The sequence below is a fragment of the Streptomyces sp. R-74717 genome, from assembly GCF_047305335.1.
In the GTDB taxonomy this organism is placed as follows: domain Bacteria; phylum Actinomycetota; class Actinomycetes; order Streptomycetales; family Streptomycetaceae; genus Streptomyces; species Streptomyces atratus.
This window is the reverse complement of record NZ_CP102361.1, coordinates 9,040,190-9,097,860: the sequence shown is the minus strand read 5'-3', so window position 1 is coordinate 9,097,860 and position 57,671 is coordinate 9,040,190. Positions and strand designations below refer to the sequence as shown.

Below are 57,671 nucleotides of genomic sequence, written 5' to 3'. Positions count from 1 at the left end.
GACCGGGCGCGGAGGTAGCCGAAGGGTTTCACGGCGCCACGTCCTCGATCGCCTCGACGATACGGGGGTAGGCGCCGCAGCGGCACAGGTTGCCGCTCATCCGCTCGCGGATCTCGGGGATGTCGAGCGGCGCCGGGGCGGATACGGGTGCGGTGCGAGCGGTGACATCGGACGGGAAGCCGTCCGCCGCCTCGCCGAGCATGCCGACGGCCGAGCAGATCTGGCCGGGTGTGCAGTAGCCGCACTGCAGGGCGTCGCGGTCCAGGAAGGCTTCCTGGACGGGGTGGAGCCGGTCGCCGTCGGCGAGGCCCTCGACGGTGGTGATGCGGGCGCCGTCGTGGGCGACGGCGAGCAGCAGGCAGCTGTTGGCGCGCCGTCCGTCGACGATGACGGTGCACGCCCCGCACTGTCCGTGGTCGCAGCCCTTCTTCGCGCCGGTGAGGCCGAGGTCTTCGCGGAGCGCGTCCAGGACCGTGGTGCGGTGATCGAGCGTCAGGGTCTGCTCGGTTCCGTTGATGTGCAGTGTCAGGGTGGAACGGTCGCCGGTTGCTCCCGGCTGTTGCGCACCGTCGTCCCGCCCGCGAGAGGGGTCCACTCACTCGCACCTTTCAGGGGTGGCCTTTTGTCCGCTTTCTATCAGATATGCAATACCTTCCTGCTTCATTGCTCCGTCGTCGGGCCGCGGCCTGTCGGCCTGTCGGCTCTCCCGGCTTCTCAACTCTCCCGGCTTGCTCAGCCCTCCCGGCTTTTCAGGCGGAGGCGTACCTCTTCCTCCTGGTCCCCGGAGACCGTCCCGACGACCCGTACGTCGAAGGCATGCGCCAGGCTCCGCCGGAGCCGTTCGCACGCCCAGTAGCCGCCCTGCACATCGACCGACACGGGACCGCCGAGTGAGACCGGTCCCGAGACCACCCTCTCCTCGGTGACATCGACGGTCGCCACCCATGCGGTGGGGCGCCTTTCCGCGAGCTTCTTCGGTACGTCGACCGAGGCCCGGTCGGTGGTGAAGGCGGCCCGCAGCGCGTCGAAGACCATCCGCGCGTCGCCCGTATCGCACCCGCTGATGACGACCGAGACCTCGTCGCTGTGCAGGCTCTCCTCCGTCTGCTTCTCCTTGATGCTGTTCACCGCGATTCCTTCCGCTCGGCGTTGTGTGGCGCGTCCCCGCGCTGGGGGCCGACGGTGCAGACGGGGTCCTCGGCGGAGGCGATGCCTGCCGCGAAGATCCCGAAGCGTGTGCATGTCGAACCGGCGAGCAGTGCGAGCCCGGCCCCGACGGCGGCCGGTCGGCCGCGGCCGCCGAGGCGCGCCGCCATACCGAGCGTGCGGGCCGTGCGGAGCCCCTCGCGCTCCCACTCCCAGGTCCTGCGCCGGGTCTCGACCACCCGGTCGGCGACCATGTCCATGGCGGTATCCAGGTCGAGCGGCTCCCAGTCGGTCGCGTACGGGCGCCGGTACAGCACCTGGTGGCGGCGGGACGGGCCCGTGGTGAGCTGGAGCGTCGCGGAACCCTTCGGGCAGAGCCGTCCCCGGCTGATCGGCGAATCGGGGTCACCCTCGATGTGTACGACCCGGTCGGACGTGACGGTGCGGGGCCTGAGGTCCTCCGTCGCAGGCGACATCGCGGCACGCCCTCTGCCCAGCGGATCACCGCCGGTCAACTGTCGGTGGACCGGCCACCGGCTGAGCGGATTCGGCAGTCCCATCGCTTCCCTCCAACGATTCGAGGATCCTCTCCAGGCTCGCCCCACGGCTGGGTGACGGCGACACGAGGCCGTCGGCAAGCGGATGGCCCAAGGCACCGGGGCCCCGCTGATCGCTCTCGTGAGACCGAAACACTTTTAGGTTTATATCCACTTAAAACATGAATTTCAGAGTCATTACCGAGTGATGCCTCCGACTCGGGGTATCCGGGAGGCATGGACGTATCGAACGGAGACCTCAGTTCGCTGGCCCTCACCCTCGCCGACGGGCGGGGCGCGGCCGGGGTGATCATGGGCATTGTCGGAGTGGCGCTGGTGGGCGTGCTGATCGGTGCCGTCTGGCTGGGCAGGCGGCGCCGAGCCCAGGAGCTGCCTCCGCCCCGGCCCGACGAGCAGCCGCTGCGGCCCGACCACCGGAGCCATATCGAGCAACGCGATGTCCACGGCGACGACAGCTTCCCGCCCGACGGCCGGGGCCTGTCCCCCTATGAGCTCGGTGACCACGGCAGCGAGACCATCCATCGCGACAGCGACGAGCAGCGTGACAGGCCTCCGGGAGACCAGGGGACGCAGACGCCTCGCTGAGCGCCGCGGCGAGGCAGGCGGCGGCGCCGCGTGTTGCGGGAGCGACCGCTCGCGGTGAGGCTGGTGAGGCTCCGACGGCCGCCGTCACACGCGGGCCGCAGAACCGATGAAGGCAGTAGGACCATGACCGGAAGCCATCCTGGGACGGCATCGATGCCGGCGCCGCTGACCGGATCCGCAGCGCCCTGCTGGGTCAACCTCATGACCCGCGACCTGGAATCCGCACAGACGTTCTACGCCGCCGTGCTGGGCTGGAGCTTCCGGCCGGGCAAGCTGGGGCAGGAGTTCTCCGTCGCACGCCGCGGGGACGTGCCGGTCGCCGGCATCGGCGCGGTGGCGACCGCCTACCGGGTGGCCGTGGCCTGGACCCCGTACTTCGCCGTCCCCGACGCCGACGCGGCAGCCTCACGCATCCGTGAGCGCAGCGGCACGGTCGCGGTGGGACCGCTGGCACTCGGCAAGGGGCGCGGGGCCCTGGCGGCGGACCTCGACGGTGCGGTGTTCGGCATCTGGGAGCGGACCGAGCCCGCGACTTCGCCCCCCGCGCAGGACGACCGCTCGCACGCCTGGCTGCGGCTGCACACCAGGAACGCCTTCGATGCGGCGATCTTCTATGGCGGGGTGCTCGACTGGGCGAGCGGGCGGCCCGGGTGTTGCGAGGTGTCGTACGAGAAGGACGAGGTCATCGTCGAGTGCGAGGGGCGTCAGCTCGCCCGGATCAGCTCCGGTGCGGTGGAGGCGGCACCCGATCCGCTGGTCCGCCCGCACTGGCAGGTCCACTTCCCCGTCGCCGATCTGGCGGCCACCGTCGAGGCGGCGCGGCAGCACGGCGGCAGTCTGGTCGAGCAGCGTCCGCTGGGGCAGGGCAGCGAGGCGACCCTGCTGGACCCGGACGGCGGGATCTTCACGGTCACGGACGTCCGGGGCCCCGTTGCCGGCGATTCCGGCTGAACGGACCACCCTCGCGCAGCGGTCACTTCTCGCGTTCGGGTGAGGGTGAGGAGCGGGCCAGCGCCCAGGCCGGGAACACGAACCAGCAGACCACGAACCACAGCGCCATGCCGCCGACCAGCCACAGGGCGAGGGGGTTGTGCAGGGCCACCCGCAGGATGAGCAGCAGCGCGGAACACATGGTGCACAGCAGCAGGGCCAGCCCGATCACCGTCAGTCGTGACGCCCAGGTGACCGTCTGCGGCTTGAGCCGTCGTCCGGTGAGCAGCCGGTGGTACGACACGGGCCCGATGAGGGCGGCGACGGTGGCGGAGCCCAGCATCACGGTGACCACGTAGATGGTGCGGTCGGTGTCCGACAGCTCGGTGAAGCGCGGCTGGAAGACGACGGCGAGCAGGAAGCCGAACAGGATCTGGACGCCCGTCTGGGCCACCCGCAGTTCCTGGAGCAGTTCGTTCCACTGCCGGTCCGCCCGTTCCTCCGGCGTCTCGTGGCGGCCTGTGTCGCGGCCCGGGCCGCCGGGGAGGTGGGATGCCGAGGTCACCGTGAGCCTCCGTCCGAATGCGCGGAGTACTTCGCCTTCCCCTCCTCCCCCACCGTAGACCTCGCGGCGGGCACACCGGGCCTCGACGACCGGCACGACGCCGCCTAGGATCTTGAGTACGGCATCGCGCGTCGGTCACCGGCCGGGTGAGGCGTGGAGGTGCCCGTGAGATGCCCGTTGGAGGCATTCCACAGTGTCAGTCGAGTTGAATCACACCATCATTCACGCCCGGGACAACCGGGAATCCGCCGAGTTCCTGGCGAACATACTGGGTCTGGAAGTCGGCGGGGAATGGGGCCCGTTCATACCGGTCGCCACCGCGAACGGGGTCACCCTGGACTTCGCGACCATTCCCGAGGCGTCGATCGTCATGCAGCACTACGCCTTCCTCGTCTCGGAGGCGGAGTTCGACACGGCGTACGCCCGCATCAAGGAGCTCGGGATCACCTACTACGCGGATCCGCATCGGAAGCATCCGGGCGAGATCAACCACAACGACGGCGGCCGAGGCATCTACTTCCTCGATCCCGCCGGTCACGCCATGGAGATCATCACGCGCCCGTACGGGGGCTGGACCTCGTAACACGACGTACTGGAAAGGGGGTTCGGCCGGGGTGCCTGCACGGGTTCCGGCCGGGCCGCTCCGCGTCGGGTCAGTCGATCGGCAGTACCAGTTCGGGCCGATCCCACATCACCGCGGGCGGGTTGGCCGCGAGGGTACCGGTCCGCCGGGCCCCGACACTGCGGTAGAAGCCCTCGGCGGGCGGGTGCGAGACGATGCGGACACCTGGCAGGCCGGCGCGCTGCGCCTCGTCGCGCAGATGCCCGATGAGCAGCCGCCCGATGCCGAGCCCCTGCGCATCGTCGGCGACGAACATGAGGTCGAGTTCCGGCGGGGCGAGGATCAGCGAGTAGAAGCCGAGGAGCCGGTCGGTGCCGGGCTCGATCGCCGCGAAGACCTGGTGGGTCTCGATGTAGTCGGGCCCCACCCGGTATCCGGCGACCATGGCGGCGTAGGGCCCCTCATAGGCGCGGGAGGTCCTGACCAGCCGGGTGAGCCGCTTCGCGTCCCGTGCGGTCGCCCGCCTGATCCGTACGGTCTCCCTGCGCGCCCCGCCACCCGAACGCGTAATGCTCGATGTCATGGAACGAGTATTACGCATCCGGCCGTGGGGCACCCACTCCCGGGTCCGCTCCCGACTGCTACGACGGCCCGCGTGCCGCGCGCCACTCCTCGACCATGGCGTCGATGTCGAACGGCTTGAGGTTCAACAGCGGACCCGGCGGCGGCCGCCTGATGGCTGCCCGGATCTTCTCGTTGACCTCCGTCAGCATGCGCCGCACCTCGGCCTCCGTCCGAGCCCCGGGCACGGCGTCGCACACCTCCTCCGCCTCTTTGCTCAGCGCCAGTGTCGGCGGGAGCACCGACACCCCTTCCCGCTGCATCTTCTGCTTGATCCACCAGGTCTCGTCGTAGGGAGCGTCGAGGCCGTCGAGCGGCTTGCCGAATCCCGGCAACTGCGAGAAATCGCCGCGCTGCTCGGACTCGCGGATCTGCTTGTCGACCCATGATTCGAAGCTGACGCCCGCAGGCTTGCGTTCGGTCAACGTACGCCCCTCTCGGAGGATTCGTGATCCGGTCCTTTCACCATACCGAGGGGCCGAAGGAGCACCCGCTGTACCCACGTTCGTCACCTCGCAACGAGCGTCGGCGCAACGCCGCTTCGGGTTCCGGGGGCACACCCCCGCGCCCGCTTCAGTGCGCGTGCCCGCCGGTTGCCCCCGTCCCACCCTCCTCATGGCCGGCGACCCCCTTCCCCGATGCCGCCACCGGGACGGTGAACGCCGCGGTGCGGACCTTCCCCTCGTGCCGGAAGTCGAGGAAGAGCCGGTACGTACCCGCACTGGGTGCCGTCGCCGTGAAGGACACCACGGGCCCCGGGCCACCCTCGTTCGGGTGGACGTGCAGATAGGCCAGGTCGCCCGAACGCAGCGCGACCAGGTGCCCGTACGCGCCGAGGTAGGGCTGCAGATCGGTGACGGGCCGGCCGTTCCTGCTGACGGTCAGCTTCAGCTCTCCGCCCTGGCCGGCGCGGAGTTCGCCGTCGAGTGCGACGCGGTAGCCGTCCACCTCGACGCCGGCGCGCGGAGCCGGCAGAGCCGTGGGGCGGTAGGTGCCGGAGACGGCCAGATCCGCGCCCAGTGTGAGGTTCTCGGCGCCCTCGGCAACCGGCGTGAAGTCGGCGAACGCCCGGTAGCCACCGGCCTTGGGCAGGTCGACGGGGGTCGACCAGGTGCCGTCGGCCGCGCGGACGGGGTGCAGGTGCCGGAATTCGGTGAGATCGCTCGATGCAAGGATGAAGTGCAGTTCCTTGCCGTGCTCGCGTTGATAGGCGGTGACCTTGCGGCCGCTCTCATCCGTGATGGCGAACCTGATCTCGGTCCGGGCCCCCGCCCGTATCGTGGGTGTTTCGAGGGCCAGCGTGTAACCGCCGTCGGAGATCTGCAGTCCGCCGGCCACTTGATCCGCCGCCCGCTTCGCTCTGCCCTCCTCTCCCGCGCCGTGGCCGGCGTGCTGCTGCGCGGGGCGGTCCTCAGCGGCCACGAGCGGGGCGGTGCCCCTGCCCACGCCGTACGCGGTCCCGAAGGTCGCGGCGAGCGCGGCGGCGAAGGCCGTGATCCTCAGTGCGTTGTTCATGACGATGCCCTCCATCGGGTCCATCGGGAGGCGGCGCTTCCCGATGGAACTCAACATACCCCCTGGGGGTATCAAGTCAACCCGGGACTGCGTCGCTGCTTCCCGATTGCTCACACCTCCGAGAGAGACCGGCCGACGACGCCGGGGGGCCGGGGTCTCGGCGTCCGGCTCAGGCGGACACCACGAGCCCGCTGCGCAGCCGCTCGACCGCGGCCTCCGGAATCCTCAGGCAGTCGCGCACATACCCGTCGAGCCCGCCCCACCTCTCGTCCATGGCGTCCAGCGCCATGTCGAGATAGCGGGGGCGGACCTCGATGATCGCGGACGCGATCTCCGGGTCACCGCCCGCATCGAGGAAGCCCTGTACGTACGGGGCGTACGCGACCCGAACGACCGGGTTCACCGCGAGGAACTCGGCCCGCACCACATCGCGTGACGCACCGACCAGCATCAGCAGCAGCGCGGTGGCCCAGCCGGTACGGTCCTTGCCGGCCGTGCAGTGGAAGAGCACCGGGCGGGCCCGGTCGTCGGCAGCCGTCTCCACGAAGGCCCGGTAAGCGGCGGCGGCACCCGGCGAGAGCACCATCTGCCGGTAGGTCTCTGCGAACATCTCCTCGGCCTTCCCACTCCCCAGCAACTGCTCCGCCGCGACCGGATCGGCGAGCAGTGCGCGCAGCCGGGCGGGCGCCACGCCCGGGTTGTCGCCGAGCACATCGGCGACGAAGAGCCGCGCACCGGGCGGCAGTCGGTCGGGTGCCGCCGCACGCTCGTCGGCAGTGCGCAGATCGACGACGGTACGGATGCCGAGCGCGGCCACCGCCATGTCCTGCGCCGCGTCCAGACCGCTGAGCTGGCCGGAGCGCAGCACGGCGCCCGGCCGGACCCGATGGTCAGGCCCCAGAGCGATGCCGCCCAGGTCGCGAAGATTGACGACGGTGGATGCCGGGACGGCCCTGGCGGTTTGCACGATGAACTTCCCCTTTTCCCGACATGTATCCGAATTGATTCGACCTGGTCGGATCAAACGTCGCACGCGGCCGGGAGATCGACAAAGTAAAACGCCGGAGGAGCACCGATCGACGACACCTGAGAAGATAAAGGGAATGTGAAATCGCAACCGCCTCCTCCAGGTCAGGGGCACAGTGCAATTGATGAGCCACGCTTCCGCGGTAACTCGCTCGACAGGGAACATTTGTCGGCGCGCGGGCGGGGCCGACAACTCTTGATTTTCCGACCGCCCGATTCCCCGCCGCGGTACGACCGGATCAGGCGGGGTGAGGTCAGCCGGCGGAATCGACGGCGGACACGGCCGCCTTGGCCAGGTCCGCGGGGAAGCGTTCATGGGCGGCCACCTGACCGCCCGAGGCGCGGACGGCCGCCGTCAGCGGCACTGCCCACAGGTCTTCCCACACGATCGGCGCCGCAGAGCTGCCCGGCGGCACCTGCTCCCCCAGTGCTCGGATGTCTTCACTGTTCAGCAGGTCGGTGATCACGCCTCGGCCGGTGCCGGTGCGATGGCGCCCGTGAACCGGTTTCCTTCACGCTGGTCCAGTCGGCCGTCCCCTCGCCAGGACCCGGTTACGCGACGGTGTGTGAAGGATCAAGTGCGTTCGGAGAGGGCAAGGTCACAGACGGAGCCCCTGCTGCTCGTCTGAGACCTGACCTAGCATCTGGGCATGACGGTCCTGCCTGCCGACGGGCTTTCGTTGGCCGCTGAATTCCCTCACCCCGCCCATGAGCAGTGGCAAAGCCTTGTCGAAGGTGTGCTGCGCAAATCGGGCAGGGATGTTGCGGGTTCGGCCGCCGAGGAAGCGCTGTCCACCACGGTGGAGGACGGGCTCATCACCCGCCCCCTCTACACCTCGCGCGACAGCGCGCCCGATGCCGGATATCCGGGCTTCGCCCCTTTCACCCGCGGCGGCAAGGCCGAGGGCAGTGCGGCGGGCGGCTGGGACGTACGGCAGCGGCACACCCTGTCTGATCCTGCGCGTCTCAATGAGGCGGTGCTCGCCGATCTGGAGAACGGTGTCACCTCGCTGTGGCTGACCGTGGGCGGTACCGGCGGCGTTCCGGTGTCCGCTCTGGCGAGGGCGCTGGACGGCGTATATCTCGATCTGGCTCCCGTGGTGCTGGACGCCGGAAGCGAATTCGACACTGCGGCGGCGGAGTTGCTGCGCCTCTACGCGGAGCGGGGCGTCGGTGCGCAGACCGCGCGCGGCAACCTCGGCGCCGACCCGCTCGGGCAGGCCGCCCGCAGCGGTGCCGAACCCGCCCTGACGGCGGCGGTCCACTGGGCACAGCGGTGCGCGCAGGAGTATCCCGGACTGCGGGCCCTGACCGTCGACGCTCTGCCGTACCACGAGGCCGGCGGCTCGGCCGCCGAAGAGCTGGGCGCTTCACTGGCGACAGGCGTCGCCTATCTGCGGGCGCTGACGGAGGCCGGGCTCTGTATCGAAGAGGCCTGCGCGCAGATGGAGTTCCGGTACGCGGCGACGGCCGATCAGTTCCTGACCATCGCCAAGCTGCGGGCCGCTCGACGGCTGTGGGCCCGGGTGGCCGAGGTGTGCGGGGCCGCCGACGCCGGGGCGCAGCGCCAGCACGCGGTGACGTCCTCGGTGATGATGACGCGGCGCGATCCCTGGGTGAACATGCTGCGGACGACGCTGGCATGTCTGGGCGCGGGTGTGGGCGGGGCCGACTCCGTCACCGTACTGCCGTTCGATCATGCCCTGGGTCTGCCGGACGCGTTCGCCCGGCGCATCGCCCGTAACACGTCGACGATCCTGCTGGAGGAGTCGCATCTGGCCCGGGTGATCGACCCGGCGGGCGGTTCCTGGTACGTGGAGCGGCTCACCGCCGAACTCGCCGACGCCGCCTGGGCGTTCTTCCAGGAGATCGAGCGGTCGGGCGGCCAGGCGGCCGCCCTGCGGTCGGGACTGATCGGCGAGCGTCTCGCGGCCACCTGGGCGGCGCGCAGCAAGGATCTCGCCCGGCGCAAGGAACCGGTCACCGGCGTCAGTGAGTTCCCGCAGCTGGCGGAGCGCGCGGTGGAGCGCGAGGCGGCCCCCGCCGAGGTGTCCGCCACGGGCTCGGGCGGTCTGCCCAGGGTCCGTCGTGACGAGGCGTTCGAGGTGCTGCGCGCCCGGTCGGACGCCCATCTCGCGGCGACCGGGCAACGGCCGCGGGTGTTCCTCGCCGCACTCGGCCCGGCCTCGGCGCACACCGCACGGGCGTCGTTCGCCTCGAACCTGTTCCAGGCCGGCGGGATCGAACCGGTCCACGACCCGGTCTCGGTCGACGCGACAACGGCCGCCGACGCATTCAGGGCCGCCGGAGCCACCGTGGCATGCCTCTGCTCCAGCGACACCCTGTACGCCGAGCAGGCGGGGGCGGTCGCCGAGGCACTGGGCTCGGCCGGTGCCCAGCGGGTGTTCCTCGCGGGCCGACCCGGCGAGTACACCGGTGTCGACGAGTACGTCTTCGCGGGCTCCGATGTGGTGGCCGTGCTCTCTTCCCTTCTCGACCGTATGGGTGTGGCGTAATGCGTATCCCTGACTTCTCCGACATCGAGCTCGGACCGGGCGCCGCCGAGGTGTCCGAAGACCAGTGGCGCGCCTCGGTCAAGGAGTCCTCCGGCCGTTCCGACGGCGACCTGCTGTGGGAGACCCCGGAAGGCATCACGGTCAAGCCGCTGTACACCGGGCGCGACCTGGAGGGGCTCGACTTCCTCGGTACATATCCGGGCATGGCCCCGTATCTGCGGGGCCCCTATCCGACGATGTACGTCAACCAGCCCTGGACAATCCGGCAGTACGCCGGGTTCTCCACCGCCGAGGAGTCCAACGCCTTCTACCGCCGCAACCTCGCGGCCGGCCAGAAGGGCCTCTCGGTCGCCTTCGACCTGCCGACCCACCGCGGCTACGACAGCGACCACCCGCGGGTGACCGGCGACGTCGGGATGGCCGGCGTGGCGATCGACTCGATCTACGACATGCGTCAGCTCTTCGACGGCATTCCGCTGGACAGGATGTCCGTTTCCATGACGATGAACGGCGCGGTGCTCCCCGTACTCGCGCTGTACATCGTGGCCGCCGAGGAACAGGGCGTTGGGCCCGAAAAGCTGGCCGGGACCATTCAGAACGACATTCTGAAAGAGTTCATGGTCCGCAACACGTACATCTATCCGCCGAAGCCCTCGATGCGGATCATCTCCGACATCTTCGCGTACACCTCGCAGAAGATGCCGCGCTACAACTCGATCTCCATCTCCGGCTATCACATCCAGGAAGCGGGTGCGACAGCCGATCTGGAGCTGGCGTACACCCTGGCGGACGGGGTGGAGTATCTGCGGGCCGGGCGGGACGCCGGTCTTGATGTGGACGCGTTCGCACCGCGACTGTCGTTCTTCTGGGCGATCGGCATGAACTTCTTCATGGAGATCGCGAAGTTGCGGGCGGCCCGGCTGCTCTGGGCCAAGCTGGTCAAGGAGTTCGAGCCGAAGAACGCCAAGTCGCTTTCCCTGCGCACCCATTCACAGACGTCGGGGTGGTCGCTGACCGCGCAGGACGTATTCAACAACGTCACCCGGACCTGCGTGGAGGCGATGGCCGCCACCCAGGGGCACACCCAGTCGCTGCACACCAACGCGCTCGACGAGGCCCTCGCCCTGCCGACGGACTTCTCGGCGCGGATCGCCCGGAACACTCAGCTGCTGCTCCAGCAGGAGTCCGGCACCGGCCGGGTCATCGACCCGTGGGGCGGCAGCGCGTACGTGGAGCGGCTGACGTACGACCTGGCGCGCCGGGCCTGGCAGCACATCCAGGAGGTCGAGGCGGCGGGCGGCATGGCGCAGGCCATCGACGCGGGCATCCCGAAGCTCAGGGTCGAGGAGGCCGCGGCCCGTACCCAGGCGCGCATCGACTCCGGGCGCCAGCCGGTGATCGGGGTCAACAAGTACCGGGTGGAGACCGACGAGCAGATCGATGTGCTCAAGGTCGACAACTCCTCGGTGCGCACCCAGCAGATCGAGAAGCTGCGGCGGCTGCGCGAGGAGCGCGACGAGTCGGCGTGCCGGGCCGCGCTGCGGGCGCTGACTGCGGCGGCCGAGCGGGCCCCCGGCCCCGGTCTCGAAGGCAATCTGCTGGCACTCGCCGTCGACGCGGCACGCGCGATGGCGACCGTGGGCGAGATCTCGGACGCCCTGGAGAAGGTGTACGGGAGGCATGCGGGCCAGATCCGTACGATCTCCGGTGTGTACCGCAACGAGGCAGGTGAATCCCCTTCCGTGGACCGGACCCGGGAGCTGGTGGACCAGTTCGAGCAGGCCGAGGGGCGCCGTCCGCGCATCCTGGTCGCCAAGATGGGACAGGACGGCCACGACCGCGGCCAGAAGGTCATCTCGACGGCCTTTGCCGACCTGGGCTTCGACGTCGACGTCGGTCCGCTGTTCCAGACGCCGGCCGAGGTGGCACGGCAGGCGGTGGAGGCGGACGTGCACATCGTGGGCGTCTCCTCGCTGGCCGCCGGGCACCTCACGCTCGTACCGGCGCTCCGCGAGGAGCTGGCCGCCGAGGGCCGCGACGACATCATGATCGTGGTGGGCGGGGTGATTCCGCCGCAGGACGTCGAGGCATTGCACGAGGCGGGGGCGACGGCGGTGTTCCCGCCCGGCACCGTGATTCCGGATGCCGCGTACGACCTGGTGACGCGGCTCGGTGCCGCGCTCGGCCACGAGCTGTGAGCCGCTGACCCGATGCCTCCGAACATCGACATCGACATCTATGTGAAGGGGGTGCTCGACGGGAAGCGGGCGTACATCGCGCGCGCGATCACTCTCGTCGAGTCCACCCGCCCCGATCACCGGACGCTGGCCCAGCAGTTGCTGCGCGAGCTGCTGCCGCACTCCGGGAACGCCCGGCGCATCGGCATCAGCGGCGTGCCGGGGGTCGGGAAGTCCACCTTCATCGACGCGCTCGGCACGATGCTCACCGGGCTCGGTCACCGGGTCGCGGTGCTGGCCGTCGATCCCTCCTCCAGCCGTACCGGCGGCTCCATCCTGGGCGACAAGACCAGGATGGAGCGCCTCGCGGTGGACCCCGCGGCGTTCGTACGTCCCTCTCCGACCGCCGGGACGCTCGGCGGGGTGGCCAAGGCTACCCGGGAGTCCATCGTGGTGATGGAGGCCGCAGGGTACGACGTGGTACTGGTGGAGACGGTCGGCGTCGGCCAGTCGGAGACGGCGGTGGCCAATATGGTCGACACGTTTCTGCTGCTGACCCTGGCCCGTACCGGCGATCAGCTCCAGGGCATCAAGAAGGGCGTCCTGGAGCTGGCGGACGCCATCGCGGTCAACAAGGCGGACGGCCCGCACGAACGCGACGCACGAGCGGCCGCGCGCGAACTGGCGGGCGCACTGCGGCTGATGCACCCGGTCGACGCGGCCTGGACACCTCCGGTCCTCACCTGCAGCGCCCGGGAGTCGACCGGTCTCGACACGCTGTGGGAGCGGCTGGAGCAGCACCGTGCGCTGCTCGAATCGACCGGCCGGCTCGCCGCGAAACGGCGTGACCAGCAGGTCGACTGGACCTGGACGATGGTGCGGGACGAGCTGCTGGAGAGCCTGCGCGGCCATCCGGAGGTGCGCGCGCTCACTCCGCAGCTCGAACAGCGGGTACGGGACGGCGAGTTGACGGCCACACTGGCGGCCGAGCAGATCCTGGGGGCGTTCCGGGGCACTGCCGCGGCGGCGGAGTGAGGTGCGCCTGCGGGGTGACGGGCGACGCTCGGCCGCCCTTCGCGCGACGACGGCAGTTCGACGACAGGAGACCTAGAGATCGAGCTGGTACTCGACCGACTTGTGCGTCGGCTCGTAGCCGAGCGCGTCGTTGACGCTCCGCATGTACGTATTGCTGTCCGCGGTGTCCGCCAGCAGCCCGTCGAGGGCCGGGTGGCGTTCGCAAGCCTGCAGGATGGACTGCGCCTTCATCCACCGCGCGAGGCCGTGCCCCCGGTGTTCGGGGAGGACTCCGGTGCCGTAGTGCTGACCGTCGCCCTTTCCGTCGCCCGGGACGACCAGTTCGGTGAAGCCCGCGATCGTGGAGTCGGACTCGTCGACGGCGGCAACGGTGTGGAGCAGCTCGCCGCGTGCCGCGACGGCAGCCGCGGCGGCCCGGACCCGGTCCACGTCCCAGACGACCGTGCCGTAGTCGGTGTCGTCCATGGGCATGTCGTCCATGGCGCGGCGCGATGCGGTGAACGTCGCCTCAAGGTCGTGCGGGACGGTGCCGTCCCAGGCCACCAGCCGGTAGCCCGGGTGCGGCTGTCCGACGATCCCGCGGAGAGCCCCGGTGTCGGCCTTCGCCAGCGGTAGGCGGGCGTACGTCAGGGTGAGGACCTTGCGCAGCCCCTTGGCCCGCAGAAAATGATCGCCGGAGGAACCGGCCTCGACCTGTGCGATGACGCTGCGTCGGCCCTCCTCGCGGGCAGCGGCGACGGCCGCGTCCAGCAGCTGTGAGCCGATGCCGTTGCGGCGCTCCGCCGGGTGGACGTGAAGTTCCAGTTCGGCGAGATGGTCCTGGCCCTCACGGGTGAAGACGCGCAGGAACGCCGAGCCGACGGGGCTGCCCGCGGGGTCGGACGCCAGCCACACCAGCCGGTGGCTCGCGCCGGCACGGTCGGGGTCGGTCAGTGCGGTGATGCGTATCGACAAGATGACTCCTCCGCGCCGAGGGCGCCGGTCAGGACGGGCGAGCGGGCGTGCGGCCCGGAGAACCACATCACTCCGCGAGCGCCGCGGCAACCGGATATCGCAGCCGTAGCCGCCGACCCGGTGGGCCGTGGTACGGTGCGATTGGTACATGTGTACGCCTCGGTTCGAGGCGCCGGTGCCGATTCGCTCTCATGGAGCTGCTGCGCCCGTCCTTTCCTGACCGGTGATCCAGCTTTCCCGCACTACTGCTTCCTGTCCGGTACGGGCTTTCCTGCCCGTCGTCCGGGGCGTGATCTCTTCCGCCCCCATGTCTACCGGCCCCTTCATTCGCCATGTCCGCGAAAGGACCACCTGTATGACCAGCACCCTCGAACACCCTGTTGCTCAGCAGGAATTGCCCACCGAGGCCGCCGGTTTCCTCGACATCACGCACCAGGGGCACGGCACACTGCGCGTCCGTGGCGGCCACCCCTCCCCCGGCGACGCACAGGTCTCCGCCGCCCTGATCCGCCGCCACGGCCTGCGCAAGGGCGATGTCGTCGAAGGCTCCTGCGACCGGCCCCGCACCCTGTCCGGGATCGTACGGGTCAACGGCCGCTCGCCGCAGGCGCTGCGCGGCCGGCCCCACTTCCGCGATCTCACCCCGCTCCACCCCCGGCATCGGCTGCGTCTGGAAACACCGTCCGGCAGTCCGGCCATGCGCCTCGTCGACCTCGTCTCCCCTATCGCCAAGGGGCAGCGCGGACTCGTCGTCGCGCCGCCCAGGACCGGCAAGACCGTGCTGCTGCAGCAGGTCGCGGCAGCCGTCGCCGCCAACCACCCCGAGTGCCATCTGATGATGGTGCTGCTCGACGAACGCCCGGAGGAGGTCACGGACATGCGCCGGTCCGTACGGGGCGAGGTGCTCGCCTCGACGTTCGACCGGCCCGCGAAGGAGCACATCGCGCTCGCCGAACTCGCGGTCGAACGCGCCAAGCGTCTGGTGGAACAGGGCCAGGACGTCGTCATCCTGCTGGACTCCCTCACCAGGCTGTGCCGCGCCCACAACAACGCGTCAGCCGCGGGCGGACGCACCCTGAGCGGCGGCGTCGACGCGGCTGCCCTGCTCGGCCCCAAGCGGCTCTTCGGCGCCGCACGACTCACCGAGGAGGGCGGCTCCCTCACCATCCTGGCCACCGCGCTGGTGGAGACCGGCTCCCGCGCCGACGACTACTTCTTCGAAGAGTTGAAGAGCACCGGCAACATGGAACTCCGGCTCGACCGCACGCTGGCGGACAGGCGCACCCACCCGGCCGTGAACATCCAGGCGTCCGGCACCCGGCGCGATGAACTCCTCGTTCCGGAAGCCGAGTTGCGAGTGGTGCGCAAACTGCGCCGCGCGCTGCACTCCCGGGACCCGCAGACGGCGCTCGAAACACTGCTGGACCGGATCCGGCACACTCCGGACAACGCGGCATTCCTCCGTACGGTCCACCGCACCCTCCCGGACACCTGAGCCTGCCCGAGCCGCGCCGGACGGCGCAATAGCATGGACCGCCCTTGCACGATCCGTCCCTCACGAGCACAGGGAGAGCAGGCACATGGAATTCCGCCGACTCGGCCGCAGCGGTCTGACCATCAGTGAGATCGCCTACGGAAATTGGCTCACCCACGGCTCCCAGGTGGAGGAGGACGCAGCGGTCGCCTGTATCCGCGCCGCCCTCGACGCCGGGATCACCACCTTCGACACGGCGGACGTCTACGCCGAGACGCGGGCCGAAGCCGTCCTGGGCCGGGCGCTCAAGAACGAGCGCCGCGAGGGACTCGAGGTGTTCACCAAGGTCTACTTCCCGACCGGTCCCGGGCACAACGACCGGGGGCTCGGCCGCAAGCACATCATGGAGTCCATCGACAACTCGCTGCGCCGCCTGCAGACGGATTACGTGGACCTCTACCAGGCGCACCGCTACGACCACTCGACCCCGCTGGAAGAGACCATGGAGGCGTTCGCCGACGTCGTCCGCTCGGGCAAGGCCCTCTACATCGGCGTTTCGGAATGGACGGCCGACCAGCTCCGCGCCGCACATGGGCTGGCCCGCGAACTGCAGGTGCCGCTGATCTCCAACCAGCCGCAGTACTCGGCGCTGTGGCGGGTCATCGAAGTCGAAGTGGTGCCCGCTTCCGAGGAGTTGGGCATCGGTCAGATCGTCTGGTCACCGATCGCCCAGGGCGCCCTCACGGGCAAGTACAAGCCCGGTGCGCCGCTCCCGGCCGGCTCTCGGGCGACGGACGACAAGGGCGGCGCGAGCATGGTCGCCGGCTGGATCCGTGACGACGTGCTGGAGCGTGTCCAGCGGCTGCGGCCGCTCGCCGACCAGGCCGGTCTGAGTCTTGCCCAGCTCGCGGTCGCCTGGGTGCTGCAGAACTCCAATGTCTCCGCGGCGATCATCGGCGCCTCGCGGCCCGAACAGGTGACGGAGAACGTCGGGGCGGCAGGTGTGACACTCGACGCGGAGCTGCTGAAGGGCATCGACGACATCCTGGACCCGGTGGTGGAACGGGACCCGGGGCTGACGGCCGGGCACGAGAGCAACAGCTGATTCGACCGGCCCACAGGTGAGGGGCAAGGGCCTCCGGAACAGCGGCCCCTGCCCCACGCCTCGGACGCCCGGGGCGAACCGGGGGCGCGTCGCCGTCCGGCATCGGTCACAATGGCCCGGTTTCGTGGGTCACTCCTCTGACACGTCGCGACAAAAGGAATGTGACCGATGGACGAACAGGAACTTCTGGCGGCCCGCTTCGAGGAGCACCGGCCCCGGCTGCGGGCCGTGGCCTACCGCATGCTCGGCTCCTTCAGCGAGGCGGAGGACGCGGTCCAGGACACCTGGCTGCGGCTCACCGGTACCGACACCCGCGAGGTGGAGGACCTCGGCGGATGGCTGACGATTCTTTTCCGAGCTGTACGAGGTCAGGTGCCGGTGTGCAGCGAGGCGGTGTGCTCGCGGACCTGCGCCGGTGTGAGGTAGGAGTCCGTGTATTCGAAGTCGCGCAGCTTGGCCGGGTTCCGGGACTGGAAGCCGGTGCGTACGAAGTCGTCGCCCGCGATGGCGTTGAGCATCCAGTTGGTCATGACCCGCGTCTTGGCCACATTGGTCCGCAGCGCGGACCAATGGTAGCCACGGGCGACGGCCTGCGCGACGATTCCGTGCATCTCGATGCCGATCGGCTTGGAGACCGCGTCCTTGCCGCCGAGGTCCACGACAAGACCGAGATCCTTGTGGACGTACGGCTTCAACGGCTGGTGCCGCAGCGTGGCGATGAGGTTGTCGGCGAGCCTGCGGCCCTGGCGCATGGCGTGCTGCGCGGTGGGCGGGCAGACCGCCCCGTCGCCCTTGCTCAGGTCCGGTACGGCCGCGGCGTCGCCGAGCGCGAAGACGCCGTCGAAGCCCGGCAGCCTCATCTCGGGCGTCACCGCCAGCCGGCCGCGTACGGTCTCCGCGTCGAATGTGGCGACCAGCGGACTCGCAGTTACTCCCGCCGTCCAGATCAGTGTGCGGCAGGGCACCACCCGGCCATCGGTGAAGGTCACCTTCTCCCGCCCGGCCTGGGCGACCGAGACCCCGAGCGACACGTCGATGCCACGTGCGCGCAGCACCTCCAGGGCGCTCCGGCCGAGCTTGTCCCCCAGTTCGGGCATCAGCTTCGGGGCGATGTCGATGAGATGCCACTTGATCAGCTTCGGGTCGAGCCGTGGGTAGTGCCTGACCGCGTTGGTGGTGAGGCGCTGCAGACAGGCAGCCGTCTCGGTGCCCGCGTACCCGCCGCCGACCACCACGAACTGCAGGCGCGAAGCCCGCTCGTTCTCGTCGTGGCTGGCGTCCGCGAGATCGAGCTGAGCGATCACGTGGTCACGCACGTACGCCGCCTCGGCCAGTGTCTTCATACCCCGGGCGTTGTCGAGCAGGCCGGGGATGTCGAAGGTACGGGTGACGCTCCCGGGGCCGAGCACGATGTAGTCGTAGGGCTCGTAGACGACCTCGTCGGTGATCTTGCGAATGACGCAGATCTTCGCCTTGGGGTCCACTCCGATGGCCCCGCCCGGGATGATCCGGGTGCGGTGCTTGCGACTGCGGCGCAGCGACACCGCGACCGACTGCGGGGTGAGCACACCTGCCGCCACCTGCGGCAGCAGGGGCAGGTAGAGCTGGTACGAGAACGGGGCGACGAGCGCGATCTCAGCCTCGCCCGGGATCAGCCCGCGCTCCAGACGGCGTACGCACTCCACCCCGGCGAATCCGGCGCCGACAACGAGAATCCTGGGTCGTGCCACAGCGTTCGTCCCTTCTCGGGCCTGCACGGTCGTCCGTTCGCCTGCCCCGTCGCACGCGCTCGTCACGTCACATCTTTACGAGCCGCATCCGACTTCGCCTGCTGGGGACGGCGGACGGACGACACCACCGCGTCAGCGGGCCAGGAGGGTGACGGCCGTGCAGGTACCGCCGACCGCGCCCACGAGCACGACACCGGCGGCCACGCAGCGTGCCTTGAGCTTGCGGTAGCGCGCCTCGTATTCGCCGCGCAGTCCGGTGGCGCGGGCGGAGACACGGCAGAGCATGGCCCGCGACGTGGCGAGGCGGTCCGCGGTGTAGACCCGTTCCACGTCCTCGCGCTGTGCCATGGTGAGCCAGGGCAGCTCGTCGGTGAAGCGGCCGGCCTGTCGTCGCGCCTCCTCGACCTCGGCGTTCCACAGCAGATAGCCCTCCAGTTGTGCCAGACCACGGGCACTGTCCTTGTCGGGGTGGTCCACTCGCTCCTCCTCTCCCGTCGCCGCCGTGCTCACGCCTGCCTGTCCCCCGGGGTCCACGTCGTCCCGGTGCCGGGATGGTTGAGGCCTTCGTCGAGGGAGCGCACCGAGGGATGGTGCAGGTCGAACGCCGGGGACTCGGAACGGATCCGCGGCAGCGTGTGGAAGTTGTGCCGCGGCGGCGGGCAGGAGGTCGCCCACTCCAGTGAACGGCCGTAACCCCATGGGTCGTCGACCCCTACGTTCTTGCCGTACTTCGCCGTCTTCCACACGTTGTAGAGGAACGGCAGCATCGACAGACCGAGCAGGAACGAGGAGATCGTCGAGATCGTGTTCAGTGCGGTGAAACCGTCGACGGCGAGGTAGTCCGCGTAACGACGCGGCATGCCCTCGGCACCCAGCCAGTGCTGCACCAGGAACGTGCCGTGGAAACCCACGAACAGCGTCCAGAAGGTGATCTTGCCGAGCCGTTCGTCCAGGATCTTGCCGGTGAACTTCGGCCACCAGAAGTGGAATCCGGCGAACATCGCGAAGACCACGGTGCCGAAGACGACGTAGTGGAAGTGCGCGACGACGAAGTACGAGTCCGAGACGTGGAAATCCAGTGGAGGCGACGCCAGGATCACACCGGTCAGACCACCGAAGAGGAAGGTGACCAGGAAGCCGATCGACCAGAGCATCGGCGTCTCGAAGGACAACGATCCCTTCCACATCGTGCCGATCCAGTTGAAGAACTTCACACCGGTCGGTACCGCGATGAGGAACGTCATGAACGAGAAGAACGGCAACAGCACACCGCCGGTGACGTACATGTGGTGCGCCCACACGGTCACCGAGAGGCCTGCGATCGCGATCGTCGCGCTGATCAGGCCGATGTAGCCGAAGATCGGCTTGCGGCTGAAGACCGGAATGATCTCGGTGACGATCCCGAAGAACGGCAGAGCGATGATGTACACCTCCGGGTGGCCGAAGAACCAGAAGAGGTGCTGCCAGAGCAGCGCGCCGCCGTTGGCCGCGTCGAAGACGTGCGCACCGAACTTCCGGTCCGCCTCCAGCACCAGCAGGGCCGCCGCGAGGACCGGGAAGGCCAGCAGGACCAGCACAGCGGTCAGCAGGACGTTCCAGACGAAGATCGGCATGCGGAACATCGTCATGCCGGGGGCGCGCATGCAGATGATCGTGGTGATGAAGTTGACCGAGCCGAGGATCGTGCCGAAGCCGGAGAAGGCCAGACCCATGATCCACATGTCGCTGCCGATGCCCGGCGAGCGGACCGCGTCGGTCAGCGGGGAGTAGGCGAACCAGCCGAAGTCGGCCGCGCCGCTCGGGGTGAGGAAGCCGGCCACCACGATGATCGAGCCGAAGAGGTACAGCCAGTACGCGAACATGTTCAGCCGCGGGAACGCCACATCGGGCGCGCCGATCTGCAGCGGCATGATCCAGTTCGTGAATCCGGCGAACAGCGGCGTCGCGAACATCAACAGCATGATCGTGCCGTGGATGGTGAACGCCTGGTTGAACTGCTCGGGCGAAAGGATCTGGATCCCGGGACGGGCCAGCTCGGCGCGCATGACCAGGGCCAGTACACCGCCGACGATGAAAAAGGCGAACGATGTGAGCAGGTACAGCGTGCCGATCGTTTTGTGGTCGGTGGTGGTCAGCCACTTGATGACGACGTTTCCCGGTTCCTTGGCCCGGACCGGAAGCTCGTTCGCGTACTCCTCCTCTTCCTCGGCTGCCCCTGTTGTGCCCGTCGTCGCCACTGGGACGCTCCTTCGATTGTCATTCGCGAGTGGACTGAGCACCCGGCAGGGGCCCCGCCTCCACCGGCCGGCCGACAGGCCGATCCCGCGCGCGTCACGCCAGATTCCAGGTGCAGCAAATCAGCCGCGGGGCCACTATGTGCGGCCCTGCGCCCGCCGTCGCGTGACTTTCACTCGTCAGGGCGTCCTGGGGTCCGGGCCTCGGCCCGCTCGCACACGGCCGACGCCGGTGCAGACTTCAGCATCGGTGACGGACGTCTCGGAGCATCCCGAACTCCCGTACGGTCCAACACTGTTACCTTCGAATCCGGTGAACGCCCGGATCGGTGACCGGTCCCGGGCGCCCCGGCTGCCGCTCAGGCCAGCCCGCCCGTCGCGCGCACGTTCTGGCCCGTGATCCACCGACCGTCGTGGCCGGCCAGGAAGGCAACCGCATCGGCCACATCGGAGGGTTCGCCCAATCGGCCGAGAGGGGTCATGCCGGCGACTGCCTCGAGCGCCTGCGGCTGGTTGGTTCCGCGCAGCAGATCGGTGTCGGTCGCGCCGGGCGAGACCGTGTTGACCGTGATCCCGCGCGCTCCGAGTTCGTGGGCGGCAATGGTGGTGAGTTGCTCGACCGCACCCTTGCTGGCGGCGTACGCAGAGATGCCGGGGCCCGGCCGCACGGTGTTCGCCGTGGAGATGTTCACGATGCGGCCGCCGTCGCGCATCCGCCGGGCCGCATGGCGGATCGTCATGAAGACCGCTCTGGTGTTGACCGTCATCACCTTGTCGAACACCGCCGGGTCGGTGTCCGCGATGAGGGACGGGGTAAAGCACAGTGCGGCGTTGTTCACCAGGATGTCCAGGCCGCCCAGCTGCGCCTCGGCGGCTTCCATCAGCTGCTCCGGCGCATCCGGGTCCGCGAGATCGAGCCGGATGGCCCAGGCCTTGCCGCCGTTGTCCTGCACCGTGCGGACGACCTCTTCGGCCGCGTCGTCGCTGGTGGCGTAGTTGAAGACCACATGGGCCCCGTCTCGGCACAGTCGCTCGACGATCGCGCGGCCGATGCCCCGCGCCCCTCCGGTGACCACAGCGTTCCTGCCTGTCAGCACGGTCTCTCCCCCTCCAGGAGCAGTTGATCCGGGTCATTCGAACCTACCGGCACAGCGGCTCCTTGTACCCGGTTGCGCGGAGAACCGTCGGAGCCGGCCGAACACCTTCGGTGCCGGCTCGGGACACGGAACCGCCCCGGCCGGGCATGGTGCCGGCCGGGGCGGGAGGGGTGAGGGGTGCCGGGATGCGCCCCCTTCCGCGGCTGTCTCGTCAGCCGATGGTGGCGATGGCCTGCGTGAACGTCGCCGACGGGCGCATGACAGCCGAGGCCTTGGCCGGGTCGGGCTGGTAGTAGCCGCCGATGTCGGCCGGCGAGCCCTGCACCGCGATCAGCTCGTCGACGATGGCCTGCTCCTGCTCTCCCAGCGTCTTCGCGAGCGCGGCGAACGCCTGCGCGAGCTGCGCGTCGTCGGTCTGCTGCGCCAGCTCCTGGGCCCAGTACAGGGCCAGGTAGAAGTGGCTGCCGCGGTTGTCGATACCGCCCAGCTTGCGGCTCGGCGACTTGTCCTCGTTGAGGAAGGTGCCGGTCGCGCGGTCGAGGGTGTCCGCGAGGATCTGGGCGCGCGCGTTGCCCGTGGTCGTCGCCAGGTGCTCGAAGCTGGCCGCGAGCGCGAAGAACTCACCAAGGCTGTCCCAGCGGAGGTAGTTCTCCTTGACCAGCTGCTGGACGTGCTTGGGCGCGGAGCCGCCGGCGCCCGTCTCGAACAGACCGCCGCCGTTCATGAGCGGGACGACGGAGAGCATCTTCGCGCTCGTGCCCAGCTCAAGGATCGGGAACAGGTCGGTCAGGTAGTCACGCAGCACGTTGCCGGTGACCGAGATGGTGTCCTCGCCGCGGCGGATGCGCTCCAGCGAGAACGCGGTCGCCTTCACCGGCGACATGATCTCGATCTGCAGGCCGTCGGTGTCATGGTCAGCGAGGTACTTCTTGACCTTGGTGATCAGTTGCGCGTCGTGGGCGCGGTCCTCGTCCAGCCAGAACACGGCCGGGACGCCGGTGGCGCGGGCGCGGGTGACGGCGAGCTTGACCCAGTCCTGGATCGGCAGGTCCTTGGCCTGGCACATGCGGAAGATGTCACCCGCGCCCACGACCTGCTCCAGCACGACGTCGCCGTTGCCGTCGACGACCCGCACCGTGCCGGTGGTGGGGATCTCGAAGGTCTTGTCGTGGCTGCCGTACTCCTCGGCCTTCTGCGCCATCAGGCCGACGTTCGGCACCGAGCCCATGGTCGACGGGTCGAAGGCGCCATTGGCGCGGCAGTCGTCGATGACGACCTGGTAGACACCCGCGTAGCTGCTGTCGGGGAGCACCGCGAGGGTGTCGGCCTCCTTGCCGTCCGGGCCCCACATGTGACCGGAGGTGCGGATCATGGCCGGCATGGAGGCGTCGACGATGACATCGCTCGGTACGTGCAGGTTGGTGATGCCCTTGTCGGAGTCGACCATGGCCAGCGCGGGGCCTTCGGCGAGCTCGGCCTCGAAGGATGCCTTGATCTCGGCGCCCACGTGCGGCACCGAGTCCAGGCCCTTGAGGATGCCGCCGAGGCCGTCGTTCGGGGAGAGACCGGCCGCGGCGAGCACCTGACCGTACTTGGCAAAGGTGTTCGGGAAGAAGGCACGGACCACGTGGCCGAAGATGATCGGGTCGGAGACCTTCATCATGGTGGCCTTGAGGTGGACGGAGAACAGCACGCCCTCGGCCTTGGCGCGGGCGACCTGCGCAGTGAAGAACTCGCGCAGGGCCGCGACACGCATGACCGCCGCATCGACGACCTCGCCCGCGAGCACCGGCACCGACTCACGCAGAACCGTGGTGCTGCCGTCGTCGCCCGCGAGCTCGATGCGCAGCGAACCGGCCTCGGCGATGACCGTGGACTTCTCGGTGGAGCGGAAGTCGTCGACGCCCATGGTGGCGACGTTCGTCTTCGAGTCGGCCGACCAGGCGCCCATCCGGTGCGGGTGCGCCTTGGCGTAGTTCTTGACCGAGGCGGGGGCGCGGCGGTCGGAGTTGCCCTCGCGCAGCACGGGGTTCACCGCGCTGCCCTTGACCTTGTCGTAACGCGCGCGGACGTCCTTGTCCTCGTCGGTCTGCGGGTCGTCCGGGTAGTCCGGAAGCGCGTAGCCCTGCGCCTGCAGCTCGGCGATGGCAGCCTTCAGCTGCGGGATCGAAGCCGAGATGTTCGGCAGCTTGATGATGTTGGCCTCGGGCTTCTTGGCCAGTGCACCGAGCTCGGCGAGCGCGTCGTCGATGCGCTGGCTCTCCTCGAGGCGCTCGGGGAAGCTGGCGATGATGCGCCCGGCCAGCGAGATGTCGCGGCTCTCGACATTGACCCCGGCCGTCGAGGCGTAGGCCTGGACCACGGGCAAGAACGAATACGTCGCCAGGGCCGGGGCCTCGTCGGTGTGTGTATAGATGATGGTCGAGTCAGTCACCCTGTGCTCCGCTCCACGTCTGCAACATTGCTTGACATCAAGATATCTCGTGATCGCTGCCGACTCGACAGGGCCCTGCCCCCTGCTTCGGCAGGAGCCGCCACGGGCGCCGGGTTCAGGGACGCCCCGACGGCGGGACTGCCTCCCCGGGCGGCACCGGACCCGGCGGGGTGCCGTCGCCGAACGGGCGTCCGCCCAGCTCTTCCCGGTGGTGCGGGTTCAGCCAGCCCGACAGATCGGGGCCGACGGGCACGATGCCGGTGGGGTTGATGCCCGTGTGGACCCGGTAGTAGTGCTGCTTGATGTGGTGGAAATCGACCGTGTCGCCGAAACCCGGGGTCTGGTACAGGTCTCTGGCGTACGCCCACAGGACGCGGTCCTCGGCCAGCTTCGAACGGTTGCACTTGAAGTGTCCGTGGTAGACGGCGTCGAAGCGCACCAGTGTGGTGAACAGCCTGATGTCGGCTTCGGTGAGGGATTCGCCGACGAGATAGCGCCGGTCCGCGAGACGCTCGGACACCAGGTCCAGGCGGCCGAACACATCCTGGTAGGCGGCCTCGTATTCGGACTGCTGCGCCGCGAAGCCCGCGCGGTACACGCCGTTGTTGACATCGCGGTAGATGCCCTGCATGACCTCGTCGATCTCGTCACGCAGGGCCGCGGGATACAGGTCGGGGGCGCCCTGCCGGTGCAGCGCGGTCCACTCGGTCGCGAAGTCCAGCGTGATCTGCTGGAAGTCGTTGGTGACGAGTCTGCCGCTGGGTACGTCGACGATCGCGGGCACGCTGACCCCGCCGGGGTAGTCCCGCTCCCGTGCGTTGTACGCCTCGCTCAGGTAGCTGATGCCGAGCACCGGGTCCCTGCCGCCCTCGTCCAGGGTGAAGCGCCAGCTGCGGTCGTCCTGGATCGGATCGGCGACGGCCAGGGAGAGGGCGCTCTCCAGCCCGAGGAGCCGCCGGGACACGAGTGCGCGGCTCGCCCACGGGCAGGCGCGGCTGACGACCAGCCGGTAGCGGCCGGCCTCGACGGGCCAGCCGTCCCGGCCGTCGGCGGTGATGCGGTCGGCGAAATGGCTCCTGGACCGTTTGAAGGCCTTGTGCCCGTACTCCGCGTTGCCATCGGTCCCTGCGGTGGTGGTCGCGTTCGTCTCGCTCTCCTTCATGGCGTTCTCCCTACGGACGGACTGCGGACGGACCGATGTGCACGACTCCTGCTGCGGCGCTCCCCGCGCACATCAGCCAGCCCGATGAGCAGAGCGACCAGGACGAACGCGACCGCGACGACGAGCCCGTGGTCGTACGCGGTGGCCCACCCTCCGCCGCCCACTTGGGCGAAGAACATCGAGCCGACCGCGGCGATCCCGATCGCGGACCCGACGCGCTGGCTGGTCTGGAGGGTTCCGCCGGCGCTCCCCGCCCTGGCCACCGGCACTCGGGAGAGGGTCAGTGTCTGGTTCGGGGCGACGACCAGGCCGCTGCCCAGACCGGCCAGGAGCAGCGGAGCCACCATCGCCCACCCCGCGCCCCGCCCCGGCACCAGATGCACAGCCAGTGCGGTGGCCGCCAGCCCCACGGCCACCGTGGTCAGCCCGGCTACGACAAGGGAGCGCCCGAATCGGCCGACCATGCGGCCGCCGGGGGTGGCCGCGACGGCCGCGCCCAGCGCGAAGGGCGTGATGGCAAGTCCCGCCTGCAGGGCGGAGTAGTGCAGTCCGCTCTGCAGGTAGAGCGTGGTGATGAAGAAGATCGAGGTGAATCCGGCGAAGTACATCAGGCTCAGCAGACAGCCCAGCCAGTAGGAGCGGACCCGGAAGAGCGACAGGTCGACGACCGGTTGCGTGCCGCGTCTGCCGCATCGGGATTCCCAGCCGACAAAGACGGCGAGCAGCGCCACGGCCACCGCGATCAGCAGCCACTTCCGGTTGCCGGGCCACTGCTGCGACTGCACGAAGGGCAACAGCAGAGCCAGTACACCCGTGCCGAGCAGCAGCACGCCGAGGGGGTCGAGGTCACGCAGGCGCACCCGGCCGGCCGAGGGGGTGTCCGGGAGCAGGCGCCGGGCAAGCAGCAGGCAGACGGCGCCGAGCGGCAGATTGACGTAGAACACCCAGCGCCAGCCCTCCTCGGCACCGGCCGCCTGGATCAGCAGGCCACCGGAGAGCGGGCCGACAGCGGTGGAGATGGCGACCACGCTGCCGAACATGCCGAAGGCCCGGCCGCGCTCCTGGCCGGAGAACATCTGCTGGATCAACGCGGAGATCTGTGGCGAGATCATGCCTCCGGCGAGGCCCTGCACCAGACGTGCGATCACCAGCCAGAGGCTGGACTGAGCGGCTCCGCAGGCTGCTGATGCCAGGGTGAACAGGGCGAGCCCGGCCATGAACACAACGCGGCGTCCCCGCGCGTCACCGAGCCGTCCCGCGGGGATCAGGAACAGGCCGAAGGCGAGCGAGTAGCCGGAGAGGATCCATTGCAGGTCGGACTCCGGGGTGTGGAGCCCTGACCGGATCGACGGCAGGGCGACATTGACGATGGATACGTCCAGCAGGGTCATGAACCCCGCGATCAGACACACCGCGAGCGCCTGCCACCGGCGCGGGTCGGGGGTGCCGGGGCCGGGGGCAGAGTGAGCGTCCCACCCCGTAGCACCCCAGTGAGCTGCACTCTCTGCCATGGCTCGCACCCTAGGACCAAGGGCCCCGATACTCATCCCGGCAGGGCCGCGACGGCGGTTTTCCGGCATCCGTTTCAGTGGACGGGAGGCAGCAGGCGCAGGAAACGGCCGTATCTCAGGGGAAGGACACGGCCGTCGACGGTCCGCACGGGCTCCGGACCGCGGCGTTCGAGAACCGATGGGCCCTGCGACGCGCTTCGTCGTCGACCACGCTCCCTGCCCGGTCCTGTTGGTCTGGCCGGAACCGCCGCCCGGCGTCGAATCACTGCCACAGCAGCCGCACCCTTGACGGCTCGGCCTTGTCGTCCGGTGATCAGCCGACGAGGCCTTGTCGACTGCCGAGGGCTTCACCCGGCTGCCCGGTGCACCGGGTGATTCTCCCGCCGCAGTGCGGGCTCCGGCCACGGTCGGCAATGCGGGATCGGGAGCGCACGCAGTGGCGCTGAGGTGCGGTGCAGCCCGGCCGGGTACAGGGTGAGGGCATGAGCCCGACCCCGCCGTTCGTGAGACACAGGTCTCGAAGACCCGGGGCGATCGTCGACAACCCAATGGGGCCGATCGACGAGGAGTCGAAGCCCACCCATACGAGCTGAAAGCCCAACAGGCTCCAGGAAAGCAGGGCCCTGCGTGTCCGGGGACAACGAAACCGAGGAAGTGATCGTCATGGGACACGGTGGCAACGTGATCGCGGAACTGACGGCCGATCATCGTGAAGTGGAGGAGCTGTTCCGACAGATCGAAGCACAGCCTGTCGACCATCCGCAGCGACGGGACCTGGCTGACCGGCTGACCGCCGAACTGGTGCAGCACTCAGTGGCCGAGGAGATGCACCTGTACCCGACCGTGCGCAAGCACGTCCGTAGCGGTGCGGAGCTGGCGGACAAAGAACTTGCCGAACACACCAAGATCGAGCGCATGCTCAAGGACCTCGAAGACCTGAACGCCGACGATCCGCAGTTCAACGATATCGTCGCGAAGCTGAAGCTCGAGTTCGCCGCCCACCTTCGCGAGGAGGAGAACGACCTCTTCCCGAAACTCGCAGCCACCTGCTCACCCGAGAAGCTGGACGAGCTGGGGCAACTGGTCCGCCGAGCCAAGGAAACCGCGCCCACCCGCCCGCACCCCGCCCTCCCCCACACCCCGCCCGCCAACAAGTTGATCGCCCCCGGCGCAGGGCTCGTGGACCGCGTACGCGACCTGCTGAGCGGCCGCAAGACCACGGGCTGAACCGTTTCGGTACTCACTGGGTTCCGACAACACGTACGGCCCGCTCGAAGCAGTCGCGTTCACATGCGCAGACCCTCCTGACCCGACCGTCGTCACCGCGAGCCCCTGACCCCCACCGGTCAGATGCGGCTGCCGGAGGTGGTGTCCGACGACAGCCGTTGGGCGAGGTAGATCGGTATGACGGACAACAGGACGAGCACGGCGGCGTCGAACAACGGAGCCCCACCAATGGATGGTGGGGCTCCGTTGATCGTTCCGTCGGCAGCAGGGGAACTGAGCATCAGGCTGGGCAACCGACGAAAAGGATCCCCTGCGGAATTCGTTGCAGTGCTTCAGAATAGGGATTGCTACTGAATCCCGGGAAGCGATCAACAACGCGGCTCAGATGATCACGGGGAAATCCTCACACGGTGGTATCCCCTGTCACCAGGACCGAAGAAACCACCGTTTTCATTTTCAGGGCAGGAATTCGTGGAACGGTCCGTCAGGCGCGAAGTTGCGAGAACACAACGTCACGTCTCTACCCCTGAGATAAGCCAGCAACCACTCACTGAACGTCATCTCGTGGAGAGTCCACGCCGGACTGTCCATCTCCTGGACCACGACGCGCCAGGGCGACGAAGGGCCGTCGGGAACGCGAAGGAAAATCCATTCCCCCGTCATGGCCGACGCCACCGGCATCAACTCGCCGGGGTTCGCCCCTGCCGGACTGGGCAGGTAAGCTGCCATGTCCTCATCGCGCCAGAGCTCGAGATCCAGCCTGATGTCCTTTCCCAGGCTGTGCAGAAGATGGCCGGCGGGGTGCTTCAGATACAACTGCCCGTTGATCGAGATCGAACCGTAGGCGTCCACGATCTCACGGAAGTCCGCAGGGAATTCGATGCCGAGTTCCTGCTCCAGTTCGATCCATGGCGCCGGATCCGACCAGTTGAACCGGGGTTCACCCAACAGGGCTTGGATCTCTGAAAGCGTTGCCACCACTAGGCCCCTTCTAGCACGTCGAACCGATGCCGGTACTGGAGTTGATCGCAGTGCACGAGTAAGTGTCCACGATATCTCCCTGGGGCCCGTATGCGGTCATTCCCACCTGGACGAGTGCCCTGGAACTGGCCTCGTCCGCGGACGGCATCAGCATGCTGCCCAGGGCCGCCCCCGCGTCCGCCAGATTCTGCTGGCCCTGCGGAGTCGACGCGTAAGCGGCGGTACCCAGGAGTGCTGCCGCCGCCCAGTAGATGGCCGGGATCGCGAAGATGAAGTGGCCGTCCAGCTCGACGAGGCTGGTGGGGTTGCCGCCGGTGAAGGCGTAGCGGTTGCTGGTGTACGGGTCCGCGCCCAGGCTCATGTCGGCGAGGGCGCCGTTGTACATGTCCCGGGTGGTGAAGCGGTTGAGACCCGGGTTGTAGTCGCGGAAGCTCATGTCGTTCGTAGCTGACGAGCGTGGTGTTGTTCTCGGCGTCCGTCGCGGAGACGACCAGGGAGTCCTTGTCGTAGGCCTTCTTGGTGGTCTTGCCGGCGGCGTCCGTGACCGTGGTGACCCGGTGGTTCAGGTCGTAGGCGGTCAGGGTGGTGTAGTCGGCCGTGCCGGCGGTGGCGTTCTTCTTCGGGTCGACCACCTTGGTGGTGTTGCCGACGTTGTCGTACTCGTAGCTGACCTTGTCCCCGTTCGCGTTGGAGACTGAGGTGAGCTGGTAGATCTCGTTGTAGTAGTTGGTCGTGACGAAGTCCGTCGCGTCCGCCGTGGTCAGCGTCCCCTTCGGCTCGGTCGTCGTCTTGAGGTTGCCGACCTTGTCGTAGGTGTAGAGCGTCTTCCGCTCGTCCGACGTCGTGGTGTACTTCGGCGCGGTCGCCGAGGTCATCTGGTCGGCCGCGTCGTACACCGCGCCGTTGGGCGCCGTCGACGTGGTGACGTTGTCGTTGGCGTCGTACACGGGAGCCGGAGCGGTGATCATGTCACCTGCGGCCTGGCCCTTGGGCTCGGTCTTGACCAGCGGGCGGCCGTAGACGTCGTACGTCTGCGTGGTCTTCTTGCCCAGCGCGTCGGTGACCTCGGTGACCCGGCCGCGCTCGTCGTAGACGAACGTCGACGAGTTGTTCAGCGCGTCCGTCATCGTCCTCGGGAAGCCCGTGGGCCCGAAGCCGCTGTTCTTGTCCGCGTTGCCGTTGGCGTCGGTCGCCCTGGTCGGCTGGCCGTAGGCGTCGTACTCGTACGACGTGGTGTAGTCACCCGCCGTCGTGGTGGCGACGCCCTTGGGGTCGGTGACCGTCTTCAGGTTGCCGAAGGTGTCATAGCCGAACTGCCACTTCCGGCCCTTCGGGGAGGTCTTGGTGAAGAGATCGGCCGAGTAGCCGTCGGCACGGGTCTGGTACGCGTACCGCGTGGAGTTCGCCGGGTAGGTGCCCGGGGCGCACTCGCTCTGGGTCGGCACGCCCGCCTTGTTGTTCTCCGCGTCGCGCTTCCAGAGCGGGTAGCCCGTCTTCTGGTCGTAGCAGTACGCGGTCTTGGCGCCGTTGCTCTCCTCCGTGTACGTGACGTTGTTGTCCGCGTCCCACGACAGCTTCATCGTCTGCGACTTGGCGTTCGTCGACTGGACGGCGCGGCCGAAGTCGTCGGTCACGTAGTCGGAGGCACGCGACTCGGCGTCGGTGAACTTGGTGTCGGTGAACTTGGCGTTGCCGCCGTCCACCGCGTACGTGATGCCCGTGGTGCCCTGGAGACGGTCGGTGACCGTCTTCGTCCACCAGTGGTACTTCGGGTCGTCCCCGGTCTGCGGGAAGTTGTACGTCAGCGACGTGGCGTTGCCACGCGGGTCGGTGACCTTGACCAGCTTGACGTTCTTGTTGCCCTGGGTGGCGTCGTACTCGAAGCCGAAGACCTTCGGCTGGGTGGACCCGGCGCCGTCGGTGACCTTGGTGAGCAGGCCCTTGTCGGAGTACTCGAAGGTGACCTTGCGGCCCGAGATGTCGGTCATCGACTTGATGTGGTCGATGATCTTCGGGTTGTTGCTGTCGGCCTTGGAGTAGTAGTCGACCGTCAGCGACTGCCGGCCGGTCGGGTCGGTGATGTACTTGAGGAACTTGGTCGGCTTGTTGTTCGACTTCCGTTCCTCGTAGGTGTACGTCTGGGTGTTGCCGTTCTTCTCGACGATCGACGTCATGTAGCCGTCGCAGCCGAACACGAACCGGGTCCCGTCGGGACGGGGCATCGTCCAGGCGTCGGGGATCGGGTCCTTGAGCGGGGTGCAGTCCAGACCGGGCTTGGCGGCCAGCTTGTAGTGGACGCCCGCCGGGGCCTTCCAGGAGCCGTCGGGCTGCTCGCGGAAGACGTGGGTGGTGCCGTCGCCGTCCGGGAGCCTGATCTCGGTCGGATGCGGCTTGGGGTGGAACTCCAGCGGCGCGCCGAGCCGGATGGGTCCGGCGGCCTGGAAGGACCAGCCGGGGCCAGAGACCGTGTCGGAGGTGTCGAGGCTGTTGTACGCGAACCGGGCGAACGTGGTGACACCGCGGCCGGGGTTGGTGAAGGCGTTGTACTGCCAGACACTGTTGCCGGACGCCAGGTTGTTCATGACGGTCGAGCCGGCACCGGTGTTCTTGCCCGTGTAGACGTAGAACTTCTCCATGCCGAGCTGGTTGGAGGTCGGGTCCTCCACTGCCACGTTCTGCTTCAGGCCCGGGATGCCCGCGGTGCCCGAGGCCCACGTGCCGGCCGTCTTGTTGTAGACGTCCCAGGTCAGGACGTAGTCGGTGCGCTTGTTGCCGTTGTCGGAGTTGATCGGGGTCTTGACCTGCGCCTGCAGGCTGGCGGAGCCATCGGGCACCACGTTGCCGGGCAGCGCCGTCTGGATCTGGTTGCCGCCGCCTGTGACGTCGGTGCCGTCCGGCAGGGCCCACTTGTAGGTGAGGACCTGATCGGCCGCGTTCCACGTCGACGCGGTGGTGTTGGTCAGGGTGAAGTCGACCGTGTCGTCGGTGTTCGGCGTCATTCGCGCCGGAGTCTGCGGCGCGTAGTACGTCGACTCGGTGGTGGAGTCGATGTACGTGACCACGATGCGGGGGCGCAGGCGCTGCTCGGTGCCCTCGGAGGACAGGAACAGGGTGCGCTCCTGTGAGGCGGCCTGGTCGGCCATCTTGAGGACCACGCCCTGCTGGGAGGCCGGGGTGGTCACCCAGGACTGGGCGAGCGAGGTGACGTTCCAGTCGTGCCGGACCGGGTCGTTGGTCATGGCCCCGGTGTCGGCCGTCACAGCGCCGAAGTCACCGCCTGCGGTGGTCCAGTTGGTGCTCGCGTTGGCCTTGACCCAGGTCGCGGTGGCCTCGTCGAAGTCCCGCGTCAGCGGGCGCAGCTCGTAGATCGCGCCGGTGGTGTCCTGGGCGGTCTGCGTGCTCCACAGCCGCACGTTCGCGTCCAGGACCCGGGCCGTGGCGGGGATGCCGAGGGCCGGGAACTTCAGCAGGGCGCGGGTGTCGCCGTAGGTCGCGGAGTTGTTGCCGACCGACAGCCAGTTCTTCGGGCCGGCGTCGTCGATCGTGTCGTGCGTGAGCGTCGTGCGGGCCGAGGACAGGCTGGTGTCCTGCGTCGCGTCCAGGACCTTCGTCGTGCGCCCCGCCTTCGGCAGCCGTACCAGCTGCGTCGGAGCGGCGACGACCTGCCCGTCCTTCGTCTTGACCGCGACCATGTGGTAGTACGCGCGGCCGAACGGATCGGGGGCGTCCGCCTTCGTCGGCACGCCCGTGGTGTCCGTGAACGCCGTCACCGTGGACGCGACTGGCGAGACGAGCGTGGCGGCGGAAGGAGTGAAGGTCTGGTTGATGGAGCGGTGGACCTGGTACTCGACGATGTCGTCGCCGGTGTTGATCGGGTCCTGGTCCTGGTACACGGACCAGGACAGCTCCGCGCCCGTGTCGTGGATCGTGGTCGGGGCGGCGAGGTCGACGCCCTGACGGCCGAAGGTAAGTACCAGACGGGGGTAGTTGGCCGTTTCGCCGCCGTACCCGAACTCGCTGCCCTCGTAGCGCGGACCGCCCTTGGGGCCGTTCGCGCTCTCGTCGCCGGCCTTGATCACGAAGCCGTTGTTGGCGTTCGTGCCGTCGATCCAGGACTGTACGGTCCTGGTCACGGGGTAGGTGTGCCAGGTGTTCAGCTCGCCCGGCTGCTTGGTGACCACGCCGCCCTTGGTGAACCGGACCGCGTCCGCGATCACCGAGCTCGTGAACGTCGGCCTGCCGTGGAGGAAGACCGTGAGCGTTCCGCTCGGCGCCTCCCCGATCGTCAACGTCACCCTCGGCGAAAAGGGCGGCACGGCCAGCTGCACCCCGACCGTACGTGGCAAGCACGTCCAACGCGCCACCGCCACCGGGGCCTTCGGCCGGACCACATGCAGCAGTGAACTCCCCACCCGCGAAGCGTCCGCAGCCGCTGAAGGAGCCCAGCGACCCCGCACCTCTTCGACCCCACCATGGGGCTGATCACGGGCACGGTCACCACGGAAGAGAAGACGCGGCTCGGCGCACAGGAGTGCGGTATCAATCGCCTCGACGCTGCCCAGACGGGAAAGGTAGTCGGTGGATACGTCCACGTAGGGCTCGATCAGCCCCGCTGCGGTCAGGACGCGGCGGGAGGCATCACCGATGCTGCAGCACGGTGTGGAGGGCTCCCAGGAGCTGGTCGGCTGCGGTGTCCTGCAGTGTGCCGTTGGTATCGTCGATGGCCAAGCTGCGCATGCCGAGTATCAGTCGGACGGCCGGCGAGCCGTCGGGGCGGTGCCGGCGTTCGGTCTGATCCTGGGGGCCGGAGTGCTGAGGGCGGGCGACCGCAACGTCGCCGGACCGGACACCGTGCCGGCCAAGAGCGCGGCGGAACGCGGCGGGAGCTGAACACGGCCGGGCGAGCCCATGGCACCACAGCGGCACGGGTGCGGCAGGTGCCCCGATTCCCGGAGGTGAAGGCCTCCTGGGGATCGGGGCGCCTGCCGCGTTCGTACGTTGCGCGGGGCGCGGGCGGACCGGTCCGGTCCGCCGGCCGGTTACGCAGCCGGTTTCTCAGTGGTGTCCGAGCCGGTTTCTCAGCCGGTGCAGGTCACCTTCAGCGCGGATATCGCGTGGTGCTCGTAGTTGTTGTCCTCGCCCCGGTCGTGCAGTTGCACGGAGAGCTTCTTGGCGTCGACGGAGAAGGTGCCCGGCACGTTGTACCAGGTGCCGCGACGCTCCTTCTGGCGGACGTAGTAGGAGCCGACCAGGTTGCTGGTCCTGGGCAGGAACCGGTCGTACACGGTGTAGTAGCTCGGGTTGCCACCGACCCGCACGATGTCGGAACTCCCGGGCACGTGGACGGAGATGCTGCACTTCCTGGCGGTGGCGGGCAGGTCGAACAGCCAGGTGGCCGATCCGCCCGAGTCCTTGGAGGAACTGCCGGACATGGGCATGGAAAGGTACTTCCCCGCGCAGCCGTAGCCGCCGAAGCCTCCGCTGTGGGTGGCCCAGCCCTCCTTGCCGTCGCTGTAGTAACCCGACTTCTGGAAGCGCTGGGTGGGGCACTCCGGTCCGGACACGCCGCTGTACACCACGGCGGGTGCCGACTTGGGCGCCGAACCGGCCGAGGGGGCCTTGGTGGGAGTGTCCGAGCCCGTGCCGGCGGGGGCCTTGTCGCCGGAACCGCTCTTCGCCGTACTGTCGGCCTCGCCCTTGGTGCCCTTGGTGCCCTTGGTCCCGGCCTCGGCGGAGCCGTCCGCGGGCTTCCGCCCGTTACCCGTGTCTGCGCGTACGTCACCGACGGGGCCCTTGTCGCCCCGGGCCGGGGTGCCACCCGGCTTGTCTGCACCGGCGGCCCGCTTGCCCTCGGGACTGTCAGGGTCGGTGTCCGGTACGTAGCCGGCTGCCCGCCCGTCCCCCTTCCACGCCGCCGCCGCTTCGCGGCTCTCGGGCTTGGCCTCGTCCTTCTGGGCGCCCGCCACGACAAACGGGGTCGCCAGAAGCAGCGCACCGGCGAAGGCTGCCGCGACCACCATCGGGCGCGACACCCGGCCGGGGCGCTCCGGGGCGCCGCCCTCCCCTGCCGCGGCATCGCCGGGAGGGCTGGACGAAGACGCGGCGGAGACGGCGGCCGTGGTGGTGGCCCGACCGGCCGCGACGGCCGCCGTGGTGCAGCCGGCCGTCGCGGCAGCGGCAGCCGGCTCCGTGGCGGTCCTCTCGGAAGCGGTCTCCTCGGAAATTGCCTCCTCCGATGCGGAGCGCCCCCCTGCGGGCGTCGGTTCCGCGGCGGCCGTCGCGGACGACGACGTGCTCGCCTCGGCCGTCTTCCCGGCGGTGCTCTCCGCGACACCCGACGAGGCCGCGGAGGCAGTGCCCGCAGCAGTGGTGATGGCGGTGGTGGCCACCACCGCGGCCCTTCCGGCCGTCGGCGTCGCCTCTTCCTGGGCAACCGCCGAGTCCTCACCGCCCGGTTGTTCCTCGGGCTCGGACGTGGTCCTGCCGATGGAGACCCCGGCCGCGTGCACCACCGCCGGGGTCTGGGCCGCGGGTTCCCCGGCCTCCTCCGGGCCGGACTTCGACGAGGTCGGTGTCCGCGCGCCGCCGTCCTTGCCGCCGGTGACCGAAGTGCCCCCGCCCTCTGTCACCGTGCGGGACGAGGGCGCGGACGGGGCACCTATGCTCCCGGGAACCGCGCCCTGCGAACTGTCCGGAACCGTTCCGCCCGAGGCCCCGCCCCGGCCGTTGCCGGACTCACTCTCCTCGCTGGACCGCTCTCGCTTCACAGGTCGCCCCTCTTTCCCTGTCATTGATTCTCTTCATTCTCTTCGTTTGCTGATGAGAGCACTCGATGCCCGCCCGCGCCGGGCGATGTGACGGCATGTCACATCTGCTCGTAACCCTGGTTCTCGTTTTCGGCCGTCAGCCAGTCCATGGCGTCGTGCAAGTGCCTTCCCTGGCGCTGGAACCGCGGGAACTCGCCGCGTATGTGGTTCATCACCCCGAACTCATCACGCAGGTGGCCATTGAGCACCTGGAGCAGGGGGATCGGCCCCGAGGACGCCGGGCCCGACAACTTCATGGCCTCCAGGGTATCGAGCATTTCGATGTTGTCGGTGACCTTCGAGTGGCTCCCCCGCCACGATCCACGCACCGCGGCGCTGTGCGACGGGGTCCGCGAGCAGACCCAGCACACCCCTGACGCCGTCGGAGCCGTTCGACAGTCCGGCGTGGCCGACCTCGGTGTCGGGCGCGTACCAGAGACGTCCGGGTATGGCACGTGCCGCGTCCGTCACCACGCTCCCGCCGTCGCCACTGCGGATCTTCGCTGTCTCGCACGCGACCAGTACGACCGGAGCCGGGGGCTGCGCCGGGTCCCTGAGCGTCTCCATGGAACGCGCGAAGCCGACGACATCGGGCGAGGCATCCCGGGGCGCCCAGTGCTGCGGGGTGTGTGACGCGTAGCCCAGCGTCCGGCCGTCGGTGTCACGCATCACCCGGAGGCCTCCGCAGACCTGGCCGAAGGAGACCTGACGTCCGTCCGTGGAGTTGGGTCGGGGCCCCCGAGCCCGTGGTACATCCGCATGACCTCGGGCGAGAACGGCTTCCCGTACACCAGCCCGGTGAAGACCTCCGCCACGAACTCGCGGGGGTTGCCGGCGGCGTAGGCGCTCACCCCAAGGGCGTGAGCCTGATGGGGTACGGCGTCGCCGTCCTGCCCGCTGCGGCCGGCGAACTGCGTGAAGGCCAGATCGTGGTACTGCGCACGGGCGTTGGCGTAGTGCAGGAAGTGGCCCAGTTCATGCACCATCGTGCCGACGCCGGAGGGGTCGAGCTCGGTCGAGAGGTAGCGGTACCGATTGCCGGCGAGCTTGTTGGTCAACGGATTGCCGACGACATCGGGCGAGGCGATCACCGCGTTGGGTGCGAGGTACTCGGCGCGCTGTAGCCGGCCCCCGCTCCGCTCGACGACATGGTCGTTGTGGACTTCCAGGAACCGGCCGTACTTGGGCAGGTGCAGTTCGACATCGGGAACGTGGAAGCCGGCCTCCTGCACTGTGGTTACGGCCTTGCGGAAGTTGTCGATCCGAGCGTCGCGGAGGCTGTCCGTGGGGTCCCCGTGGACGGTGACCTGCGTGCCGTGGATGTCCTCGACCACAGGCGTCAGGTTCCCGAGGTGGGAGCCGGTGTCGAGTGCCTCGGCCTGGTTGGCCCGGTCGAGATAGGAGTTGAGTTCCGGGTAGAGCGTGGAGCGGGTCAGGTCATTGCGGGCGCTTTCCATCAACTCCCGTACACGATCGGCGGACACACCCGCGTCGACGGTCACCCCACCAGCCGCCGCCTGATCCCGCTTGGCCGCCAACTGCTGGCGCGAGAGCTCATCGGCAGCATCGAGCGCATCGTCCGACAAAGCGCCGTGGTGGGTGCGGTCGCCAGTGAAGATGTTGTGCGTGGTGTTGTTCGCCGGATCGACCCGATCCGGCAACCGTCGGCCCGCGAAGTCGCTCACATCAGGATGGATACGGGCGTACCGGTCGAGAAGTTGTGCCTGGTGCGCCCGCTCGGCGATGCGCTGGTGCAGATCGTCCCGCTCGGACCGGACGTGTGCGGTGAGGCGGTCGACCGCCCCGGTACGGTCGCTGGGGCCGTTCTTGCCTGACTTCCACGCTTCCACGGCATCGAGGATGGCCTCCAACTGACGCTGGTTGGTGTCATGGGCACCAGGCAGCTGCCGGCCGCCGTTCGCCCACTCGTGGACAGCCGTATCGATGCGCCGCAGAGCGTTGGAGCGCCGCGCCCGCGGCAGCGTCGACAGAGCCCGCCAACTGTCGATGATCTCGCTGTCCCCGACCCCGCGGCCATCGGTCGGGAGCGCGCCCGGCGTTGCCGTCGTCGGAGCGTCAGCGGGGGTACCGGGTGAGCGTGACGTGGGCCAGCGGTCAAGGGTCGGGTCGGTGGTGGGGCGGTGGTCGCGCTGGACTGCGGGGTTCTCGCCTGGGGCGGTGAGGGGGTGGTCGTGGAAGACGGTGCTGAGGTCGACGGTGTCCTCGATGGCTGCCAGATAGCGCTCTGGCAGCGGCGCCAGGCGCGCGGTGTCGGCCATCAAGCCATCGGTGTGGACGGCCACGCTGTCCGCGTTCCGGCGGAAGAGAAAGTCCCGGTCCCGGTACTCGTCGGGCAGGCCCAGGTAGTGCAAGACCTCGTGGATCACCACCGGCAGGTACCTGTGGTCCTCGGTGGGCTGCCCGAGGTTCCAGTGCCGCTGGTCGGAGCGGCCAGGGTTGTCGGACCGGCTCACGATCACATGCTCGGGGTGATCGTCGTCATGGACCAGTCGCAGCTCGACATTGAACTGATCACCGGAGCGCGGAAGCGCGTAGCCGACTGCGTTGAAGTGCTCGTCCAGCGCGCCCTGGACGCCTGCCCGAAGGCCGGCCAGATCCTGCTCGGACAAGCCACTGCCGGCCAGGCGGACGGGGAGCGTCACGACATGGTCGCGCACCCATGTGCCGTTGTGGGCCTCGATGCGGGAGACCTCGGCGCGCATCAGGGTCTGCGAGCCGGCCAGCGTGCCGGGAACACTGTGGCGGCTCATGGCGTCGATGGCCGGGTCGAACCTTTCGACATGCAGACGCCCGACATGCCCGTTCGGCACCTCCTTCCGACGCTCCACCCAGGTTGAGGGGTCGGCGGGGAAGGGCACCTGGCGAGCTCGACGACTCAGCACCTGCGCATCTGACGGGCTATCGGGAACATGAAGCGGCGCCATGCTGACCGAAGGTCCTGCCGCCGGCTGCTCGACAACCGGTCCGTCCAGCTGGCGCTCACTTTCCGCAGTGACCCAGTGGATTCCCTGGAAAGCCTCCAGCGCGCGGGGGGAGAACAGCGCTATCGCCTCCTTCCGCTGGAATGTCGGATAGGAGGAACCATCGAACTCAGCAACACCTTCCGCACCCGCCTTCATGGCGAACCGTTGAAGCGGAGGGAACTTTTCGCCACCGGGGATCCGGTCCTCGATCATGGCGGGGCCACTGATCTGCGGTGCCAGGTTCTTGAGCTCCTTGGGGAACTGCGACGTATCCGCGGGGGACACCTCCATGTGCTTCCGCAGGGCGGCGAAGTTCTTGGGAATCGCGTCCAGGAGCGAGGTGATGAACTCCGATCCCGGTGGCGCGACGATGAGGTGGTTGCCGAGGACTCCCGCGTCCCACCGAAGCCGCGCCGCCAGATCCACTTGCTCGTTCCGGTCGGCGGGAGCGTCCACCCCTGCCGTGGCCAGCGCGTCGGCGACGCTGGCCATGTCTCGCACGCGCGGGGCGAGCAGGGGAAGATCCCCCGAACGCATGGTGATCTCTTCCATCGAGGACAGATCCACGGTTCCCGGATGCAGGTCCACGTCGGCGTAGACCCCGCCGATCCGCTCAAGGATCACGTAGCGCGCGATGTCGGAGGCCAGGTTGTAAGCCCCATTCGCCACAGCTGTCTCGTAGACCTCCAGCACTTGCGGCCGGTCCGCAATGCGCAGGGAATCAAGCGAATCCTGGTGGACGGTGACGATCTGCTCAAGACGCGTGCGCACCGGTCCGCTCCACTCGGCGTAGGTCGCGTCGGTCCACAGGTGCTGTTGCCACCTGCCCCCGGCCGATCGTGCCCACGCCTCAAGGTTGTTCAACGCCCCCGCGCTGGGCTCCTCGCCCATCCAGAAGAAGTGAATGTCCTTGGGCACCGGGGTGAGCGTACCGGCGGGCGTTGCGATCTCGGCAACCCGCTCCGCGTAGCGCGATTCGAGCTCACCGCGCAGTACGTGAAGGTTCTGGAGCTCCAATCGGCGCAGCAGGAGCCGGACTCGGGCATCTTGGCCACCCCTCACAGACTCGTCGACGTAGTCCATGAGCGCCTCGCGCCGGTCGGCGTCGAGTTGCGTCCGGTCGTGCGCCAGCAACCGCAGTACGCGTGCGGGCCCGTCGGCCACCGCCCAGATCCGGACCGTACGACGGGCCGCACGAGCCTCCGCGGCGGTCAGCGACTCCACGGGCGTCTCGGGAACCGGGGCGGCGGACTCGCCCTGGCCCCGGGACCGGGGAGCCTGGAGCAGGGAAGTGGCGGTCAGAGTATCCGGATCTCCGCTCCGCAGCCGGGAGATTTCTTCGTTCAATTGGCTGCGCAGCACGTTCCACACCGCCTGAGCACGCTCCAACCCGGAGTCGGCTCCGCTCGACATTCCGCGCAGCGACTGCCATTTGCTGCCGTTCCCGCCTCCTTCGACGTAAACCCGGAGCGGCTTCTCGTCGTGGGTGGCCCGGCGCACCGCTTCGGCGGCGACCGAAGCCGAGAAGTCCTCGATCTTGGTCAGTTGGTCTTCCCGGGGTCGCTTCGAACCCTCCCCGAAGGCGATCTCCGCGGTCGTATGGAAGGACTCCCCCGACGGGGGTGAAGCCGACGGCACCACGTCGCCGCCCTCCGGCGCGCGAGAGGTCGGCCAGCGGTCGGCCTCGTGGGGCGCCGGTGGTGCGGGCTCTGTCTGCTCGGCCTCCGGGCCGCTCTGCGCCAGGTCGTCGGACATCACCTGCTCCGCACTGTTCCGCGGGGCGGAGTTGAGGGTTTCGAAGATCATGTCCGAGAACGTGGTGGTGGGCGGTACCGGTTCCCCCTGCGTGTCGGGGACGAAGGCCGGGCCGGTTTCGAGTGACTCTCCCGCCACGATCCACGCACCGCGGCGCTGTGCGACGGGGTCCGCGAGCAGACCCAGCACACCCCTGACGCCGTCGGAGCCGTTCGACGGTCTGACATGGCCGACCTCGGTGTCGGGCGCGTACCAGAGACGTCCGGGTATGGCACGTGCCGCGTCCGTCGCCACGCTCCCGCCGTCGCCACTGCGGATCTTCGCCGTCTCGCACGCGACCAGTACGACCGGAGCCGGGGGCTGCGCCGGGTCCCTGAGCGTCTCCATGAAACGCGCGAACCGGGCACCGTCGACGACCAGGGGCTTTTCGCCCACCACATGGAGTTCGATGCCGTTCTCGGTGCCGTGCGCGTCGAAGAACAGCGGCCTGACCGGCTCCTTCACATCCCGTGCCGGTGCGTCGGCCTGCCAGGGGACCTCGTTGGCCGGGGAGTCCGTGTCGCTGTCGGTGTCGAGTACGGCACCCCCTTCGTCCGTGGCCCGGTAGTGCGCGAACAGGACCTCATCGGCGCGGTACTTCGTGTAGAAGTCGTTGCGTGGGGCCCAGTCCCGGTCGCTGTGCGAGGCGTATCCGATGACCTCGCCCGTGGCGTCCCGGATCGTGCGAAGGTTCTGGCGTGCCTGCTCGAAGGAGATCTTCCGGCCGTCGTTGCCGACGAGTTCGTCCTTCGGTGTCCCGTTGCCTTGTTCCAGCCGTTGCGGTGCGGGGTCGAGGCCGCTCAGCAGTGTCCCGTTGTTCGGTAGCAGTGCTGTGTCCGAACCGGACCTGCCGCTGCCCCACCGTATTGAGCCCTTGATTGTCCTGACGGTGTCGCCGAGGCGCTTGGCCAGCGTTTTGCGCCGGGCGGGCGCGGACGTGCTCTGGGGGGCTTCCTGGTTCTCGCTCTCGTCGGTCAGCCAGTCCAGACGCGTCCAGTCCGCCCACTCGGCTGCCCGGACACGGAACTCGGCGGGCGGCCCGAACCGGATGTTCGGCGCCTGCGTGGTGTCGAGGGACTTGATGTGCTCGTTGAACTGCCGCAGGAGGAATATCGGACCGGTACTGGCGCCCACGTTCTTCGACTTTATGGCCAGCTCAAGGACACCCCTGGCGTAGGCGTCCTTGTTGTTGATGTCCGGCAGATTGTCCAGAACCTGCTTCATGAAGCGGCTTCGGGGGTGCGTGACGATGAACTGGTTCCCGAAGCGCCCTTCCCGGTAAGCGACTTCGGCGGCCTGGTGGATATGGTCCGCGGTCACGGGTGCGTTCTCTTCGAGTCCGAGCAGTCTCCGTACGCTCATGGGGTCGCGAAGCATGGGACCGAACATCGGCAGGGTGTCGTCGCCCTTGGGCATCGTCACGCCCTCGGGACGCAGCACCACCTCTCCCGGGCCCAGGTCCACATCGAGATACACCCCGCCGTGCTTGTGGAGGAGGGCGTACCTGGCGATGTCGGAGGCCATCGCGAAGCTGTTCTCCTTACGCGCGGCCTGATACAGCTTGGACACCTTGGAGGGCAGCTTCTCCCCGCCGAAGGTCTTGTCCTTTTTGAACAGGTCCTCGACCCGGCCTTGATGAACGGTGCCGGAATCCACCAGGTGCTTGAGGAACTCCTTGTTGTTGCGCTGGCCGCCCTCGTCCGTCCAGATCGTCAGCTTCCACTGTGCTTCTTCTGCCTTGGCCGCCCATGTCCGGAGGTTGGCACGGGCACCGTCCGTCAGTTCGCCACCCAGCCAGACGAAATTCAGTTCCTTGGGGACCAGGGCCGACGGACCGAGACCGGCGCCCACGTAGTGGACCGGACCGGCAGGAGACGCATCGCCGGCCGACGCGGTCGCGGTGCTCCGGGACACAACCGTGTCGGCCGGCTGCTGCGTGATCTCCGAGTCGGCGTTGAGCAGCAGGACAGGACCGTCGGTGTCCTGGTGGGTCTGTCCTTTCTCCCGCGTGAGAAGGGTTTCGAGTTCGGTGGGCTCGCTCGCGGTCACCCACCGGCCCTGGCGTCCGGTCGTCCGGTCCTGGAGAAGGGCCAGCACTCCGGTTGCCCCGCCCGCGGCGGCTCCGGCCGGCGGTCCCACGTGGCCGACCGCGACATCGGGGGCGTACCAACGGCGTCCGGGCACCGCCCGTGCCGCGTCCCGCACGACGCTTCCACCATCCGTGGAGCGGACGCTCGCCGTGTCACAGGCCACGAGCACCACCGGAGCCGGAGGCTGGTCGGGATCCCTCAGGGACTCCATGAAGCGCGCGAACTGCGCACCGTCCACCTCAAGCGGAAGGTCGCCGGCGATGTGGAGCTTGACGCCGTCCTGGGAGCCGTGCGCGTCGAAGAAGACCGGTTCGGGTGTCCGCTGCCCGGCCGGGGTGTTCGTACCGGTGTGCCAGGGAACGGTGCGGGGCGACGCTTCGTCCTCGGCCACGGGGACGAACTTGCCGTCGTCCGTCGTCCGGTAGGCCTTGAAGGACGTCTCGTCGGCGCGGTACTTCGTGTAGAAGTCGTTGCGTGGGGCCCAGTCCCGGTCGCTGTGCGAGGCGTATCCGATGACCTCGCCCGTGGCGTCCCGGATCGTGCGAAGGTTCTGGCGTGCCTGCTCGAAGGAGATCTTCCGGCCGTCGTTGCCGACGAGTTCGTCCTTCGGTGTCCCGTTGCCTTGTTCCAGCCGTTGCGGTGCGGGGTCGAGGCCGCTCAGCAGTGTCCCGTTGTTCGGTAGCAGTGCTGTGTCCGAACCGGACCTGCCGCTGCCCCACCGTATTGAGCCCTTGATTGTCCTGACGGTGTCGCCGAGGCGCTTGGCCAGCGTTTTGCGCCGGGCGGGCGCGGACGTGCTCTGGGGGGCTTCCTGGTTCTCGCTCTCGTCGGTCAGCCAGTCCAGACGCGTCCAGTCCGCCCACTCGGCTGCCCGGACACGGAACTCGGCGGGCGGCCCGAACCGGATGTTCGGCGCCTGCGTGGTGTCGAGGGACTTGATGTGCTCGTTGAACTGCCGCAGGAGGAATATGGGACCGGTACTGGCGCCCACGTTCTTCGACTTTATGGCCAGCTCAAGGACACCCCTGGCGTAGGCGTCCTTGTTGTTGATGTCCGGCAGATTGTCCAGAACCTGCTTCATGAAGCGGCTTCGGGGGTGCGTGACGATGAACTGGTTCCCGAAGCGCCCTTCCCGGTAAGCGACTTCGGCGGCCTGGTGGATATGGTCCGCGGTCACGGGTGCGTTCTCTTCGAGTCCGAGCAGTCTCCGTACGCTCATGGGGTCGCGAAGCATGGGACCGAACATCGGCAGGGTGTCGTCGCCCTTGGGCATCGTCACGCCCTCGGGACGCAGCACCACCTCTCCCGGGCCCAGGTCCACATCGAGATACACCCCGCCGTGCTTGTGGAGGAGGGCGTACCTGGCGATGTCGGAGGCCATCGCGAAGCTGTTCTCCTTACGCGCGGCCTGATACAGCTTGGACACCTTGGAGGGCAGCTTCTCCCCGCCGAAGGTCTTGTCCTTTTTGAACAGGTCCTCGACCCGGCCTTGATGAACGGTGCCGGAATCCACCAGGTGCTTGAGGAACTCCTTGTTGTTGCGCTGGCCGCCCTCGTCCGTCCAGATCGTCAGCTTCCACTGTGCTTCTTCTGCCTTGGCCGCCCATGTCCGGAGGTTGGCACGGGCACCGTCCGTCAGTTCGCCACCCAGCCAGACGAAATTCAGTTCCTTGGGGACCAGGGCCGACGGACCGAGACCGGCGCCCACGTAGTGGACCGGACCGGCAGGAGACGCATCGCCGGCCGACGCGGTCGCGGTGCTCCGGGACACAACCGTGTCGGCCGGCTGCTGCGTGATCTCCGAGTCGGCGTTGAGCAGCAGGTCGTCCGTCGCGAGAGGCACGGCGGGCCGGTACCGGTCGTCCGCCACGTGCAGCACCACGCCCGACCGCGCGTTTCCTCCCGTGTCCGTTCCAGGAGCGGCGAACGTCAGATGGTTCAGGTCCGACTGGACCACGGTGACCGGGACCCCGAGCACACGGGCCGCGAGCAGTGCCGCCAGGTCTCCCGCGGAGTGGTTCCAGCCCGCATCCTTGCGGTCGCCGATCTGCCCGTCGCCGGACCGCAGCAGTGTCGTACGGGCCAGGTCCAGGCGCTGGTCGGGGGTCAGCCGGGCGGCCACGGTATCCGGGAGGCGGCTGCGCGAGGCGGCGTGTTCGGCGGCTTGTGCCTCGCTGAGCACGATTCCCGCGTCGGCCAGTTCCTGTGCGGTGAACCGCTCCTGGGGATCGATCGCGAGGAACTCCGCGAGTTCGTCGCGGTCCGCCATCAGCCGGTCGGCGAGGCGTTGCCTCAAGTGCTCGACATCGGCAGCGGAAAGACTTCTGCCGGACGCGTGGAGCCCCAGCTCGGCGAGGAGCCCCGGATGGGCGCGCTCGACCGCGTCGAGGAGGGACCGGTGGAAGCTCGTACCGATGTCGAGGTGCGCGGGTCCGGTGGAGGGCGGCTCCACGAGGTGGAGGACGCGGCCGTCCGGCGACTTCAGACTGACCGGGCGCCCCTGTGAGTCCTCGCCCTCGGCGGTGTAGGGCTCGGGGGCGGACTTCGCGTCGGCCGGGCGGACGTAGCCCTCGGGTTCGGGCGCGGGGTGCCAGGGGGTGACGACGCGGGGGGCGCCGCCTTCGGCCTGCGGCTCCAGGACTCCTCGGGTGGATACGTCCACCGATTCGAAGTTCGTCTGCACCAGGGCGAGTTCGCGATAGTCGGCCGTCAGCTGTGCGACTGCCCGGTCATACACCGACCGTGCGTTCTTCAGCTCGGCATCGACCGCGTCGAGCCGTCCCTCGGTCTCCGCCCGCTCCGTTGCCTTTCGGGCTCGGGCCTCCTGGAGCTCGGCAGCCCTCAGGGGTGACCGCGCGGCCAGTACGGCCTCCAGCGACGACCGGTAGGCGGCGTCCGCCGTCCGCAGGCGCTGCGCCCAGCCCGCCGCCTTGATCTGTTCCCGGCGTACGGCGTCCGTGTCCGACAGCGGCCCCGCGTTGTCGAGCCAGACCTCCGTACGGGCGAGGACGTCCTCCCGCGTGACGAGGCGCGGCGGTCCGGTGAGGTCGGCGGCCGGGCCCTCGTGGGACACCGTGCTTTCGAGGGACACCGGCCCTTCGAGGGCTTCGGTGAGCGGCGGGTATCCGGGGACGGTGGCCGGAGCCTGTTCGGTGGCCGCGGCGGCGGTCGGCTCGCTCCAGGCGACCGGCGGCGTGCCGGAGGGGCGGGTACCGGTGATCGTGTAGTGGTCGACCGCGTTCCAGGCGGCCTCGGATGCAGCGGCGAGGTGCTGCTCGGCGGTCGCGAGGCCGCGGCGATGGTTGGCCAGGTCCTGCTGGGCTTCGGCGTACCGGGAGCGGGCCGTGGCGAGCCTCTCCCGCACCACGGCCACGTCCGTGCCGGTGGGAGCCGGCGTCTCCAGGAGGCGCCGGAGCTCCGTGTGGAGGGAGGTGACCTCGCTGTCGAGTGCGCGCAGGCGCCGCTCGGCCGTCTCCGCCTTCGTGGCGGCTTTGGTGTACTTCTTGGTCTGCTCCTTGACGGTGTCCGCAGCGGCCTCGACCTCGGGCGGCAGCAGTTTGTGCTCCCGGGCGACGTCGAACGACACCCACATCGTCACCCCGTCCTGCACCATGTGCTCGACGGTGACCGGCGGCCGGGTCCCGGGCCTGAGCAACGACGGGACGACCGGAAGGTCCGCGATGCGGTGCGATGCCTTCGCCGTCTGGAGTACGTGCAGGGGTGCCTGGATGAGCACGGCGCCGCCGGCGAAGGGCTTGAGCGTGGTCAGCGCGGAAGTACGGCGGTCGGCGGCACCGCCCGCCGCGTCGGAGTCCGTCCAGCCCGGCACGGTGGCCGTGGCCTGCACCAGGGGCTGCGTCTGGAAGGCCGGTCCCGCGGTCATCGACGGCATGTGCGATTCGGTGGTGTCACCCGTGTAGGTGTCGTTGTCCATGGTCCGCCGACTGCCGCCGAGTCCCGCGCCCGGGTCCACGGCCAGCAGCCGGGCCCGCGACAGATCGACGTCGGCGGAGATCTTCAGGGTCGCGTCCGTCCCGCCGATCGTCGACGTGGTGTCGTGCAGCGTGACGGTCAGGCTGTCGCGGATCATCTGCGGAAGGTAGGCGCTCAGCACGTCGGTGCTGATGCCCCCCTTGAGGACTTCACCGGCGGCGGTGCCGGGCCGCGTCAGTACCGTCTTCCGTACATAACGGCCCTTGCTGTTCGTGGGCATCTCCGTCGCGGCGTCGGTCGTGGCGCCGCGTCCCTTGACAGCGAGGTCGACGGCGTACGCTGCGGCGTCCCGGAGTGCGGTGATGCCGCCGACGGTGGTGACGACGACACTCTCCGGGCCGGTGGCGAACAGCTTCCTGCCCGCCGCGTTGCGCTCCCGGAGCGCAACAGCCTGCTGCTGATCCGGGGGAAGCAGCATCGGGCGTGCGGCATCCCGGGGTGTGCGGGCCGCCAGCGGTTCGGTCTTCTTCGGTTCGGTCTTCTGCGTTTCCGTCTTCTGCGGTTCGGTCGTCCGGGCTTCGGTTGTCTGCTGTTCGGCCTTGTGCGGCCGGGCGAGGCTCAGCGGCAGCACCACCTCGGTTTCGCCGACGTGATACGTGCGAGGGACCACTGTCCCGTCGGGCAGTTCCAGGGTGAAGGTGACGCTGAACGTCGTCCGACCGGTCACCACCGGTCCCTCGAAGGCCACTTGGGCGCTGACGGCGTCGGTGACCGCGTGTGCCAGGGACGACGAGCGGGTGGACCCGACCCGGTCGTCGAGGGTGAAGCCGCCGCTCCGGAGACCCGGACGGTCCCAGATGGTGGGCACCTCGCCGAGCCGGTAGCCGGCCTCGTACCCGCGCGCCAGCTTCTCCGTTACAGTCTCCGCCGTGGACGTGGGCCGGGTGATCGTGGGCTTCACGTCGTGGCGCAGCGCACCGGGGGTGAATCCGGACCGTTCCAGGGTGACCGTGAGACTGGCGTCCCTGGCCGGCCCGATCTTGTTCCGGGCCAGACGCAGGGAGGTGCCGCCGTTCTCCATGCCCGTCTGGAGAGCGCGGATACCGGACGGCGACAGGGTGGTCATCTGCCGTGCCAGGCCGCCGAGCTGATCGGCCAGCAGGCTCTTGGGCCCGAGCCAGCTCTTGTGCTGCGGCAGGTCTTCCATCAGGGTGCCCATGAACCGGCTGACCGCCTCGGACATGTCGATGCGGCCGACCGTGAGCGTGGCGTGCGCGGCCGCATCGACTGCGGTGAAGAGCTGCTGGGGCGGCAAAGCGGTGAGACCGTCGTCGAAGAGACCGGCCTTCCTCGCCTCGGCGAGCGGCATCCACACGAGCAGGCCGTCGGGGATCTCCACGACCCGGCCCTGGGGCGGCCGTCCGCGCATCAGTTCCATGGGCGCCTGGAGCAGACCGGACGGCTGGGAGCGGGCCGCGAGGTGCCAGGCCACATCGGCGCCGACCAGGACCATCGGTCCGGTGTACTGGACCGTGTGGGCCGGGTTCGCCGAGAAGGTCTCGGCCGAGGTCGCGGTGCTGGTGCGCTGGTACGGCGACGCGGTGAAACCGTAGGTGCCAGAGGTCTGGAACGCGTCGGTGTGCTTGGCCCGGAAGGCCAGCAGGGACGAGATGGCGTGACTGCGGACATGGGCGACCGAGTGTCCCGCCCCGCTGGTGCCCGAGCCGATGTTGGAGAGGGCGAGGTCGCTGGAGTCGACGACGGCGAGCACGCGCGTCCCGCGCACCTGGGGCCAGGCGCTGACCGACGCGGTGATGTCGGTGACGGCCGTCCTCCCGAACAGGTCGCTGACATGCTTGCCCGTCTGCGCCGCGTCGCTGAAGTCCGCCTCGTTGCGACCGGTGGTGAACGCCTCGGCCAGCGCGCCGGAGGCGGGGGTCCCGTCTGTCCCGTAGATCCAGGAGTTGCCGGAGACGGAGGCGAGCAGTTCCTTGAGGTGGTGCACCACGACCTCGGGCGAGGTGACGCTCTGCACGGAGTGCAGGCCGCCGAAAAGGGCGTGGGGCGTCCAGTCATCCGTGGAGACGGGTTTCCCGGAGGAGAGCAGTTCGGCCAGAGCCGGGTCCATCGGCACGGACACGGGGGCCGTAACCGTCTCCGGCCGGTTGAGAGGCAGAGTGGAAGGGACGGACAGCGACGCGGGTACGGCAAGGGTGACGCGGCCGGTGACGGGGGCCGGGGCGGTCTGTCCGTCGCCCTGCCCGGTGGCCAGGACGTCGACGCTCCCGGCGCCCTGCTTCACGAACCACCGGGTGCTGAGCAGCTCGCCGGTCATGGTCCGCGCGATCTGGCGCGGCCGGGTGAAACTGGTGGCTTCGGCGGTGAAGGCCAGGTCGTACGACCACAGGTGCTGCGACCCGGAGCTGGTGATGCCTCCGTCCGGGGTCAGCGTCGGGCCGTACGTCATGCCGTAGGCGGTCTGCCTGCCGTACCGGTAGCCGATGCTCCCGGTGCCGCCGAAGCGCTCGATCCCGGTCAGTCCCACGTCGACGCCGACCGACCAGCCATGGGTACGGGTGGTCGCGCTGTCCGCGCGGCGGGTCGACAGGACGTTGTTCGCCAGACCCAGATCGTGGTGGACACCCACGAACTGACGGTTCGTCGCCTCCGCGCGCACGGTGAGAACGACGTACCGCTTGCTGACGGAGTCGAGCTGCTCCAACTGGATCCGCAGTCCGGTGCTCGTCAGGCGGTCGAGGGAGCCTTCGAGCACCGTACGGGAGAGTGCCTGGCGCAGCAGATGGGTGTTGCGCACCGCGGTGTTGTACTTCCGGTCGCTGCCGCTGTTCCGGTCGCCGTCGACCGCGGTGTCCGGCCGGGGCGGAAGCACCAGGTCGGGGTAGGCGCGGTGCAGCCCGGCCTGGATGCGGTCGACCAGTTCGTCCGTCAGGGAGACCTGGGGCAAAACCGTTTCCGAGTCACGGGTCGCGGCGAGGTCCAGGACCGCGTGCAGGCCGAACGTCGCCGGATTCGACGGCGACAGATACGCGGGGGCGGGGGGCACCTCGGCGTCCGGGACGGGTGCGGTGCCGTCGTCCCAGCCGGCCAGTCTGCGTGCGTCGGCCCGTGGCAACTGCACGGTGGCGGTGAGGAAGGCGCCTTCCTCGTTCGGGCCGTTCCGGTTGGCCTGGGCGGTCCGCTCGGCCGGCTCGGGCGACTCCCATGCGCCGCCCTGCCTGCGCAGCTCGATCCGGAAGCGGACGTCGTAGAGCCCCGAGTGGCCGCGGCTGTTGAGCGTCCGCACGGACTCGGCCGTGTTGCCGCTGTAGCTGCTCTCCGCACGTTGGGTCGTCAGGGCGGCCGATCCCCCGATCTGGAGGCTCAGGGTGCCCGCGGGCTGGAGCAGCGCGAACTGCGGACCGGCGGAGATCCCGACCCCGGCGCCCTGGGTGTTCTTCTTCTCCGTGGTGGCGGTGGAGCGCTGTGCGTCGGCCTTCTTGACCTCGGTCTTGTCGGACGCCTGGAGCAGTGTGGCGTCGACCGGGATCAGCCGGAGCTCGACGGAGCCCAGTGACCGGTTGCCGAGACCGGCGAAGAGCGGGGCGCTGACCACCGTCTCGCCGGAGCTCTGCGCGATCATCGTGCGCAGGCTCTCCTCGCCGAACAGATCGGCCAGTTGGTGGCGGAGGAAGCTGCCGGGGGTCGCCTCGGGAAAGTTCGCGAGCGCCCAGTCCAGCAGCCGGGTCTCCGTGGTGACGCTCAGCGGTGCGAGCAGGTGCGGCCGGGCGCCCGGCGCGAACTCGAAGGCGATGGGCAGCCGGTCCGGGATCGCCGGGTCGGTGACGCTGTCCGGGACCCGCCAGGTGACCCCGTCCTGGATGCGGTAGCGCCGCTGCGCGGCGGTGCCGGGCTGCTGCTGGTCCGGGGACAGCTCACGGCCCTTCTTGTCCCAGACGCGCGAGGACTCGACGACGATGTGCAGGTCGCTCACATGCAGATGACTGCCGTCCTTGCCGACCGCGGTCACACTGCTCTGGGCGCGGCTCTCCTGGGTGTACGTGTAGGAGGCCTCCATACGCCGTGCGCTGAGGGACACCGACCCGAACGCACCGACGGTCCCCGCGGAGGGCCCCAGCGGGACCGCCACCCCGAAGGCGCGGGAGGTGCCGAGGGTCTTGGTCTCCGTCGCACCGGGGCGGGTGCGGAGTTCGGTCTCGATCTTGACGGGGGCGTCGGTGGCCTTGGCCTCGGCGGTCTTCGACGCGTCCTTCTTCGACTCGTCGGCCCCGGACTTGTCCGTCTTGGAAGCGTCCGTCTTGGAGGCGTCCGCCTTCGACTCGTCGGTCTTGGCCCCCTCCGCCTTCGACTCGCCGGTCTTGGACCCTTCAGCCTTCGGCCCTTCCGTCTTCGAGGTGGTCGAACTGCCCTCGTTCCCGTTTCCGTCCTTGTGCAGTACGGACTCGGCCACGTCGTCCACGGCGGCCAACGCCGACGGCTCGGCGTGGCGGCGCCAGTTTCCGTAGCTCTCCATCGAGAGGGAGATCTCCCGGTGGCCGCCGTCCGTGGCCGGCAGGATGAAGGTCCGGGGGCTGAGCAGCGTATGCGGACTCTGGACGAGCACGCGCTTCAACTCGTCGAGCCCGTCGGGGCGCAGACTCCATCGCCTCGCGACGGATTCGGCCAGCACGTCGGCACCTCTGATGGTGATCCGTCCGTGCCCGTGGCCCTTCATCGACTTCGGCAGCATCGCGTTGTCGTCGAACGTGACGAATTCACTGGACTGCTCCTGCGGGAGCGGATCCACGTTGTCGCTCAGCAGCGGAGGGGCGAAGGCCGCCTTCTCCACCTTCACGCCCGGGTTCTCGATCCGGCGGAAGACCTCGTCGCGGCGTGCCTCCTCTGTCGTCAGGTCCGGACGGTCGCGGCGTACCCGGTACATCCGCTGCTCGTACTCGTCCGCCGAGAGCGCGTTCAGGGCCTTGTCGCGGGCCGTGGGCTGCTGCGCGCCCGACGAGCCTGCCGGTGAGGAGCCGTCACCGCCAGGGCCGCCCGGCGGCTCCTCGTTCTCCTTCACGGGGATGTCGGAGTCCTTGGGCGCGGATGCCACGGAGTCGGCGTCGTCGTCGGACTTGAGGTCGGACGCGTCATCGGACTTGAAGTCGGACGCGTCGTCGGACTTGAAGTCGGACGCGTCGTCGGACTTGAAGTCGGACGCGTCATCGGACTTGAAGTCGGACGCGTCGTCGGACTTGAGATCGACGTCGTTGTTCGGTTCGGATTCCGACGTGGTCCGCGTGTCGGTGAGGGACTGCGTGTCGTCCTCGGTCTGTGTACGTACACGACGGGTGTTCGGCGACGGCAGGTCGTCCCGCTCCCGCGAGTGAAGGCTGTCCCCGTCCTTCCCCCCGGACTCCGACGCATCGTCCAGATGCCGCGGAGCCTCCATCAGCTGCTCGCCCGGCTGCACCGGAGCACGCCTGTCCCGTTCGGAGTCGGCCGGCCGCGGGGTCTTCGCCGAGTTGCCGGCACCCTCGTCGACGTTCGTCCGGGAGACCGGATTGCGCACGGTTGCCGACGGTCCGGCATTCGACGGGCCCGACGTGTCCGTCAGATCCGTGTCCTGGACGTCCGTGCGCTTCTCCGACACGGCGTCGTCCACCTTGGGGGTACCGGGCTCATTGCCGGTCGTGACCAGGTTCCGCAGGCGTTCCACCAGCGTGCGGGCGTCGTGGGCAGCCTGTTCGCGTACCTCCTCGGGCAGCTTGTCGAGCGAGCGGTCGATACGGCGGTCGAGGTCCCGCAAGCGGTCCGGAGCACGCAGTTCCTGTTCCAGGCGCTCCTGCCCCTCACGCCTCAGCTCCGCCGTCTCGGCGTCGTAGCTGTCGAGGACCCGGTCGATGGCCTGGGGGTCGCCCGCCGCCTCGTCCAACCTGTTCTGCCATGCGGCGCGGCGTTCGGTGCCGCGCTCCGCCCCCTCGGGGTCGCCGTCCGAGATGGCCTTCAGCCGCCGGTCGCGCTCCAGCTGTGCCATCCGGTCGAGCTGTTCCCGCTCGATGGCCTGCCTCGCCGTGTCGTCCTCGGCGTTCGTGCGCCGGTCTTCCCACTGCTGCCGCTCCTCGCGCGACATCCCAGCGTCATCCGTACCCTCGCGCAGCCGGTCGAGCCGCTCCTCCAGGATCCGGTCATTCTCTGCCCGGGAGTTCTCGGTCCGGTCCCGGCCGGGGGTGCCGTCACCGCCGTCACTGTCCTGCGGCGGGGGCAGCGGCTCCGAGGACTCCTGCTGGTGGCCGCCCTCACGCATGGCGTCCAGCCTCGCCCGGAAGGACGCCAGTTCGGCCTCCCTGCCGAGGGTGACCGTACGACGTTCGTACTGCGCGTCGAGGTCGCTTCCCCGCCCCGGTCCTTCGAACCGGTTCTTCCAGGTGGCCAGCTCCGTCTCGGATGCACCGAGATCCCGCAAGGTCGCGAGCCGTCGCGACGTCTCCAGCTCGGCGTCGTAGTCAGCCTGCACTCTGCGGAGATCCTCGGGGGTCGCCGCCTGCTCCCTGCGGTCCTCCCATTCGAGGAACCGCTCGCGGTCCATGCCCGCTTCATCCGCATCGGCCCGCCGGTTGTCGGCCAACTGCTTCCGGAGCGCCTCGGGGGTGCTGTCGGCGCGGGCGCTCAGCTCGGACCCGAGGGTGCCGAGACGGTTCTCGAAGTCGTCCAGCAACTGGGTCGTCCGACGGGGATCGTTGACGAGAGCCGACTGCTCGATGTCGAGGGCATGGCGCAGCCACTCCGTGCGGCGCATTCCCAGCTGCGCCGCCCGCGCCTCGTATCCGCCGTCCATGTGACGGCGGAACTGCTGGAGGCGTTCACCGAGGCCGTGCACTGCGACGAGGTCGCCGAGTTCCCGCAGGCCGTCGGCGGCGTCGGCGTGCCTGCCCGCCCCGGCGTCGTCCCGGATGCGCTCGCTCAGCCGCTGCCGTGTCTCCCTGTCGACGCCCACCCGCCGGGCATCCGCCAGCAGGGCGTCGGTCTCCCGCTCCACGTCCTTGGTCAGCCTGCGCTGCTCGGTGGGGGTCAGGCCCTCGGGCACGTCGGGCAGCTGCTCCAGCCGGTTCACCGGGTCGTCGGTGAGGCTGCCCAGTTCGTCGAGGCGCGCGATCAGCGCATCGACATCGCCGTCGTTGTGCACGTCGAAGCCGTCGCGGAAGGGCAGTTCGTCCTGCGACTCCGTACGGAGAGGATTCGGCGAGTCCTCAGTAGCCGGTCCCCTCCCGTCGCTCTCGGTCCGCTCCGTATCCGGCCGGCTCCCGGCCGGGGGCTCGGTGCCGGGCGGGGCCTTGGGAACGTCGGGGAACACGAGGTCCGGCTCGTCCCCCCTGAAGGGCTGGGCACCGGGTTCATTCTGCGGGACGTCCGGGAACACCACATCGAGCCCGTCCGGGGACGGACCTGTGGGTGTCTGCTGCCGTGGTCCGCCGGGGGCGGTGCCGGCACCCGGCGCCGTGGGCACGGTCGGTACGGGGCGCGGCGGCGGTGCGATGCCGCCCGCGCCGTTGTACGGGAGGACTCCGTCGCCTTCGATACCCGTCGTTGTGCCGTCGGGCTCCAGCCCGTCGGCGCCCTCCTCCTCCAGGGCCGCGCGGTACTGCTCACGGAGCTCGTCGACCCGTGCGGGGCGGCCGAGGCCGTCGGGGTCGCCCTCCCGCAGCTCTGCCATCCGTGCCGCCAGGTCGGCGTCGGAGTCCGAGTCGTCGGAATTCTGCCGGTCCTTCAGCCGGTCCAGGCGCTCCTGGAGGCGATCGAGGTCGTTCGCGGTCCGGTTTACCGGCCCGGAGTCGTCGGACCGACTGGACGACCCCACGCCCGCGCCGTCGTCGGACGTCTGCGGAAGGTCGTTCCGCGGTACGTCGGGCAGGTCCGCCAGGAGCCGCTCCGCCTCCGGCGACAGCACCGTGCCCAGCGGGGTATCGGGTACGTCCGGGAGGCCGTCCAGAAGCGTGTTCACGTCCGTGAGCTCCTGCGTCACGTTCTCGTGTACCTGGTCCGGGGAGGGCAGCGTCTCGGGTACGTCAGGGAGGCTGTTCAGCAGGAGGTCCAGCTCCGACACCGAGTCCGGCGGGACGGGGGGCTCGGGTGTGAGGGAGTTGGTGGTCGAGTCGCCGGAGTTGTTCGTCGTGTCGCTGTTGTTCGAGTTGTTGGTCTCGTTCGTGCTGTTCGAGTTGTTGGTCTCGTTCGTGTTGTTCGTGAAGTTGCCGTCGTTCGTGAAGTTCGTGTCGCTCGAACTGGTGGCGAAGGAAGGGGCGGACGCCCCGGACACGTCGTACGGTGCGGCGTTCCCGTCGTCGTCGCTCGAGTACAGCGTCCGGCTGTCCGAGAAGTCGTCCACGCCCAGGTAGTACAGGCTGTCGCCGTCCGAGGCGTTGTCGTCGCCGCTCCGCAGCGAGACGTTGTCAAAACCGGAGTCCGAGGCCGAATCCGTGAGCGTGCGATTGTCGGCGTCGTTCCTCGGGTCGGAGCCGTCGCGCACCGTCGTGTTCGACTCCGTGCTCGGCCGCGACGCGCCGGACGGCGGCGTGGGCGAGTCGGACGAGAAGACCGGGGGGCGCGGCGGCGGCGCGGCCGGGGGGCCCGAGACCGCGTGGTGCAGGGCCTGGAAGCCGTGGGCCACTCCCCGGCCCATGACGCCGCCGGCCGCGCCCGCGGCCGCGGTCCAGCCGCTGACCGTGAACTTGTGCTCGGGCCCGAAGATCAGGTTGTACATGCCCTCGGTGACCACGGCGTGGCCCGATTCACCGGCGATCTCGCCGACGAAGTTACCGATCCGGAAGCCGATGTTCCCTTCGATGTTCTTGCTGATGGTCTGTACGAAGGAGCCGGGCAGGTCGTGCGAGAGCGCACGCACTCCGTTCTCCCCCAGGTCCTTCACGTACGGCTTGAGCGCGTCGTCCAGCGAATGGGTCAGACCCTGCCAGTCGGCCTTGCCACCCCAGTTCTTGACCAGCGCCTCGCCGTAGTCGCGGCCCAGATTCCGGGCAGTCTCATTGCCGAGGGAGTCCCCGAGGTTCTTCTCGAAGGCGTTCGCGAAGTCCTTGACGACCTCACGGCCGACCGCTCCGGCGGCCGCCCCCCTCGCACCGTCCGCTCCCACATGATTCAGGGATTCGTTGGTCCGGCCCATGATGTTGCCCAGGCGCTCGCCGAGCTTGCGGGCGGACTCCTCCGAGATCGTCTGACCTGCGGCGCCCGCTCCGGCCCTTCCGCTCGCTCCGGCCGCGCCGTCACCCGCGGCGCCCGCCCCCTTGCCCAGGCCCGCTCCTGCGGCACCCGCGCCCTTGCCCGCACCCGCACCCGCGCTGCCGGCGCCTTTTCCGGCGCCCGCACCCGCAGCACCCGCGCCCTTGCCCGCGGCACCGGCTCCCGCACCACCGGCGCCCTTACCGAGACCACCCGCACCCGCGCCGCCCGCGCCCCTACCGAGACCGCCCGCACCCGCGCCACCGGCACCCTTACCGAGCCCGCCCGCGGCCTTGCCCGCACCGCCTGCGGCACCGCCCGCGCCCTTGCCGCCCCCTGCCAGCCCCTTGCCCAGCACGTTCCCCGCGTCGTTGCCGAGGATCTTGCCGAGGCCCTTGCCGGTGAGATTGCCGAGCAGTTTGCCGAGTCCGCCGCCCAGCAGCGCGAACGGCCCGCCGAGCGCACCGCCGATGGCGGCGAACTTCGCGGCGTCCGCGGTGAAGTTCTTGTTCCACTCCGTACGGTCGCCGCGGCCCATCTGGGTGAGCTGGAGGATGGAGTCGAGCAGCAGGCCGCCGACGAGGCCGGTGATGGTCTGCATGATGATCTGGGCCAGCAGGAACTTGAGGATCAGCACCGCCATGGAACGGAACGCGGCGATCGCGGCGGCCGCCCAGATCTCGGACAGCCCGGCGGTCACCGGCATCAGGGCCTGGGCCAGGGCTATCTGCACGACGAGCAGGGCCAGTTGGCCGAAGATCATCCACTTCGTGTACTCGATGTCGGCGGCAGTCTTGTGGGCATTCTTCGACAGCTTGATGGCGTCCTCGTAGGCCCGTTCGAGGATGCTCTCGTTGCCGTTCGTCCTCTCGACGAACTGCCGGGCGTACGTCACGAACCGCGTCGCGGTCTCGCCCTCGAAGTCCTCGTCGACGCGGCCGACGACCTGCCGCAGAAGCTCCTCCACCTCACGGAACTTCTCGGCCATCTGGCGATACTCGTCACTGACCACCCGCAGGGTGTCCTCGTTCGCCTGCGGGAAGGGCATGCCGGTCAGAGTCTTGAGGAGGGTCGCCCACCCCTCGGAAACCTCAATCGCCATTGTGTGGTGCCGCGTCTTCGGGGTTCGGCCGGCTCAGCCGGCGGCAATGTGGTTGGCGTCGTCCTCGGCGTCGTTCAGGATGACCGAGGCGTTGTTGCCGCTGATGCCGACCATTTCGAGCAGATCGGAGAGGCCTTCGAGGCCGTAGGTGAGCCCCTTGCCCGTCGAGTCGACGAACTTGTGGTACTCCTTCGCGTACACATCGTCCTTGCCGCCCGCGGTCCTGTTCTCCAGGTTGATGTGGTCGTTGAGGACGCCCAGTTCACCGACGATCCTTGAGATGGCGCCGAACTGGGTGAACCGGCGCGGGAGATCCCCCGGAACGCTCAGGGTTCCGTCAGCCATAGAACTCGTCCTCCTCGCCGCGGTTGCCGGACGGCTTGCGCCCGCCGCCCAGCACCGTCTCCGTCAGCCCCTCGGGCTGCATCGCGCGCAGCGGAGCGAGCAGATCGTCGAGCTCACCACCGCCGAAGAGTCCGCTCGCCAGCTCCTCCTGACTGCCCATCAACGGCCGTACCGAGCCGCTGACCTTGGAGTTCATCTCCGTACGTGCCGCGTTGACGGTGCTCTTCAGCACCTCGGCGAGCTGGGCC

34 protein-coding genes and 3 pseudogenes (2 of these 37 running past the window's edge) are annotated in these 57,671 nt (G+C 69.2%); 11 read left to right on the top strand and 26 right to left on the bottom strand.

Features of this window, described 5'->3' with window-relative positions; genetic code table 11:
• The 4 genes and pseudogenes from NRF20_RS41050 to NRF20_RS41035 form a co-directional block, all read right to left on the bottom strand.
• Positions 1-32, bottom strand: partial view of an FAD binding domain-containing protein gene (locus NRF20_RS41050; protein WP_413754206.1) — the beginning only. 955 nt of this gene lie to the left of the window's left edge; only the first 32 of its 987 coding nucleotides appear in the window; the start codon lies at positions 30-32; its stop codon lies off the left edge, out of view.
• On the bottom strand, positions 29-595 hold the full coding sequence (locus tag NRF20_RS41045) for a 2Fe-2S iron-sulfur cluster-binding protein (RefSeq protein ID WP_266364696.1): 567 nt from the start codon (positions 593-595) through the stop codon (positions 29-31). The genes NRF20_RS41050 and NRF20_RS41045 overlap by 4 nt, the downstream gene beginning before the upstream one ends.
• A gap of 137 nt (positions 596-732) precedes the next feature.
• Positions 733-1,128 (bottom strand): hypothetical protein, encoded by a 396-nt coding sequence (locus NRF20_RS41040; protein WP_413754205.1) that lies wholly within the window; start codon positions 1,126-1,128, stop codon positions 733-735.
• A 167-nt stretch (positions 1,129-1,295) separates the two neighbouring features.
• Positions 1,296-1,706: pseudogene (locus tag NRF20_RS41035) on the bottom strand (formate dehydrogenase); the annotation flags it as partial.
• 213 nt (positions 1,707-1,919) lie between these two features.
• Between NRF20_RS41035 and NRF20_RS41030 the strand changes: the two are divergent.
• Positions 1,920-2,288, top strand: coding sequence for a DUF6479 family protein (locus tag NRF20_RS41030; RefSeq protein WP_398629435.1), 369 nt, complete (start codon positions 1,920-1,922; stop codon positions 2,286-2,288).
• Positions 2,289-2,411: 123 nt separating this feature from the next.
• On the top strand, positions 2,412-3,239 hold the full coding sequence (locus NRF20_RS41025; protein ID WP_398629436.1) for a VOC family protein: 828 nt from the start codon (positions 2,412-2,414) through the stop codon (positions 3,237-3,239).
• A 22-nt stretch (positions 3,240-3,261) separates the two neighbouring features.
• On the opposite strand, the gene NRF20_RS41020 is transcribed toward NRF20_RS41025, so the two are convergent.
• Positions 3,262-3,783 carry a DUF6328 family protein gene (locus NRF20_RS41020; RefSeq protein ID WP_398629437.1) on the bottom strand — a complete coding sequence of 174 codons (522 nt, stop codon included), beginning with the start codon at positions 3,781-3,783 and terminating at the stop codon, positions 3,262-3,264.
• 193 nt (positions 3,784-3,976) lie between these two features.
• On the opposite strand from NRF20_RS41020, the gene NRF20_RS41015 reads away from it, so the two are divergent.
• Positions 3,977-4,366 carry a VOC family protein gene (locus tag NRF20_RS41015; RefSeq protein ID WP_351202509.1) on the top strand — a complete coding sequence of 130 codons (390 nt, stop codon included), beginning with the start codon at positions 3,977-3,979 and terminating at the stop codon, positions 4,364-4,366.
• Between the two features lie 70 nt (positions 4,367-4,436).
• Here NRF20_RS41015 and NRF20_RS41010 read toward each other — a convergent pair whose 3' ends face one another.
• The 5 genes from NRF20_RS41010 to NRF20_RS40990 form a co-directional block, all read right to left on the bottom strand.
• Positions 4,437-4,928 carry a GNAT family N-acetyltransferase gene (locus tag NRF20_RS41010; RefSeq protein WP_398629438.1) on the bottom strand — a complete coding sequence of 164 codons (492 nt, stop codon included), beginning with the start codon at positions 4,926-4,928 and terminating at the stop codon, positions 4,437-4,439.
• Between the two features lie 58 nt (positions 4,929-4,986).
• Complete coding sequence (locus NRF20_RS41005) at positions 4,987-5,391, bottom strand: DUF1992 domain-containing protein (RefSeq protein WP_413754204.1); 405 nt, start codon at positions 5,389-5,391, stop codon at positions 4,987-4,989.
• Between the two features lie 148 nt (positions 5,392-5,539).
• Positions 5,540-6,481, bottom strand: coding sequence for a hypothetical protein (locus NRF20_RS41000; protein WP_398629510.1), 942 nt, complete (start codon positions 6,479-6,481; stop codon positions 5,540-5,542).
• 169 nt (positions 6,482-6,650) lie between these two features.
• Complete coding sequence (locus NRF20_RS40995) at positions 6,651-7,448, bottom strand: tyrosine-protein phosphatase (protein ID WP_398629439.1); 798 nt, start codon at positions 7,446-7,448, stop codon at positions 6,651-6,653.
• 313 nt (positions 7,449-7,761) lie between these two features.
• Positions 7,762-7,974, bottom strand: a complete 213-nt coding sequence (locus NRF20_RS40990; protein ID WP_398629440.1) for a hypothetical protein — start codon at positions 7,972-7,974, stop codon at positions 7,762-7,764.
• A gap of 183 nt (positions 7,975-8,157) precedes the next feature.
• Here NRF20_RS40990 and mutA point away from each other — a divergent pair, with 183 nt between their 5' ends.
• Genes mutA through meaB form a run of 3 tightly spaced genes read left to right on the top strand, consistent with a single transcriptional unit; the run spans position 8,158 to position 13,235 of the window.
• On the top strand, positions 8,158-10,023 hold the full coding sequence (gene mutA, locus NRF20_RS40985; RefSeq protein WP_413754203.1) for a methylmalonyl-CoA mutase small subunit: 1,866 nt from the start codon (positions 8,158-8,160) through the stop codon (positions 10,021-10,023).
• On the top strand, positions 10,023-12,221 hold the full coding sequence (gene scpA / locus NRF20_RS40980) for a methylmalonyl-CoA mutase (protein WP_398629442.1): 2,199 nt from the start codon (positions 10,023-10,025) through the stop codon (positions 12,219-12,221). The genes mutA and scpA overlap by 1 nt, the downstream gene beginning before the upstream one ends.
• A 12-nt stretch (positions 12,222-12,233) precedes the next feature.
• Positions 12,234-13,235, top strand: a complete 1,002-nt coding sequence (gene meaB, locus NRF20_RS40975; protein WP_398629443.1) for a methylmalonyl Co-A mutase-associated GTPase MeaB — start codon at positions 12,234-12,236, stop codon at positions 13,233-13,235.
• Positions 13,236-13,307: 72 nt separating this feature from the next.
• Here the strand turns inward: meaB and NRF20_RS40970 are convergent, their stop codons facing one another.
• Positions 13,308-14,189, bottom strand: coding sequence for a GNAT family N-acetyltransferase (locus NRF20_RS40970; protein ID WP_398629444.1), 882 nt, complete (start codon positions 14,187-14,189; stop codon positions 13,308-13,310).
• 355 nt (positions 14,190-14,544) lie between these two features.
• Here NRF20_RS40970 and rho point away from each other — a divergent pair, with 355 nt between their 5' ends.
• From rho to NRF20_RS40955, 3 genes are all read left to right on the top strand, one after another.
• Positions 14,545-15,684 (top strand): transcription termination factor Rho, encoded by a 1,140-nt coding sequence (gene rho, locus NRF20_RS40965; RefSeq protein WP_398629445.1) that lies wholly within the window; start codon positions 14,545-14,547, stop codon positions 15,682-15,684.
• Positions 15,685-15,769: 85 nt separating this feature from the next.
• The gene (locus tag NRF20_RS40960) at positions 15,770-16,768 is read left to right on the top strand and encodes an aldo/keto reductase family protein (RefSeq protein ID WP_398629446.1); all 999 of its coding nucleotides are present in this window, start codon (positions 15,770-15,772) and stop codon (positions 16,766-16,768) included.
• Between the two features lie 168 nt (positions 16,769-16,936).
• Positions 16,937-17,194: a sigma factor gene (locus NRF20_RS40955; RefSeq protein WP_398629447.1), complete on the top strand. Its 258-nt coding sequence runs from the start codon at positions 16,937-16,939 to the stop codon at positions 17,192-17,194.
• Here the strand turns inward: NRF20_RS40955 and NRF20_RS40950 are convergent.
• The 7 genes from NRF20_RS40950 to NRF20_RS40920 all read right to left on the bottom strand — a co-directional run bounded on the left by NRF20_RS40950 (position 17,137) and on the right by NRF20_RS40920 (position 26,936).
• Complete coding sequence (locus tag NRF20_RS40950; RefSeq protein WP_398629448.1) at positions 17,137-18,498, bottom strand: NAD(P)/FAD-dependent oxidoreductase; 1,362 nt, start codon at positions 18,496-18,498, stop codon at positions 17,137-17,139. The genes NRF20_RS40955 and NRF20_RS40950 overlap by 58 nt on opposite strands.
• Positions 18,499-18,630: 132 nt before the next feature.
• Positions 18,631-18,975 carry a hypothetical protein gene (locus tag NRF20_RS40945; protein WP_413754202.1) on the bottom strand — a complete coding sequence of 115 codons (345 nt, stop codon included), beginning with the start codon at positions 18,973-18,975 and terminating at the stop codon, positions 18,631-18,633.
• 29 nt (positions 18,976-19,004) lie between these two features.
• Positions 19,005-20,735, bottom strand: coding sequence for a cytochrome c oxidase subunit I (gene ctaD, locus NRF20_RS40940; RefSeq protein WP_398629450.1), 1,731 nt, complete (start codon positions 20,733-20,735; stop codon positions 19,005-19,007).
• A gap of 356 nt (positions 20,736-21,091) precedes the next feature.
• Complete coding sequence (locus NRF20_RS40935) at positions 21,092-21,829, bottom strand: glucose 1-dehydrogenase (RefSeq protein WP_398629451.1); 738 nt, start codon at positions 21,827-21,829, stop codon at positions 21,092-21,094.
• Positions 21,830-22,040: 211 nt separating this feature from the next.
• The gene (locus NRF20_RS40930; protein WP_398629452.1) at positions 22,041-24,263 is read right to left on the bottom strand and encodes an NADP-dependent isocitrate dehydrogenase; all 2,223 of its coding nucleotides are present in this window, start codon (positions 24,261-24,263) and stop codon (positions 22,041-22,043) included.
• A gap of 115 nt (positions 24,264-24,378) precedes the next feature.
• Positions 24,379-25,425 carry a glutathione S-transferase family protein gene (locus NRF20_RS40925; RefSeq protein WP_398629453.1) on the bottom strand — a complete coding sequence of 349 codons (1,047 nt, stop codon included), beginning with the start codon at positions 25,423-25,425 and terminating at the stop codon, positions 24,379-24,381.
• Positions 25,422-26,936 carry an MFS transporter gene (locus NRF20_RS40920; RefSeq protein ID WP_398629454.1) on the bottom strand — a complete coding sequence of 505 codons (1,515 nt, stop codon included), beginning with the start codon at positions 26,934-26,936 and terminating at the stop codon, positions 25,422-25,424. The genes NRF20_RS40925 and NRF20_RS40920 overlap by 4 nt, the downstream gene beginning before the upstream one ends.
• 663 nt (positions 26,937-27,599) lie before the next feature.
• Between NRF20_RS40920 and NRF20_RS40915 the strand changes: the two genes are divergently transcribed.
• Positions 27,600-28,163, top strand: a complete 564-nt coding sequence (locus NRF20_RS40915) for a hemerythrin domain-containing protein (RefSeq protein ID WP_266365866.1) — start codon at positions 27,600-27,602, stop codon at positions 28,161-28,163.
• A 119-nt stretch (positions 28,164-28,282) separates the two neighbouring features.
• Here the strand turns inward: NRF20_RS40915 and NRF20_RS40910 are convergent.
• The 3 genes and pseudogenes from NRF20_RS40910 to NRF20_RS40900 all read right to left on the bottom strand — a co-directional run.
• Positions 28,283-28,369 (bottom strand): annotated as a pseudogene (locus NRF20_RS40910) (ABC transporter permease); the annotation flags it as partial.
• Between the two features lie 250 nt (positions 28,370-28,619).
• Positions 28,620-29,141: an SMI1/KNR4 family protein gene (locus tag NRF20_RS40905; protein WP_398629455.1), complete on the bottom strand. Its 522-nt coding sequence runs from the start codon at positions 29,139-29,141 to the stop codon at positions 28,620-28,622.
• A gap of 443 nt (positions 29,142-29,584) precedes the next feature.
• Positions 29,585-33,412, bottom strand: a pseudogene (locus NRF20_RS40900) (DNRLRE domain-containing protein); the annotation flags it as partial.
• A gap of 376 nt (positions 33,413-33,788) precedes the next feature.
• Here NRF20_RS40900 and NRF20_RS40895 point away from each other — a divergent pair.
• Entirely contained in the window at positions 33,789-34,034 is a 246-nt protein-coding gene (locus tag NRF20_RS40895; RefSeq protein ID WP_398629456.1) for a hypothetical protein, read from the top strand.
• Positions 34,035-34,222: 188 nt separating this feature from the next.
• On the opposite strand, the gene NRF20_RS40890 is transcribed toward NRF20_RS40895, so the two are convergent.
• The 5 genes from NRF20_RS40890 to NRF20_RS40870 form a co-directional block, all read right to left on the bottom strand.
• Positions 34,223-35,911 carry a hypothetical protein gene (locus tag NRF20_RS40890; RefSeq protein WP_398629457.1) on the bottom strand — a complete coding sequence of 563 codons (1,689 nt, stop codon included), beginning with the start codon at positions 35,909-35,911 and terminating at the stop codon, positions 34,223-34,225.
• Between the two features lie 98 nt (positions 35,912-36,009).
• The gene (locus tag NRF20_RS40885; protein ID WP_398629458.1) at positions 36,010-36,228 is read right to left on the bottom strand and encodes a hypothetical protein; all 219 of its coding nucleotides are present in this window, start codon (positions 36,226-36,228) and stop codon (positions 36,010-36,012) included.
• A gap of 390 nt (positions 36,229-36,618) precedes the next feature.
• Positions 36,619-57,024 (bottom strand): glycosyltransferase, encoded by a 20,406-nt coding sequence (locus NRF20_RS40880; protein ID WP_413754201.1) that lies wholly within the window; start codon positions 57,022-57,024, stop codon positions 36,619-36,621.
• Positions 57,025-57,111: 87 nt separating this feature from the next.
• Positions 57,112-57,423 (bottom strand): hypothetical protein, encoded by a 312-nt coding sequence (locus tag NRF20_RS40875; RefSeq protein ID WP_266364630.1) that lies wholly within the window; start codon positions 57,421-57,423, stop codon positions 57,112-57,114.
• Positions 57,416-57,671: the 3' portion of a YbaB/EbfC family nucleoid-associated protein gene (locus NRF20_RS40870; RefSeq protein ID WP_398629461.1), read on the bottom strand. 203 nt of this gene lie beyond the right edge of the window; 256 of the gene's 459 nt are visible here — the last part of the coding sequence; its start codon lies beyond the right edge, outside the window; the stop codon is at positions 57,416-57,418. Before NRF20_RS40870 ends, NRF20_RS40875 begins: the two co-directional genes overlap by 8 nt.

What these genes read in the sequence shown, in the direction of transcription:
- NRF20_RS41030 (WP_398629435.1), top strand. Translation starts at nt 1,920, where the DNA reads ATGGACGTATCGAACGGAGACCTCAGTTCGCTGGCCCTCACCCTCGCC.
- NRF20_RS41025 (WP_398629436.1), top strand. Translation starts at nt 2,412, where the DNA reads ATGACCGGAAGCCATCCTGGGACGGCATCGATGCCGGCGCCGCTGACC.
- NRF20_RS41010 (WP_398629438.1), bottom strand. Translation starts at nt 4,928, where the DNA reads ATGACATCGAGCATTACGCGTTCGGGTGGCGGGGCGCGCAGGGAGACC.
- NRF20_RS41000 (WP_398629510.1), bottom strand. Translation starts at nt 6,481, where the DNA reads ATGAACAACGCACTGAGGATCACGGCCTTCGCCGCCGCGCTCGCCGCG.
- mutA (WP_413754203.1), top strand. Translation starts at nt 8,158, where the DNA reads ATGACGGTCCTGCCTGCCGACGGGCTTTCGTTGGCCGCTGAATTCCCT.
- scpA (WP_398629442.1), top strand. Translation starts at nt 10,023, where the DNA reads ATGCGTATCCCTGACTTCTCCGACATCGAGCTCGGACCGGGCGCCGCC.
- meaB (WP_398629443.1), top strand. Translation starts at nt 12,234, where the DNA reads ATGCCTCCGAACATCGACATCGACATCTATGTGAAGGGGGTGCTCGAC.
- rho (WP_398629445.1), top strand. Translation starts at nt 14,545, where the DNA reads ATGACCAGCACCCTCGAACACCCTGTTGCTCAGCAGGAATTGCCCACC.
- NRF20_RS40960 (WP_398629446.1), top strand. Translation starts at nt 15,770, where the DNA reads ATGGAATTCCGCCGACTCGGCCGCAGCGGTCTGACCATCAGTGAGATC.
- NRF20_RS40955 (WP_398629447.1), top strand. Translation starts at nt 16,937, where the DNA reads ATGGACGAACAGGAACTTCTGGCGGCCCGCTTCGAGGAGCACCGGCCC.
- NRF20_RS40925 (WP_398629453.1), bottom strand. Translation starts at nt 25,425, where the DNA reads ATGAAGGAGAGCGAGACGAACGCGACCACCACCGCAGGGACCGATGGC.
- NRF20_RS40920 (WP_398629454.1), bottom strand. Translation starts at nt 26,936, where the DNA reads ATGGCAGAGAGTGCAGCTCACTGGGGTGCTACGGGGTGGGACGCTCAC.
- NRF20_RS40915 (WP_266365866.1), top strand. Translation starts at nt 27,600, where the DNA reads ATGGGACACGGTGGCAACGTGATCGCGGAACTGACGGCCGATCATCGT.
- NRF20_RS40895 (WP_398629456.1), top strand. Translation starts at nt 33,789, where the DNA reads ATGCTGCAGCACGGTGTGGAGGGCTCCCAGGAGCTGGTCGGCTGCGGT.
- NRF20_RS40885 (WP_398629458.1), bottom strand. Translation starts at nt 36,228, where the DNA reads ATGCTCGATACCCTGGAGGCCATGAAGTTGTCGGGCCCGGCGTCCTCG.
- NRF20_RS40880 (WP_413754201.1), bottom strand. Translation starts at nt 57,024, where the DNA reads ATGCCCTTCCCGCAGGCGAACGAGGACACCCTGCGGGTGGTCAGTGAC.
- NRF20_RS40875 (WP_266364630.1), bottom strand. Translation starts at nt 57,423, where the DNA reads ATGGCTGACGGAACCCTGAGCGTTCCGGGGGATCTCCCGCGCCGGTTC.